Source organism: Enterococcus sp. AZ126, from assembly GCF_051714545.1.
Taxonomy (GTDB): Bacteria; Bacillota; Bacilli; order Lactobacillales; family Enterococcaceae; genus Enterococcus_L.
Map to the genome: position 1 here is coordinate 173,014 of NZ_JBIOSB010000001.1, position 57,671 is coordinate 230,684.

The 57,671-nt window shown below is 35.9% G+C and carries 56 protein-coding genes and 1 other annotated feature (1 of these 57 running past the window's edge); of the genes, 44 read left to right on the forward strand and 12 right to left on the reverse strand.

The genetic code is table 11. The annotated features are described in order from the left end of the window. Nucleotides 1-136: 136 nt before the first annotated feature. Nucleotides 137-601: a MarR family winged helix-turn-helix transcriptional regulator gene (locus tag IGI43_RS00835; protein WP_438755916.1), complete on the reverse strand. Its 465-nt coding sequence runs from the start codon at nt 599-601 to the stop codon at nt 137-139. Nucleotides 602-734: 133 nt separating this feature from the next. Between IGI43_RS00835 and IGI43_RS00840 the strand changes: the two genes are divergently transcribed. Together IGI43_RS00840 and IGI43_RS00845 are read left to right on the forward strand one after the other, a co-directional pair. Beyond that, entirely contained in the window at nt 735-1,175 is a 441-nt protein-coding gene (locus IGI43_RS00840; protein WP_438755917.1) for a flavodoxin domain-containing protein, read from the forward strand. Between the two features lie 91 nt (nt 1,176-1,266). Then, nucleotides 1,267-2,394 carry an N-acetyldiaminopimelate deacetylase gene (locus IGI43_RS00845; RefSeq protein WP_438755918.1) on the forward strand — a complete coding sequence of 376 codons (1,128 nt, stop codon included), beginning with the start codon at nt 1,267-1,269 and terminating at the stop codon, nt 2,392-2,394. A gap of 60 nt (nt 2,395-2,454) precedes the next feature. On the opposite strand, the gene IGI43_RS00850 is transcribed toward IGI43_RS00845, so the two are convergent. After that, nucleotides 2,455-3,339 (reverse strand): mechanosensitive ion channel family protein, encoded by an 885-nt coding sequence (locus IGI43_RS00850; protein ID WP_438758789.1) that lies wholly within the window; start codon nt 3,337-3,339, stop codon nt 2,455-2,457. Between the two features lie 188 nt (nt 3,340-3,527). Here IGI43_RS00850 and IGI43_RS00855 point away from each other — a divergent pair, with 188 nt between their 5' ends. The 3 genes from IGI43_RS00855 to IGI43_RS00865 all read left to right on the forward strand — a co-directional run bounded on the left by IGI43_RS00855 (nt 3,528) and on the right by IGI43_RS00865 (nt 6,696). Beyond that, complete coding sequence (locus IGI43_RS00855; protein WP_438755919.1) at nt 3,528-4,544, forward strand: branched-chain amino acid aminotransferase; 1,017 nt, start codon at nt 3,528-3,530, stop codon at nt 4,542-4,544. A 335-nt stretch (nt 4,545-4,879) separates the two neighbouring features. Further along, nucleotides 4,880-5,749, forward strand: a complete 870-nt coding sequence (locus IGI43_RS00860) for a glucosaminidase domain-containing protein (protein ID WP_438755920.1) — start codon at nt 4,880-4,882, stop codon at nt 5,747-5,749. A gap of 122 nt (nt 5,750-5,871) precedes the next feature. Continuing rightward, nucleotides 5,872-6,696 (forward strand): aldo/keto reductase, encoded by an 825-nt coding sequence (locus IGI43_RS00865; protein ID WP_438755921.1) that lies wholly within the window; start codon nt 5,872-5,874, stop codon nt 6,694-6,696. An 86-nt stretch (nt 6,697-6,782) separates the two neighbouring features. On the opposite strand, the gene IGI43_RS00870 is transcribed toward IGI43_RS00865, so the two are convergent. Beyond that, on the reverse strand, nt 6,783-7,502 hold the full coding sequence (locus IGI43_RS00870) for a gamma-glutamyl-gamma-aminobutyrate hydrolase family protein (RefSeq protein WP_438755923.1): 720 nt from the start codon (nt 7,500-7,502) through the stop codon (nt 6,783-6,785). Between the two features lie 178 nt (nt 7,503-7,680). Then, nucleotides 7,681-8,055, reverse strand: coding sequence for a lactoylglutathione lyase (gene gloA, locus IGI43_RS00875; RefSeq protein ID WP_438755924.1), 375 nt, complete (start codon nt 8,053-8,055; stop codon nt 7,681-7,683). Between the two features lie 173 nt (nt 8,056-8,228). Between gloA and IGI43_RS00880 the strand changes: the two genes are divergently transcribed. Further along, nucleotides 8,229-8,672, forward strand: coding sequence for an NUDIX hydrolase (locus IGI43_RS00880; RefSeq protein ID WP_438755925.1), 444 nt, complete (start codon nt 8,229-8,231; stop codon nt 8,670-8,672). Between the two features lie 130 nt (nt 8,673-8,802). Here IGI43_RS00880 and yidA read toward each other — a convergent pair whose 3' ends face one another. The 4 genes from yidA to IGI43_RS00900 all read right to left on the reverse strand — a co-directional run bounded on the left by yidA (nt 8,803) and on the right by IGI43_RS00900 (nt 12,340). Beyond that, entirely contained in the window at nt 8,803-9,609 is an 807-nt protein-coding gene (gene yidA, locus IGI43_RS00885) for a sugar-phosphatase (RefSeq protein WP_438755926.1), read from the reverse strand. Between the two features lie 24 nt (nt 9,610-9,633). Continuing rightward, nucleotides 9,634-11,004 (reverse strand): HD domain-containing protein, encoded by a 1,371-nt coding sequence (locus tag IGI43_RS00890; protein ID WP_438755928.1) that lies wholly within the window; start codon nt 11,002-11,004, stop codon nt 9,634-9,636. Nucleotides 11,005-11,139: 135 nt separating this feature from the next. After that, nucleotides 11,140-11,988, reverse strand: coding sequence for a lipoate--protein ligase family protein (locus IGI43_RS00895; RefSeq protein WP_438755929.1), 849 nt, complete (start codon nt 11,986-11,988; stop codon nt 11,140-11,142). Further along, nucleotides 11,981-12,340 carry a hypothetical protein gene (locus IGI43_RS00900; protein ID WP_438755930.1) on the reverse strand — a complete coding sequence of 120 codons (360 nt, stop codon included), beginning with the start codon at nt 12,338-12,340 and terminating at the stop codon, nt 11,981-11,983. The genes IGI43_RS00895 and IGI43_RS00900 overlap by 8 nt, the downstream gene beginning before the upstream one ends. Before the next feature lie 194 nt (nt 12,341-12,534). Between IGI43_RS00900 and IGI43_RS00905 the strand changes: the two genes are divergently transcribed. From IGI43_RS00905 to IGI43_RS00955, 11 genes are all read left to right on the forward strand, one after another. After that, the gene (locus IGI43_RS00905; RefSeq protein ID WP_438755931.1) at nt 12,535-13,533 is read left to right on the forward strand and encodes a thiamine pyrophosphate-dependent dehydrogenase E1 component subunit alpha; all 999 of its coding nucleotides are present in this window, start codon (nt 12,535-12,537) and stop codon (nt 13,531-13,533) included. After that, nucleotides 13,530-14,519 carry an alpha-ketoacid dehydrogenase subunit beta gene (locus IGI43_RS00910; RefSeq protein WP_438755932.1) on the forward strand — a complete coding sequence of 330 codons (990 nt, stop codon included), beginning with the start codon at nt 13,530-13,532 and terminating at the stop codon, nt 14,517-14,519. Before IGI43_RS00905 ends, IGI43_RS00910 begins: the two co-directional genes overlap by 4 nt. A gap of 2 nt (nt 14,520-14,521) precedes the next feature. After that, nucleotides 14,522-15,463, forward strand: a complete 942-nt coding sequence (locus IGI43_RS00915; RefSeq protein ID WP_438755933.1) for a sugar-binding transcriptional regulator — start codon at nt 14,522-14,524, stop codon at nt 15,461-15,463. A 165-nt stretch (nt 15,464-15,628) separates the two neighbouring features. Next, the gene (locus IGI43_RS00920) at nt 15,629-16,063 is read left to right on the forward strand and encodes a DUF1934 domain-containing protein (RefSeq protein ID WP_438755934.1); all 435 of its coding nucleotides are present in this window, start codon (nt 15,629-15,631) and stop codon (nt 16,061-16,063) included. Between the two features lie 75 nt (nt 16,064-16,138). Further along, a complete protein-coding gene (rpoE, locus tag IGI43_RS00925; RefSeq protein ID WP_438755935.1) occupies nt 16,139-16,768 on the forward strand; it encodes a DNA-directed RNA polymerase subunit delta in 630 nt (209 codons plus the stop codon). A 268-nt stretch (nt 16,769-17,036) separates the two neighbouring features. Then, entirely contained in the window at nt 17,037-17,870 is an 834-nt protein-coding gene (locus IGI43_RS00930) for a PRD domain-containing protein (protein WP_438755936.1), read from the forward strand. Nucleotides 17,871-17,891: 21 nt separating this feature from the next. Continuing rightward, nucleotides 17,892-19,871, forward strand: a complete 1,980-nt coding sequence (gene nagE, locus IGI43_RS00935; RefSeq protein ID WP_438755937.1) for an N-acetylglucosamine-specific PTS transporter subunit IIBC — start codon at nt 17,892-17,894, stop codon at nt 19,869-19,871. A gap of 335 nt (nt 19,872-20,206) precedes the next feature. Continuing rightward, nucleotides 20,207-20,557: a hypothetical protein gene (locus IGI43_RS00940; RefSeq protein ID WP_438755939.1), complete on the forward strand. Its 351-nt coding sequence runs from the start codon at nt 20,207-20,209 to the stop codon at nt 20,555-20,557. 20 nt (nt 20,558-20,577) lie between these two features. Next, nucleotides 20,578-20,739, forward strand: coding sequence for a hypothetical protein (locus IGI43_RS00945; protein ID WP_438755941.1), 162 nt, complete (start codon nt 20,578-20,580; stop codon nt 20,737-20,739). Between the two features lie 293 nt (nt 20,740-21,032). Beyond that, on the forward strand, nt 21,033-22,220 hold the full coding sequence (tuf, locus tag IGI43_RS00950; protein WP_438755942.1) for an elongation factor Tu: 1,188 nt from the start codon (nt 21,033-21,035) through the stop codon (nt 22,218-22,220). A gap of 107 nt (nt 22,221-22,327) precedes the next feature. Next, nucleotides 22,328-23,200, forward strand: a complete 873-nt coding sequence (locus IGI43_RS00955; protein ID WP_438755943.1) for a PhzF family phenazine biosynthesis protein — start codon at nt 22,328-22,330, stop codon at nt 23,198-23,200. Nucleotides 23,201-23,274: 74 nt separating this feature from the next. Here IGI43_RS00955 and mprF read toward each other — a convergent pair whose 3' ends face one another. After that, entirely contained in the window at nt 23,275-25,863 is a 2,589-nt protein-coding gene (mprF, locus tag IGI43_RS00960) for a bifunctional lysylphosphatidylglycerol flippase/synthetase MprF (RefSeq protein ID WP_438755944.1), read from the reverse strand. 10 nt (nt 25,864-25,873) lie between these two features. Next, a complete protein-coding gene (locus tag IGI43_RS00965) occupies nt 25,874-26,593 on the reverse strand; it encodes an alpha/beta fold hydrolase (RefSeq protein WP_438755945.1) in 720 nt (239 codons plus the stop codon). A gap of 174 nt (nt 26,594-26,767) precedes the next feature. On the opposite strand from IGI43_RS00965, the gene IGI43_RS00970 reads away from it, so the two are divergent. The 25 genes from IGI43_RS00970 to IGI43_RS01090 all read left to right on the forward strand — a co-directional run bounded on the left by IGI43_RS00970 (nt 26,768) and on the right by IGI43_RS01090 (nt 54,782). Further along, a complete protein-coding gene (locus IGI43_RS00970; RefSeq protein WP_438755946.1) occupies nt 26,768-27,385 on the forward strand; it encodes a lysozyme family protein in 618 nt (205 codons plus the stop codon). 143 nt (nt 27,386-27,528) lie between these two features. Continuing rightward, nucleotides 27,529-29,865, forward strand: coding sequence for a cation-translocating P-type ATPase (locus IGI43_RS00975; RefSeq protein WP_438755947.1), 2,337 nt, complete (start codon nt 27,529-27,531; stop codon nt 29,863-29,865). Nucleotides 29,866-29,902: 37 nt separating this feature from the next. Next, a complete protein-coding gene (locus IGI43_RS00980; protein ID WP_438755948.1) occupies nt 29,903-30,136 on the forward strand; it encodes a hypothetical protein in 234 nt (77 codons plus the stop codon). 52 nt (nt 30,137-30,188) lie between these two features. Then, nucleotides 30,189-31,103 carry an SPFH domain-containing protein gene (locus tag IGI43_RS00985; protein ID WP_438758790.1) on the forward strand — a complete coding sequence of 305 codons (915 nt, stop codon included), beginning with the start codon at nt 30,189-30,191 and terminating at the stop codon, nt 31,101-31,103. A 282-nt stretch (nt 31,104-31,385) separates the two neighbouring features. Further along, nucleotides 31,386-33,293 (forward strand): DNA primase, encoded by a 1,908-nt coding sequence (gene dnaG / locus IGI43_RS00990; protein WP_438755949.1) that lies wholly within the window; start codon nt 31,386-31,388, stop codon nt 33,291-33,293. A 75-nt stretch (nt 33,294-33,368) separates the two neighbouring features. After that, nucleotides 33,369-34,475 carry an RNA polymerase sigma factor RpoD gene (gene rpoD, locus IGI43_RS00995; RefSeq protein WP_025868903.1) on the forward strand — a complete coding sequence of 369 codons (1,107 nt, stop codon included), beginning with the start codon at nt 33,369-33,371 and terminating at the stop codon, nt 34,473-34,475. Between the two features lie 158 nt (nt 34,476-34,633). Next, nucleotides 34,634-36,550: a cell division site-positioning protein MapZ family protein gene (locus IGI43_RS01000; protein WP_438755950.1), complete on the forward strand. Its 1,917-nt coding sequence runs from the start codon at nt 34,634-34,636 to the stop codon at nt 36,548-36,550. A 157-nt stretch (nt 36,551-36,707) separates the two neighbouring features. Then, nucleotides 36,708-37,412, forward strand: coding sequence for an AzlC family ABC transporter permease (locus tag IGI43_RS01005; protein WP_438755951.1), 705 nt, complete (start codon nt 36,708-36,710; stop codon nt 37,410-37,412). Further along, nucleotides 37,405-37,731 (forward strand): AzlD domain-containing protein, encoded by a 327-nt coding sequence (locus tag IGI43_RS01010; RefSeq protein WP_438755952.1) that lies wholly within the window; start codon nt 37,405-37,407, stop codon nt 37,729-37,731. The genes IGI43_RS01005 and IGI43_RS01010 overlap by 8 nt, the downstream gene beginning before the upstream one ends. A 19-nt stretch (nt 37,732-37,750) precedes the next feature. Beyond that, nucleotides 37,751-38,620, forward strand: coding sequence for a CvfB family protein (locus IGI43_RS01015; protein ID WP_438755953.1), 870 nt, complete (start codon nt 37,751-37,753; stop codon nt 38,618-38,620). Nucleotides 38,621-38,743: 123 nt separating this feature from the next. Then, nucleotides 38,744-39,211 (forward strand): ferric iron uptake transcriptional regulator, encoded by a 468-nt coding sequence (gene fur, locus IGI43_RS01020; protein WP_438755954.1) that lies wholly within the window; start codon nt 38,744-38,746, stop codon nt 39,209-39,211. 118 nt (nt 39,212-39,329) lie between these two features. Further along, nucleotides 39,330-39,572, forward strand: a binding site (T-box leader). Nucleotides 39,573-39,658: 86 nt separating this feature from the next. Continuing rightward, on the forward strand, nt 39,659-40,687 hold the full coding sequence (locus IGI43_RS01025; protein WP_438755955.1) for a 3-deoxy-7-phosphoheptulonate synthase: 1,029 nt from the start codon (nt 39,659-39,661) through the stop codon (nt 40,685-40,687). Nucleotides 40,688-40,878: 191 nt separating this feature from the next. Then, on the forward strand, nt 40,879-41,868 hold the full coding sequence (locus IGI43_RS01030; RefSeq protein ID WP_438755956.1) for a DUF4003 family protein: 990 nt from the start codon (nt 40,879-40,881) through the stop codon (nt 41,866-41,868). A gap of 203 nt (nt 41,869-42,071) precedes the next feature. Next, entirely contained in the window at nt 42,072-43,385 is a 1,314-nt protein-coding gene (gene obgE, locus IGI43_RS01035; RefSeq protein ID WP_438755957.1) for a GTPase ObgE, read from the forward strand. A 182-nt stretch (nt 43,386-43,567) separates the two neighbouring features. Then, a complete protein-coding gene (locus IGI43_RS01040; RefSeq protein ID WP_438755958.1) occupies nt 43,568-44,296 on the forward strand; it encodes a polyphosphate polymerase domain-containing protein in 729 nt (242 codons plus the stop codon). Continuing rightward, entirely contained in the window at nt 44,286-44,963 is a 678-nt protein-coding gene (locus IGI43_RS01045) for a DUF4956 domain-containing protein (protein WP_438755959.1), read from the forward strand. Before IGI43_RS01040 ends, IGI43_RS01045 begins: the two co-directional genes overlap by 11 nt. A 9-nt stretch (nt 44,964-44,972) precedes the next feature. Continuing rightward, nucleotides 44,973-46,823 carry a carbohydrate-binding domain-containing protein gene (locus IGI43_RS01050; RefSeq protein WP_438755960.1) on the forward strand — a complete coding sequence of 617 codons (1,851 nt, stop codon included), beginning with the start codon at nt 44,973-44,975 and terminating at the stop codon, nt 46,821-46,823. Nucleotides 46,824-46,892: 69 nt separating this feature from the next. After that, nucleotides 46,893-47,465 carry a DUF1269 domain-containing protein gene (locus IGI43_RS01055; protein ID WP_438755961.1) on the forward strand — a complete coding sequence of 191 codons (573 nt, stop codon included), beginning with the start codon at nt 46,893-46,895 and terminating at the stop codon, nt 47,463-47,465. 90 nt (nt 47,466-47,555) lie between these two features. Then, nucleotides 47,556-48,248: a response regulator transcription factor gene (locus tag IGI43_RS01060; protein ID WP_438755962.1), complete on the forward strand. Its 693-nt coding sequence runs from the start codon at nt 47,556-47,558 to the stop codon at nt 48,246-48,248. Next, entirely contained in the window at nt 48,241-49,536 is a 1,296-nt protein-coding gene (locus IGI43_RS01065) for a sensor histidine kinase (RefSeq protein ID WP_438755963.1), read from the forward strand. The genes IGI43_RS01060 and IGI43_RS01065 overlap by 8 nt, the downstream gene beginning before the upstream one ends. A 68-nt stretch (nt 49,537-49,604) precedes the next feature. Next, nucleotides 49,605-50,534 (forward strand): ribonuclease Z, encoded by a 930-nt coding sequence (gene rnz, locus IGI43_RS01070; RefSeq protein WP_438755964.1) that lies wholly within the window; start codon nt 49,605-49,607, stop codon nt 50,532-50,534. Between the two features lie 12 nt (nt 50,535-50,546). Next, complete coding sequence (locus IGI43_RS01075; protein WP_438755965.1) at nt 50,547-51,347, forward strand: SDR family NAD(P)-dependent oxidoreductase; 801 nt, start codon at nt 50,547-50,549, stop codon at nt 51,345-51,347. A gap of 42 nt (nt 51,348-51,389) precedes the next feature. Then, nucleotides 51,390-51,830 carry a LapA family protein gene (locus tag IGI43_RS01080; RefSeq protein ID WP_438755966.1) on the forward strand — a complete coding sequence of 147 codons (441 nt, stop codon included), beginning with the start codon at nt 51,390-51,392 and terminating at the stop codon, nt 51,828-51,830. 123 nt (nt 51,831-51,953) lie between these two features. Beyond that, entirely contained in the window at nt 51,954-54,266 is a 2,313-nt protein-coding gene (gene recJ, locus IGI43_RS01085; protein ID WP_438755967.1) for a single-stranded-DNA-specific exonuclease RecJ, read from the forward strand. 3 nt (nt 54,267-54,269) lie between these two features. Continuing rightward, on the forward strand, nt 54,270-54,782 hold the full coding sequence (locus IGI43_RS01090; protein ID WP_438755968.1) for an adenine phosphoribosyltransferase: 513 nt from the start codon (nt 54,270-54,272) through the stop codon (nt 54,780-54,782). 55 nt (nt 54,783-54,837) lie between these two features. Here the strand turns inward: IGI43_RS01090 and IGI43_RS01095 are convergent, their stop codons facing one another. Both IGI43_RS01095 and trhA read right to left on the reverse strand, forming a co-directional pair. Continuing rightward, nucleotides 54,838-55,038 carry a hypothetical protein gene (locus tag IGI43_RS01095; RefSeq protein ID WP_438755969.1) on the reverse strand — a complete coding sequence of 67 codons (201 nt, stop codon included), beginning with the start codon at nt 55,036-55,038 and terminating at the stop codon, nt 54,838-54,840. 160 nt (nt 55,039-55,198) lie between these two features. Continuing rightward, complete coding sequence (trhA, locus tag IGI43_RS01100) at nt 55,199-55,852, reverse strand: PAQR family membrane homeostasis protein TrhA (protein ID WP_438755970.1); 654 nt, start codon at nt 55,850-55,852, stop codon at nt 55,199-55,201. A gap of 130 nt (nt 55,853-55,982) precedes the next feature. Between trhA and IGI43_RS01105 the strand changes: the two genes are divergently transcribed. Then, complete coding sequence (locus IGI43_RS01105) at nt 55,983-56,825, forward strand: DegV family protein (protein WP_438755971.1); 843 nt, start codon at nt 55,983-55,985, stop codon at nt 56,823-56,825. 232 nt (nt 56,826-57,057) lie between these two features. Beyond that, nucleotides 57,058-57,671, forward strand: partial view of an SGNH/GDSL hydrolase family protein gene (locus tag IGI43_RS01110; RefSeq protein WP_438755972.1) — the 5' portion only. The gene runs 283 nt beyond the window's last position; only the first 614 of its 897 coding nucleotides appear in the window; its start codon is at nt 57,058-57,060; its stop codon lies beyond the right edge, outside the window.

The following is a 57,671-nucleotide window of genomic DNA, read 5'->3' on the forward strand; positions in this document are numbered from 1 at the left end:
TTTTAGTCTTTTTTGCGCTATTAAACTTTCAAATCTGTGACGCTGGATCCGAAAAAAAGGTGAAATATCATGAATAAAGAAGAGGGGTTTGCTTCTATTCCTACCGTTTATTCAGGCAGAGACAAAAGTAGTTAAATTATTTATTTTGAAGTTGATTATCCAACACTAAAATAGCTTCTGATAAAAAGTGCGTAATCAATTGCAATTCTTTTTCTGAATATGTTCGTCCTAATTTTTTCATCGCAATATCTAATGGCTGGTAGGCTTGTTTTATTTCCTCTTTATCTTCATAGGTTGGTACAATAATGACGCGCCTGCGATCATGGGGATCTTTTTCCCGACGAGCGTAACCGATTTTTTCTAGACGATCAATCAAGGCGGTGATCGTTCCCGTGGACAATCCTGTCTTATCTGCTAATTCTCCAGCTGTAAGTGGCCCTGATTCATTTAATAAATCGATTGAAATATAGTCATTCGAAGGAATGCCTAAAGAGTGAACGATAGTTTGTTGATGTAAGATAGAACGTGAGCCGAAGCCTCGTAATAAAGAGGTGAGCTTTTCTAGAGATGGGTTTGTATTTGAATCTTGATGTATTGACAAATGTTCTTCCTCGCTTTATTCTTAATATATCTCGTTTGACGAGATTCTTTTCCGCCGAAATATAAATTAATAAAACTATCATAACAAGCATACTCTTATCTGTAAAGTAAAGAAAGAATCGGGGCTAAAACGAATGAAATTATTGATCTTATATGGAACAAAATCTGGTGCGTCCAAAGAATGTGCTAAACTGTTAGGTGAAAAATGCAGTAATGCTACAATTATCGATATTGATCACGAGAAGCCTAATTTAAATGAGTTTACTCATATCATTGTGGGGGCAGGTGTTCGTAATGATAAAATGTATAAACCAATCAGAGATTTTTTAAAAAAGAATCAAACAGATCTATTAACTAAAATAATAGCTTGTTACTTGTGTAATTCAAAACCAAAGACTACGGATGATGTGATTGCAGCAAGTATTCCAGAAGCAATCAGGGAGCATGCTCTTGAAATTATGTCATTTGGAGGCTATAAACCTTCGTGGGTTCCAATAAGTGAAGAAAAAAAACTTAAAGGAATTGATTTGGATAAAATTGACATGTTTGCTCAAAACTATTTAAAGTCTGTATAAAAATCGTTGATTGTTTTTAATGAAGGATTGACAGAAAACTCTTTTTATTCAACAATAAGATATAGAGAAATAGAAAAGAGGCAGATCAACAATGATTCAAGAACAGTTAATTGAGATTCGCAGACAGTTGCACCAAATACCAGAAATCGGGTTAGAAGAAGAAAAAACACAAAAATACTTACTGGAAATAATCCAATCAATAAAAAAAGATTTTATAAAATATAAGATATGGCGAACAGGAATTTTGGTTTTCGTTCATGGAAAAAATCCCCAAAAAACGATCGGCTGGCGTGCTGATATCGATGGTTTACCAATAACCGAAGAAATTAATTCTGATTTTCAGTCTATCCATAAAGGGTATATGCATGCATGTGGACATGATTTTCATATGACGATTGGTTTAGGATTATTGGCACAAATGACATTAGAACAGCCTGAAAATAATTATTTATTTCTCTTTCAACCAGCAGAAGAAAATGAAGCTGGTGGTATGCTGATGTATGAAGATGGAGCATTTGGTGCTTGGCTTCCTGATGAATTTTATGGACTGCATGTGAATCCGGAGTTACCAGTAGGAAAAATCACAACAAAAGTCGGTACTCTTTTCGCTGCAACGTGTGAAGTTCAAATTAAATTGATAGGGAAAGGTGGGCATGCGGCGTTTCCTCATGCTTCAAATGATATGATCGTAGCTGGAATGAGTCTTGTCCAGCAAGCACAAACAATCGTTAGTCGAAATGTAAATCCAGTTGAAGGTGCTGTGGTCACATTTGGTACATTCAATGCTGGCACTGCAACAAATGTTATCGCAGGGGAAGCGACGATTTCAGGTACGATCCGAACTTTAACAGAAGAGATGAATCAATTGACTCAGATTAGAATCAAGGAAATTGGTGAGGGGATCGCAAAATCATTTAATTGCGAAGTAGATGTATTTTTGGATCAAAAAGGGTATCTTCCAGTGATCAATAATAAAAAAACAACTGAAAACTTTATGACGTTTATGGAACAAGAATCAGGCGTTTTATTTGAAAAAGCTGAAGTTGCGATGACTGGTGAAGATTTTGGTTTTTTGTTATCTAAAGTACCAGGGACAATGTTTTGGTTAGGTGTAGATAGTGCATATGGGCTGCATTCTGCTAAATTTGAACCCAAAGAAGAAGCGATTCCTTTTGCTGTGGAACATATCAGTAACTTTTTGAAATCATTAGATAAATAACAAAACGATGGCTGTGGAACGAAAGGGATAACCCATTTTCGTTTCACAGCCATCGTTTTGCTATGTTAATATAATCGGTGTATTTGGAATAGTAAAGTTTGCGTCAGATAATTTTTTTACGTATTGAGCTAAAAATTCTTCTTTGATTGGCGCTTGTTTTCCATTCAATACATACATTGTTGTGCGAATGGCGAAATTTGCATTTCCCAGATCCACCATCCCAAAAATCGTTGGACCTGTTTGAATACTTTCTGAATACTTTTCTTTTAATTCCATATTGACTTGTTCAATGATTGCGATAATCTTATCATAGCCTTCGTCAGGTACGATCCGAACATCGATTAAAACTTGCATGTTAGAACGAGAGAGGTTACTTATTGTAGTAATATTTCTATTAGGAATAAAGTGAACAGTACCATCTAGAGCTTTCATCTGTATAGTTCTAAGACCTACAGCTGTGACAGTTCCTTCAATGTTTAATGCAGATAACCGAATATAATCGCCAACGTCCATTTGTTGTTCTAAAATGATAAAAAACCCGGTAATAATATCATTCATGAACCCCTGTGCACCCAAACCAATTGCTACACCGGCAATCCCGGCACCAGCAAGGAGTGACCCGACAGGAACGCCAACAACTGTTAATAAGGAGTAGATGAAAAAGAAAAATAAGGTGTATTGAAAGGCATTATTGACTAATGTGTGAATTGTCTTTAGGCGACTTTCATTGAATGATTGTTTTTTACTATAGTTCCCATATGCTTTGTCAATAAGTATTTTACCTATACGATTTAGGAGTATAAAAAAAAGAATAAGAAATAGAAGATAAATTGCTTTCTCAATCAAAACAGCGATTATTTTGTCCCAATTAATTCCGTTCCAAAAACGTTCAAGAGCATTGACTTTCTTCTCAGCAGCAGTTTTTATATCAATTGTAGAATCCATTGTACTTTCAACTGTTTTACTGGATATTGATTGTCCAAAAATAAACAAGGATATCCCAACTTTCTTTTTTTATCTATTATTACTTTATCATTATACTTGAATTTGAAAAAAGATGTCATTATTTAACAAAAAGCTTAACAAATTAATTGAAAATGTGTTACAATATTCTGAAAATAAGGAGTGATCGTATGACAATTGATTGGGATAATTTAGGTTTTGATTATATAAAAACACCATTTAGATACATTTCAAATTGGAAAGATGGTCAATGGGACGATGGCAAATTAACAGAAGATAATACATTGCATATCCACGAAGGATCAGCCGCATTGCATTATGGACAACAATGTTTTGAAGGGTTAAAAGCCTATCGTTGTAAGGACGGTTCGATCAATCTATTTAGAGTGGATGAGAATTCTAAACGAATGAACCGTAGCGCAAAACGATTGTTGATGGCAGAGGTACCAGAGGATAAATTTATTCAAGCAGTAGAGGAAGTAGTAAAAGCTAATGAAGCATTTATTCCACCTTATGGCAGTGGTGGGACATTATATGTTCGTCCACTTCTGGTTGGTGTTGGAGAAGGAATTGGTGTACATTCAGCACCAGAGTTTATTTTTACTGTGTTTTGTATGCCTGTAGGCGCATATTTCAAGGGTGGACTAACGCCGACGAACTTTGTGTTTTCTGATTATGATCGTGCAGCTCCTCAAGGAACGGGCGCAATTAAGGTTGGCGGGAATTATGCGGCTAGCTTATTGCCAGGGGAAGAAGCAAAAGAAAGAAGCTTTTCAGATTGTATTTACTTAGATCCTGCAACTCATACAAAAATCGAAGAAGTCGGTTCTGCTAATTTCTTTGGCATCACGAACGATGATCGTTTTATCACCCCACTATCACCTTCAATATTACCAAGTATAACGAAGTATTCATTACTTTATTTAGCTGAACATAAACTTGGAATGGAAGCGGTAGAAGAGGATGTTTACATTGATTCTTTAGAGGAATTTAAAGAAGCTGGAGCTTGTGGAACAGCTGCTGTCATTTCGCCAATTGGCGGTATTCAAACATACGATGATTTCCATGTCTTCTATAGTGAAACAGAAGTTGGGCCCGTAACCCAAAAATTATATGACGAATTAACAGGCATTCAATTTGGAGACATTCCGGCTCCAGATGGTTGGATTAGAAATATAAAAATATAAAAATGCACAAAGGAGCCCGAAACAAAACTGATTTTTAGTTTTGTTTCGGGCTTTAAATCTGGATAAATGGTTAAAAATCAGCATGTTCGGAGCTAGATGTATCAGTTTCAGCAATTTTTGTGTAGTAAATATTTCTGACTATCAAAACTTAACTTAGTTACAGAAGATATAAACTTTGAAAGCAATAGGAGAAAATGGAAGATGACGGACGGCTCTTGTTGTTGTTTTTATTTTGGATTAAATAAAAAATAATTGATTTTGCTAAATTTTAATCAAAAACTTAAGGAAATGCGTATTACTACTTTAAGATGACAGATTAAGAATAGGAGATTCATATGAAGAAATTATTTTTTGTGGTATTAATCTTAAATACCTTGTTATTACCAAGCATAGCAAGTGCTGTATCTTTGAAAGATATAAGAAAAATACAAACACTAAGTTTCGTCGAAGTAGAACAAACTACAGATTCAAAAGAAGAACAAGATGGAAAAAAATCAGAAGAGGCGATAGTTTCAGAGCATAACGTGAATGTCATTATCAAAAATCAAAAGACGGAAGAGTTTGTTAAGAATATTGGAGAGCAAGCTAGAGAAATTGCCCACCAACATGATCTATATACCTCAGTAATGATTGCTCAGGCAATCCTAGAATCAAAATCAGGTGACAGCCTTCTAGCGAATGCACCTTATCATAATTTATTTGGAATCAAAGGCGATTTTGAAGGTGCTACAGTCAGAATGAACACACAAGAAGATGACGGAAAAGGAAATATGTTTGTAGTCAATTCAGAATTCTGTCAATATCCTTCCTATAGCGAGTCTCTTAAAGACTATGCCGAACTAATGAAAAATGGGATTGCTGGCAATTCTGATTTTTATAAAGGAACGTGGAAAAGCGAAACCAATAATTATATGGAAGTAACGTCATTTTTGACAGGGAAGTATGCGACAGATATTCAATATGCTGACAAGCTTAATCAGTTGATTGACTGTTATGATCTGACCATTTATGATGTTGATCCAGTAGAAAAAAATACTGTTGACACAATACAAGCTAAGAAAATTATTAGAATAGAGACGTTACAAATGTTGATAAATGAAAATTTGAAAGAAAGAACGCTACAGAAAAGAAAGAAAAAAATTGAGCAATTTACTAATGAACTTTACCCTTTTTTAGTTTTGATTTTGAAATGTTTGAGGAATTAAAAAAATTTTATTCGTTAAATAAGATACGACATTCTTTCCAGACAATCCAGTTATTTTCCATCTGATATTTTAAAGAGTATACTTAATCTGTATTTACTTTTTCAAAGAAAGGAATGAAAAAAATGTCTTTTGAAAAAACAAAAGTATTAGAGAATGGTTCAGTTATCCCGCGTTTAGGTTTAGGGGTATGGAAAGTAAAAGACGGAGCAGAGGCAGTTGATTCAGTGAAATGGGCATTACAAGCAGGTTACCGCTTGATTGATACTGCAGCAGCCTATAAAAATGAAGTCAGCGTGGGTGAAGGAATTCGTACGTCAGGTGTTCCGAGAGAAGAAATATTTGTTACAACCAAATTATGGAATGCTGACCAAGGCTATGATTCAACTCTGAAAGCATTTGACGAGAGTTTAATTAAACTTGGTTTGGATTATGTTGATTTATATTTGATTCATTGGCCGGTGGCTGGGAAATATAAAGATTCGTGGCGCGCTATGGAAGAAATTTATCAAAGTGGACGTGCTAAAGCGATCGGTGTCTCTAACTTCCATGAACACCATATTGAGGACTTACTAAAAGATGCTGAAGTTGTGCCGATGGTTGATCAAATTGAACTTCATCCTACCTTGACACAAGAACCTTTACGTAAATTTTTAGCTGAGAATAATATCGCAGTTGAAGCTTGGTCTCCATTAGGACAAGGTAAAATCTTAGAGAATCCGACTTTAGTGGAAATCGGAAAAAAATATAATAAAACAGCAGCACAAGTGATTATTCGATGGCATTTACAAAGTGATATTATCGTTATTCCAAAATCGGTTCATCAAGATCGAATCAAACAAAATTTTGATGTTTTTGATTTTGAGCTAACAAATGAAGATATTCATCGAATCAATGCGCTTAATACGAATGAACGCTTAGGTCCAGATCCAGATAATTTTGATTTTTAATCAGAAAAAAGGATGGTCTGAACGAGTTGTTACCATTTAAGGGCTGAGATAAAAGTAGAAATCACTTTTATCTCAGCCCTGTTTTTTTATAGTTGATTTACAAAGTAGTCGAATAACTTAAACTCATTTTTATCTACATCAAAGCGAAGTTCTGGATGCCACTGAACACCTAAAATTCTTTGATCAGTCTCTACTGACTCAATTGCTTCCACAATTCCATCAGATGATCTAGCCGTAATTTTTAAAGAAGGAGCTAGGGAATTAATAGCTTGATGATGATAAGAATTGACATGGTATTTTTCTCCAAAAAGTTGATGAAGAATGCTGTCTTTTTCCATTTGAATGCTGTGTGTAGCAAATTGTGGCTGGGTCGGCTCCTGACCATGTTTAACTGTCCAGTCAGAATACAACGAAAGATCTTGATATAATGTTCCATCTAAAGCAACATTCAACAGTTGCATACCACGGCATACTGCAAAGATAGGTTTCTTTTGCTTGATGGCTTCTTTGATTAATGCTAATTCAAAGACATCACGATTACGATTGGTTTCTTCAAGTTTCGGATGCGGTTCTTCTCCAAAAAAATCAGGAGAAATATCTTGTCCCCCTGCTAATAACAATTTGTCGATTTTAGAAATATATGCTGCAGCATTTTGTCCATCACTAATTGGTAAAACAATCGGTAATCCGCCTGATTTTTGAATAGCAGTTACAAATGCTTGTGGTGTATAACTTACATGGTTACCGTTGAAGACATCAACGGATTGGATAATTTGATTTCCAGCTATGCCGATAATCTTTGTCATTTGATCACGTCCTCGATTAATATGTAGAATAACAGTGTATCACTTTTTTATGAAATAAGGGGTAGAATTTGATTTTAGGTAGACATAAATCAAAAAGTAATAGGAAAAATAGTGAAAAAGAAACAGTTAGTCATCATTTGGGGCAAAGCCTAAATGATGATCAACTGTCTTTTTGGTACTAACGAGTACGAATCACTTCGATTTTATACCCATCAGGATCAGTAATGAAGTAATAAGATGGAGGTGTTCCTGGTAAGCCCTTCATGTCAGTAACATTGAAACCAGCATTTTTTTGTTCAGCATGTAATTTCTCGATTTCATCTGTACTAATAGCGATGTGACCATAACCATCTCCTAAGTTATAAGCATCATGATCGTAATTATACGTTAATTCTAGTTCATAATCATCACCAGGTAATGTTAGATACACTAAAGTAAATTTATGTTCTGGGAAATCGCGGCGGCGGCTTTCTTCAAAATTGAATGCTTTTTGATAAAATTTCAACGACGCTTCTAAATCTTTGACACGAACACAAGTGTGAGCCATTTTCATATGAGTCATCTTCCTTTCAAAAGTAAATAGTACCGCAGATTACTTTAAGTAAACTGCTAGTATTTTCATATTAGCATAAACTTTAGTGGAATTGTGAGTGAAATGATACGATATTACTTGTTCATGAGAAATTTCTCATGTAAAATCAAGTTAAAAGAAAAGGAGTTGCTTTTATGAAAATACCATCATTCGGTGAAAAAATGGAAACGTTGGTCTATAAAAAAAGGCTAGGCGCATATATTATTGTATCAAGAAATGTGGGAAGCGAAATAGTGTTGATACAGGCACCAAATGGCGCCTATTTTTTGCCGGGTGGAGAAATCGAAGCGGGGGAGACCAAAGAAACTGCGATCAATCGAGAAATGATCGAAGAACTTGGGATCGAAGTGGTTATTGATGAGTATCTTGGGCAAGCAGATGAGTATTTTCATTCAAGACACCGGGGTACAGATTATTATAATCCTGGGTACTTTTTTGTTGCTAAAAGTTGGACTCAAGTCTGCGAACCTTTGGAAAAAACCAATACAATTTGTTGGGTAAAAGTGGATGAAGGCGTGACTTTACTAAAACGTGGAAGTCATAAATGGGCGGTGCGTAAATGGACAGCCAATCAATGAGAATTCGGAATAAGCAAAGAGAGCAAGTCACGTATGATTTGTTTTCTTTTTTTATTGAAAAACTAGGAAAGGCAATACTACATAAAAACAGTCTGCGGAATCACCGCAAACTGTTTAAAAAGCTCTATGACTACATATACTTCAATAAAACTTCAGCAACGCCGTCTTCATCATTACTGGTTGTTTGAATATCAGCTGCTTGTTTGACACTATCGGTCGCATTGCCCATAGCAACGCCAATACCAGCATATTCAATCATCGACAAATCATTTTCGTTGTCTCCAATAGCCATTGTCTCTGATTGAGAAATCCCTAGATGTTCGGCAAGTTTGGCTAAAGCATTTCCTTTACTTGCTTCTTTATTCAAAATCTCATAATAAAAATCGGTGCTCTTAACAGTTGTGTATTTATTAGTGAATGCTTCTGGAAGTTGATCAATAGCTTTATCCAAAATTTCAGGTTCATCGATCATCATCATTTTGATAATAGACATGTCAGGAGTCATTTCTTCAACTGTACGGTATTTAAGGGGCATATCTACTAAAGATGCTTCATGCACCGTGTATTTACCAATATCTCTATTAGCTGTGTAGATGGCTTTATCATCGATAGTATGCAGATGAGTTCCCACTTTGCGGGCCATGGATTCAATTTCTAAAAAGTCATCATGGCTTAATGTATAACGAGAAATGATCTCATTAGATTTTGTTGCCTGAACTAAGGAACCGTTATAGGTGATCACATAATCATTATCCCCATACAAATCTAGTTCTGCTAATTGTTCTTTCACACCTGGCAAAGGTCGTCCAGTACATAAAACGATATACATTCCATTTTCATTGGCTTTTTGTAGTGTCTCTTTCACTTTCGAACTAATCTTTCTGTTAGAATCAAGTAAGGTTCCATCAATATCGATTGCAACTAATTTGACTGTCATAACATCCTCCTGTAAAAATATTCTTTAATTTTTTCCTTCAACTAATGCACCGTTATGAATATAAGCAGCAAATTCACGATAGGTGTCATCAAATAAATCATAATGCTGCTGTCTTTTTGGGTCAACCATTTCTTTTGGAAAATAAAAACGTTCATCGATTTGTGTCTGTCCTGCAAGAGCCGCAACGAGGTGACTGATTTTAGATAGTTCGATTAAAGTCCCATCTTTTTGCATGATCTCGATTTGAGTACGATGACTATTTTTTTCCGGACGATAAAAATCGTAAGGCAAGTCATAGCTTGAATTGATGGCAGTATAGTATTTCGGGTTATACCCTACTTTTTCAATCAACATTTGTAGATGACGAATAGTCACAGAATCCCGATTGCCAGAAAATGTTGCAGATTTAAGCGGTCTACGGATTAAAAAGCGATTAGCTAGATCATTCAGAATCGGATCAGGCAACGATGTCCATTGGGTAAAATACGTGTTCAATACTCCATCGTCCAACTTCAAGTATTCTTGTAATGAAAAATTTCCTTTAAAAAAAGGCACGAGAAGCTGAGAATGCAATAGGTAATCCTCAGGCTGTTGCTCATATAATTCTTTTGCACGATGAAGTAAATGGTCTAAAATAACTTCCATACCACGAGAAACAGGATGAAAATAAACTTGAACATACATTTGATAGCGACTTACAATGTAATCTTCTACTGCATGCATTCCATTCATGGCAAAAGCCAATCCATCTTTATATGGACGGATCACTCGTAAAATTCTCGTTAAATCAAAAGTCCCATACTCAGTTCCTGTAAAATAAGCGTCACGTAATAAATAGTCCATCCGATCAGCATCAATTTGACTGGAAATCATTTGAACAACTTGGGGATTAGGGTACTCTTTAGTAATGACACTTGCAACTTTATTTGGAAAATCGGCTGAAATTCGATTCAGTATTTGAAAGACTTCAGTTTCTGGAGAAGTTATGATTTCTACTGTGATCTCTTCATGATTTGTGTTGAAAATATGTTCAAATGTATGAGAATAAGGTCCATGACCAACATCATGCAGTAAAGCAGCACAAAGTGTAACTAGACGTTCACTATCGTCCCAACCATCTTCCCCTAAGCGTTCAGCGGAATAATTACGCTGAAAGATATCACAAATCCGTCGGGTTATTTCATAAACACCTAACGAATGGGCGAAACGACTATGCTCGGCACCATGGAAGGTGAAAGAAGAAGTTCCAAGTTGCTTGATTCTACGTAATCTCTGCACTTCTGCTGAATTGATCAGGTCTAAAATGACTTGATGTTGTACATGGATATAATTGTGAACGGGGTCTCTAAAGACCTTTTCAATCGGTAAAATTTGATACTTGTAAGGGATTGACATTGATTCACTCCTTTTCATTAATGGCGCGCTATTTCTTTTTTTTAAACGAATGAATTTGTAAGAACAACGGCACTTGTTTTATTGTCTCTTTTGGTTCTTTGCTGCTTTTTGAGATAGTATGATATTAAAACAACGTTAATTAAGTAATAGATTTCTTTGTTGCATTTTTTTAATTTGTTTCTCTATTTCAGTGGTGAACTTTTCGGAAGTCAATAGAGTAGGGACGATTTGATTATCAATCGTAATTTGACTGTTATCTAATAATACGCTAATTAATTGTTTTTTCACTTCCGCTATGGTTAATCTTTTTTGAAGGAGGTCTTCCAAATTCGCCATGACAGATGGATCGACAGGAGGATAACCATTTTTACCGAAATTTTCCTGCAAACTAGCCTCATAAAATCGACGAACCGTTTCACCACGTTTTTGTTGGTTTCCGTTGACGCTTAAATAAATCATGATGGCTGTTCCATTCTTCACACGCCGTTGAGCTATTCCTGCAAATTTTTTGCCATGGATACTCAAGTCAAATGTACCAGGACAATAAGATTCACTAATTTCAAAAGCTTTAATATCATGTATTGAATCTTCGAATGCACATTTGATCCAATTCCACATATGAGTATAAGCCTCATCGATGCTCATTTTTCTATTGTCTTGATTAGGTAGAATCAAAGATACATTTAAAACACCAGTGTCCGCGATCACACCAAGGCCTCCAGCATTACGAATCACACTATTGTAACCATCTTGTCGTAATGAGATAAGACCACTGTTTAGATCAGTTACCCGAGTATCCTTCATACCAAGAATCATAGCTTGGTCAAGTTGCCAAAAGTGAATAATAGGCTGCTCATTAAGCCCGGAGAAGGTTGTCAATGTATCTGTCAAGGCAAAAGGAAGAAAATAGTCTTTTTCGGTCAAACAAGCCTGATCATACAAAAAAATGGTATCAGTTGTAAATAGTTCGGTTAAATTAGTCATCTTTGTCTTCATCCTGTTTTACGCGAGAAACGTAATCCTTTACTTCTTTATTCATTTGATTATATTCATTCGTAAAACGCATCGGTTTACTAATGATCCTCATCGGCATGGTGGCTAAAAATTTACTAAAATCATGTCGAGCTTCTTCTGACAAACGACCTGGCTTAGAGATTAGGCGTTCGTAGAGATAATAGTGAAATTGATTCATTGCATCAATATCGATACTCATTTGGTTATGACATTTTGTACATTTAATACTGGAAATGATCTCGTTCATATACTGAATACCATGGAGTGTTTCTTGTTGGCAATGCATGCAAAATAACATCGCTTCTTCATCGTGAAATAACATATGTTTCCACCTCCACTTTCTATTATATACGATTTAAAAGAAAAATCATGCTTATGTATGTATAAATAACGTGGAAAGTGGATAAATGTTTAAATTAAAGAAAAAATGAAGAGAAAATCTTGCTATCGGTCAAAGAAAATTATAATATGTTTACATATGATCCCTTAAAGAACAAATGTAAATGAGGTGAGAGGATGAAGTCAAAGACAATCGAGATTCAACAAGACAAAGCAATTGAAGAGCTAGAAGCTTTGAAAAAAATGTGGGAAATTCGTATTTTTGAAGAATTAATTCAAGAGCTTTTCGAAGCTGGAGAACTACATGGCACGATGCATCTTTGTATTGGACAAGAAGCAACAGCGGTCGGTGGTGCAGGAATTTTAAGAGAAAGTGACTGGATTGTTTCTACACATAGAAATCATGGACATTGTATTGCAAAAGGAACTGATATCAGAAGTATGTTTGCCGAAATATTAGGGAAGAAAACTGGGACGAATGAAGGCAAAGGCGGTAGTATGCATATTGCTGATTTGGATGTTGGTAATTTAGGATCAAATGGTATTGTGGGTGCAGGTTTTCCAATCGCTGCTGGTGCTGCTTTAAGTGCGCAGATGCAAGGAACGGATCAAGTTGTTTTATGCTATGCTGGAGATGGTGCCACAAATGAAGGAAGTTTTCATGAAGCCCTAAATTTAGCTTCTATTTGGCAATTACCTGTTATTTACTTTATTGAAAATAATCAATATGGAATGAGTAGTTCCATTGAGCAGATGGTCAATATCGAGAAGCTTTCGGATCGTGGTAAAAGTTATGGAATTGAAGGGATAACGATTGACGGCAATAATTTAAGCCTAGTATCAGAAACGGTTTCAAAAGCAGTTTCCAAGGCAAGAAAAGGCGGAGGTCCGACGTTGATCGAAGCCTTGACGTATCGACATAAAGGACACTCAAAATCAGATAGGCTCATCTATCGTTCTAAAGATGAGTATCTTGACTGGAAAGAAAATAATGATCCTATTTTACGTCTTGAAAGTCAATTGATTCAAGATAAGAAGGCAGATGAAGATCAAATTCGACGTTTGGAAATAACAATCAGAAGGGAACTGACTGATTTGGTGGCATCTGTAAAACAAGACAGTGAGCCAACCGTTAAAGATCTATGGACGCATGTCTATGCGGAGGATGACATATGAGATCAATTACTTATTTAAAAGCAATCAATGAAGCGTTGGATGAAGCGTTAGCTAATGATGCATGTGTTTTTCTTTTAGGAGAAGATATCGGTGTTTACGGTGGTGGTTTTGGTGCGACACAAGGACTTCAGGAAAAATATGGGAAACTACGTGTTCGTGATACACCAATATCAGAAAGTGCAATTGCTGGTGTTGCAGTAGGTTCAGCCATGACAGGGATGCGTCCAGTAATAGAATTACAATTTTCAGATTTTATTACTGTTGCAATGGATCAATTAGTCAACCAAGCGGCTAAAATCCATTATATGTACAGTGGTAAAGCCAATGTTCCTTTAGTCATGAGAACAGCTGCTGGATCAGGTACGGGAGCTGGAGCTCAGCATTCACAAAGTTTGGAAAATTGGACGGCACATATACCAGGATTGAAAGTCATTCAGCCGAGCGATGCGTATGATGCAAAAGGATTACTACATGCAGCTATCAAAGATAACAATCCGGTCATGTTTTATGAGCATAAATTACTATATAAAACGATTGGAAGAGTTCCAGAAGAATCTTATAGCATACCGATTGGTGTAGCTGATATTAAACGAAGCGGTAAAGACATAACCATTATTGCCACTGGAATTATGGTCAGTAAAGCGTTGGAGGCGGCAGAAATCGTAGAGAAGTTTGGCGTTTCCATCGAAGTCATTGATCCAAGAACACTTGTCCCGCTTGATCACAAAACAATTCTGACGTCTGTTAAAAAGACGCAACGGGTGATTATTGCAACTGAAGCTGTTAAAAGTAGTGGATTCGGTGCAGAACTTGCATCAATTATTGCAGAATCTAAATTGGTGATGAATTTAAAAGCACCCATTGTTCGTCTGGGTGGAGAATTTGTCCCGATGCCAGCACAAAAATTATTAGAAACATATGCAATACCTCAAGTAGAGTCAATCGTCGAAGCGATAAAACAAATTATACCAGAGGTCGAGGTTTAGCTATGAGAATCAGTGAAGACCGTAGAAAAATGTTGAAAATTGTAACAATGTATTATGAAGAAGGATTAACGCAAGCTGTCATTGCAAAAAAAATGAGGATTTCTAGACCAGTAATCTCAAAAATTTTGCAACAAGCCAAAGAATCAGGGATTGTTTCAATTTCAATCAAAGATGAATCTGCTTATGCAGTGGAACTAGGATTGCGTTTAGAAAAAAAATATCAACTTGACGACGTGATCATCATACCGACTAATGAACAAAAGCACGCACAAACAATAAAATTAGACGTTAGTCGAGCCGCCGCATTTTACTTTAAGGAGCATTTAAAATCCGAAATGAGCATTGGATTATCTTGGGGAACGACGTTGGCTGATATGATCGATGAGGTACCGTATCAATCTTTTCCAACGATCAATGTTTGCCCTTTGGTCGGGGGTGTTTCAAGTGAGCATCTATATTTTGATACAAATCATTTGGTTTTTCGATTGGCCGAAAAACTAAATAGTCGTTGTCAATATTTTTATGCTCCTGCATTAGCAGAGAATAGTGAGTTAGCAAATGTTTTAAACCGATCGCAATTAGTCGGCCGAGCAATGACACAAGCTAAAAATGTTGATTTTGCGATTATTGGTGTAGGGAACCCAAACGAAAGTTCCACATGGAAACAGCTTGGCTATATAACCGAAAAAGAATTAACAATCATAAAACAATCTGGTGTCAAAGGTGATGCAGTAGCGTCCTTATTTGACAAAAATGGTCAAACAGTGAACAATGAAATATGTGAGCGGATGTTAGGGATTAAAGTGGAAGATTTGGTGAATATACCAGATGTGATGGTCATTGGCTGTGGTGAGGAAAAAGCTGAAAGCATCAAACCATTATTACTTGGCAAATGTTGTACTATTTTAGTAGTTGATCAACTGATTGCGGAAGCTTTGGTTTGAGGATTAGCAAAATAAAAATTTTGTGTTGCTTAGCTTATTAGAGAATAGCTCTTTAGAAAAAAATAAAAATAGAATGTGACAAAAAGCTTCCCAATCAATTTTTTCTATTTTTCAGCCGAGACTGGACGAGCCCGCTACGCTTTTAAATTAAGGAGAGTGCTTTTAATGGATTTATCACAAGGAACACCAGTATCAATTCAATTGAAAACAGTAGTAGATCAAGCTGGTGAGAAGAAAAACTTTTATTTTGATTTGGAAGGTCAAATCGTAAAAATTGGCGATACGTTGTATATCCGCTATAAAGAAGAGCAAGAAGAAGGGGATGCTGTTCCTGTAACGATCAAAGTTGAACCAGATGGTAAAATTCAATTGATTCGTGCAGGCGGACTTAGAATGCGTCTTAAGTTTGCATATCAAGAGCGTTTGGATACTAGTTACAAAACACCATATGGTTTATTCCAAATTACCACATTTACGCGTAATTTACGCTTCAGTCTTAAGGATCAGCCGGTTGCTGGAAGTATTTTAATTGATTATGATTTGTATTCTCAAACAGAAAAAATCGGAGAATATCATTTAGAACTAGAATTTACTGCTTAATTATGCAATAATCAATTGATTTTTTCTTCATGTTTTTGTATGATAAGGAGTAGACTGTGAAAGGACGTGTACCGTTTGGAAATTAATGTATTTGACGGGTTGAACAAAGATGAATTATCCATGATCGAAGTTGCGCACGCAATTTTAGAACAACGTGAAGATGTGATGGACTTCTCTGATTTAGTAAACCAAATTCAAAATTATCTTGGAAAATCTGACAGCGAAATTCGTGACTCTTTAGCACAATTTTATACTGACTTAAATATTGATGGCAGTTTTATCTCTCTAGGAGATAACCGTTGGGGCTTGCGCTCATGGTATCCAATCGATTCTATCGACGAAGAAGTAACACATGGTTTGGAAGAAGATGAAGAAGATAAACCACGCCGTAGAAAACGTAAGAAAGTTAATGCCTTCATTATTGATGCTAACGATGAAGATGTGATCGACTACAATGATGATGATCCGGAAGATGCTGAATTAACGGATGATGATGACGATATTCTTTACGATGATGATGACGATGAAGAAGATGAAGAGATTAAAGCTTATAACTCAGATCTTCAAGAAATCGGAGCAGATTCTGATGATGAAGAAGAAGTGTTACCAGGGATTGAAGAAGACCTTACAATCATCGATGAAGACGATGTAGATGATGACTTTGATGATGAAGATGAGTATGCTGATCCTGAAGAAAAAGAATAAAGCATAAGTATGAATGAGTGTTCTCGTTTTGAGAACGCTCATGTTTTAACGAAATTAAATTAAAATGATTGACAAATGGTCTATATGTTTGTAAACTATCACTGTTAACAAAAAACAAATAGCGTTTTCATGTGACTAGATAATACTAGGCATGGAAGAATTTCAAAAAAATATGATATACTCATATTTTGACGGGATTGTTCTATGCTTTTTTTGTTGTCTTACAACAGGAAAACGAACAATCTACTTCTGCAGAAGAGGAATGTTTATGAAAATCAAAAAAGTACTTAATCAAAATGCTGTGCTCGTCTTTGACGCTGGGCAGGAAAAAGTAGCAGTTGGTAAAGGCGTAGGTTTTAACAAAAAGAAAAATGATTTGTTATTTCCACAACAAGTGGAACGAATGTTTGTAATGGAACCAGAAGGCTTGAAGAAGCTCCAAGTTTTATTATCACAAATTGATGAAAAATATTTTTTTGTTACAGAGGAAATTATTGCGCATGCAGAGATTGTACTTGGTGAAAAATTGAATGAACATATCAATATTGGGTTAAGTGATCATATTGCCTTTGCCGCAGAGAATATTCAAAACAATATCATTGTGAGAAACAAACTTTTGCATGAAATTGAGATTCTTTACAGTGAAGAGTTTTCAATAGCGCAATGGGCAGTCGATTATTTGACACAAACATTGGAGATACCTTTTAGTTATGACGAAGCGGGTTATATTGCAATCCATATTCATAGTGCTCGTAGTGGACGAACGGATAATAGTAAAAGTATTCGTGAAGTTACCATTGTTTCAGAAATTATTCATTTGATAGAGCAAGAATTAGGAATCAATATTCATGACGAAAAAATGAGTTTGAGTTATTCACGATTGGTCAATCACCTACGCTTATTTATTCACCGTTTTCAACAAAGTCAGTATGCTGTTTTAGATGATGAGATTTTAGATGTTGTCCGTAAAAAATATGCGGAAAGTTACGAAATATCGAAAAAAGTTCAAGTTTTGTTAATGAGAAATTTTCACTACCAAGTACCAAATGAAGAATTAGGTTATCTGGCTATTCATATCGAACGGCTTAAGATGATCAAATAAAAGACAAAGGAAGAGATAAAAATGAAAGCATATATGCAAAGAATGGGACGCTCATTGATGCTTCCTGTAGCCGTATTACCAGCTGCAGCGATTTTAATGGGTATTGGGTATTGGATTGATCCTAACGTAATGACTGGTTTAGGAGATCCGAATTTTCTATCTGTCTTTTTAGTTAAAGCAGGTGGTGCGATTATTGATAATTTACCAGTTTTATTTGCGGTCGGTTTAGCATTAGGTATGTCTAAAGATAAAGACGGTGCAGCGGCTCTTAGTGGTTTAGTTGCCTTTTTAGTAGTAACCACATTACTTTCAACTGCAACTGTTGGTGCAATGCAAGGTATTCCGATTGAAGAAGTAGATCCTTCTTTTGCTAAAATCGGTAATGCATTTATCGGAATTTTGTCAGGATTAATTGCAGCTGCAATGTATAATCGATTTAGTCAGGTAAAATTACCGATGGCGTTATCTTTCTTTAGTGGTAAGCGACTGGTTCCAATCATGACTGCATTAGCGATGTTAGTCGCTTCTGGCGTATTATTTTTCATTTGGCCAGTTGTGTTCTCTGGATTAGTAAGTTTTGGTGAAGCTATTTCTAAATTAGGAGCTGTCGGTGCTGGACTTTATGGCTTCTTTAACCGTCTGCTGATTCCAACAGGGTTACATCATGCGTTAAACTCAGTATTCTGGTTTGACGTAGCTGGGATCAATGATATCGGAAACTTCTTATCTGGTACTGGGGAAAAAGGAGTTACTGGTATGTATCAAGCTGGTTTCTTCCCAATGATGATGTTTGGTTTACCAGCAGGAGCTTATGCAATTTATCGTAATGCTCGTCCTGAAAAGAAAAAAGCGACTGCATCATTAATGATCGCAGCAGCATTTGCATCTTTCTTCACTGGTATTACTGAACCATTAGAATTCTCATTTATGTTCGTTGCATGGCCATTATATGTTTTACATGCTGTTTTGACAGGAATTTCACTATTTATTTCTGCACTTTTCCACTGGACAGCAGGTTTTGCTTTCAGTGCAGGATTAGTCGATTTTGTTTTAAGTTTACGCAACCCAATCGCAAATCAACCGTATATGTTACTTGTTCAAGGGTTAGTGATGGCAGTTCTTTACTTCTTCGTATTTGATTTTGCAATCAAAAAATTCAACTTGATGACTCCAGGTCGCGAAGAAGGTGAAGACGAAGTAACACCAGATATCGACACAACTGGTGATAATAAATTTGCGGTTTTAGCAAACAAAATTTATCAAGGTCTTGGTGGCGATGCTAATGTTACGTCAATCGATAACTGTACAACTCGTTTACGTTTAACTGTTAGTGACACTGGAAAAGTTGATCAAGCAAAAATAAAAGCAACTGGGGTTCCAGGTGTTAAAGTTATCGATGATACAAATATTCAAGTGATCGTAGGGACCGAAGTTCAATTTGTAGCAGATGAAATGAATAAAATACGTAATGGTGCAGCACCTGTTACAAGTCAAACTGTAGTAGAGCCTGAAGTCGAAGTAGCACCAAAAGCATCTGTAAAAGAAACTGAGTTGTACGCTGTTGCAAACGGTAAGGTTATTCCAATTTCAGATGTTCAAGATGATGTTTTTTCAGCAAAAATGATGGGTGACGGATTTGCAGTTATACCGAGTGATGGTGAAGTTTATACGCCGGTAGCAGGTAAAGTCACAAGTATTTTCCCAACAAAACACGCTTTAGGGATCCAGACAGAATCTGGCATTGAAGTATTGTTACACATGGGCTTGGATACTGTTGAGCTGCAAGGTGCGCCATTTACTTTAAATGTTGAAGAAGGTCAAATTTTGAAAAAAGGTGACAAAATTGCGACGATCGACCTAGCGGCTTTAGATGCAGCGGGTAAAAAATCTGATTTGATCGTTGTCTTTACAAACCAAGATGTCGTTGAAAATTATGATTTAGTTAAATCAAATCAATCAACTTCAGCTAATGATTCTATTGGTAAAGTAATTGTAAAATAGTAGATTAAAAGCTATCTAAGAGAAATTCTTAGGTAGTTTTTTTCTATAGTTGCTTTATTTTTTTTCTATGATATGGTTAGAGTGTATTTGTATTAGGTTATCTAGCTGTAAAGGCTAACTCGTCAGAAAAAAGATAAAAATTGATTGCGAGCAAAACGCTAGCTTCTTTTTATCCTATTTTTCAGTTAAAGTGGTGTGAGTCTGTTCAGCTTTTAAATTTAGGAGGAGATTACCTTGCATGAATAAAGCTGGACACAAAGAAGTGCCAGTTGATGATCATACGGTTTCTTTGTGTCATATTGAGTTAATATGATGAATAGAAGGAGCAGAATCACATGATTATAATTAAAGGAAATAATCCAAGAAAAATTGATAAAATTTGGGAATTAGTAAAAAAAGAGCACACGGGGAAAAAAATCGCAATTATTGGATATTCTGGAGGAATTCCACATAATTTTATTCGAGCAAAGCAAATTCCTGCTTATGAAACAATGACCATGCAAAGCACCATTGAGGATTTAACACGCTTTTTAAAAGAGACAAAAGATCGCTTCGAAGCAATCATCCTTTATATTGATTGCGAATCTCACTTGATAGAATCAATAAAAGAGACAACAAAATCTTATAAAGAAAAATTCATTTTAACAGTTTATGATGAAACAATATATGAGCAAGTGATTGATTGAGAAAAAGAGGTGGTAGTGGCATGAACGAACATACAGAACGATTAGTAGGACTTATCCAAAAATTTCGAACTGAAGATATTTCTTTGGAAGATGCAATAGAGCTTCGACGACTGTCAGCAGAATTTGCGAATGTATGCGGTGAAACTGTTGAACATAAGATGGATCAGTTTTATGAAAAGTAAGTAATGTATGATTGTAATACTCGAGGATGAGACTGAAGTGTTTAACTCGAGGAATAAGAGGGCGTTGCTTCTGTTCCAAATGTTCATTTGAATTCCTTAAGACTAGTGTATAACTCGTAGAGTTATACACTAGTCTCTTTTGTGTTTATCATTTTTCGCATACTTACAATTAGTAAGCAAATAAGTTGCACAAGTATTTAAAAGAGATATAATGGCATTATAAAGGTCAGTAATGGTCAATTTTCAACTGATTGTCTACATGACTTTTAAACAAAATAGGAGGTTTGTAAATTATGGCAAAACAACATTATGACAGAAGTAAACCACATGTAAATATCGGCACAATTGGACATGTCGATCACGGGAAAACAACATTGACTGCTGCAATCACAACAGTATTAGGAAAAAAAGGCCTAGCAAACCCGCAAGACTATGCTAGTATTGATGCAGCGCCAGAAGAACGTGAACGAGGTATTACAATCAATACATCACATGTGGAATATGAAACTGAGTCAAGACATTATGCACATATCGATGCACCAGGACATGCGGATTATGTGAAAAATATGATCACTGGTGCAGCTCAAATGGACGGTGCAATCTTAGTTGTATCAGCAACAGATGGACCGATGCCACAAACAAGAGAGCACATCTTATTATCGCGTCAAGTAGGGGTAAAATACTTGGTAGTATTTCTTAATAAAATCGATTTAGTAGACGATGATGAATTAATCGACTTAGTAGAATTGGAAATTCGTGAGTTGTTAAACGAATATAATTTTCCAGGTGACGCTACACCCATTATCAAAGGTTCTGCATTGAAAGCTATAGAAGGGGACTCGGCTGCTGAAGAGGCCATTATGGAATTAATGGATACGGTGGATAAATATATTCCTACGCCAGAAAGAGATACGGACAAACCTTTATTGTTACCAATAGAAGATGTTTTTTCAATTACTGGTCGAGGGACCGTTGCATCTGGTCGTATTGATCGAGGGAAGGTAAGCGTTGGAGACGAAATCGAAATTGTCGGTATTAAACCTGACACACAAAAAGCGGTAGTTACGGGTATTGAAATGTTTCGTAAAACATTAGATAAAGGTGAAGCAGGGGATAATGTCGGAATTCTTTTACGAGGGATCACTCGTAATGAAATAGAACGCGGACAAGTCATTGCAAAAACTGGATCGATCACTCCGCACACAAAATTTGTTGCTGAAGTTTATGTATTAACAAAGGAAGAAGGGGGGAGACACACACCATTTTTTACAAATTATCGCCCACAATTTTATTTCCGGACAACGGATGTAACAGGGATTATTGAATTGCCGAATGACGTTGAAATGGTTATGCCAGGAGATAATGTAACAATCGATGTTGAATTGATTCATCCAATTGCAGTTGAACAAGGAACAACTTTCTCCATTCGAGAAGGTGGACGGACTGTTGGTTCAGGTATTGTTACTGAAATAGAAAAATAACAAAAAAAGAATCTCTGTTACGGTTGATCAGAGGTTCTTTTTTTTACATAAATTATTAGTGATTTATCTGTGCTATACTAATTGGAAAAAGAGTGGGGGAAAAATAGATGAGATGTAATGTTTTGAGGGTAGATGCATTTACACAAATCCCAGGTCAAGGAAATCCAGCAGGTGTTGTATTGGATGGAGATAAGTTTACTACAGAAGAAATGCAAAAAATTGCAAAAAAAGTTGGTTTTAATGAAACTGTTTTTGTTTGTAAAAGTGATGCTGCCGCTATCAAATTAAGGTATTTTACGCCTGGTCATGAAACACCACTTTGCGGACATGCAACGATTGGCGCAATATTTGCTTTGTTTAATGGAAAAGGTGATCGTCAGCTGCAGATTGAAACAGGTGCAGGTATTTTACCGATTATGTATGATGATGAAATACAAAGAATCATAATGAAGCAAGCAGAACCAACGTTTATTGAGTTTTCAGGTGACAAGGTAGCCCTTTGTAAAAGTATAGGAATTCAACTAGAAGATCTACACCCTAAGTTTCCAATCCAATATGGAAACACAGGATCGTGGACATTACTTATTCCAGTGAGCAATGAAGCAGTTTTAGATAAGATGAAGCCAAATTCGGAAAATTTTCCAGATATTTTAAAGAAAATGCCAAAGTCTTCTGTTCATCCTTTTGCGATTATTTCGAAACAAGATGGGATTTTTACAGCACGGCATTTTTCGTCTCCTTTTTCTGGAACAATGGAAGACTCAGTGACAGGAACCGCTTCAGGGGTAATGGGTGCTTATGCGTTAAATCATATTTATATAGAGAAAAAAAGTAAAGAAATCCGTGTTTCTCAAGGAAAACATGTAAAAAGAGAAGGAATTGTTTCAGTTCGTGCTATAAGGGATAGCCGAGGCTTACATCAGATTAGTATTTCAGGAACAGCCTGTCTTAATGATAAATTTGAACTAATAACAAAATAAAAGAGGATACTGCACACACTGATAAGTGCATGTAGTATCCTCTTTTTATACATGATGAAAGAAAGTCTGTTGATTTATCGATGATATCTATTTATAAGAATTCGACGAACACCATGAACTTTCTTTTGTTTTTCGATAGGGGCATTATCTATGATCAATAATGCGATCATTACATACGCAATAAAGCTGTCTCGCGAGTATAACGTGTATCTAGAGACCCACTCTGTAGCATATTTTTCTTTATAATCACGTAGTCCTCGAAACGAATAAAAGCGTGATCCAAATTCATAAACGAGATAAGCAATTCGTTCTTGAATAAAACTTTTTCTGGATGTTCCAACATTAGATAGTGGGGCCATTCCTAAATTAAAGTATGTGAATTCTTCATCATTCATATAGCTAAATAACGAGATAAACAAATAATCCATAACACCAGATGGCGCTTCTTTACTGTATCTCATTAAATCAATCGTGCCTTCTTCTTTGGTATAAGTTGGCATAATGTTAGCAAATGCTACAATTCGATTGTCTTGGTTTTTAGCAACCGCTATTTTTCCGCGTTGTAAATAGCTTTCAGAGAAGAACCCTAATGAGAAGCCCTTTTCCTTTCGGTTACCTAACCATTCGTCAGAGACTAATTTTAGTTCTTGTATCAACTCTGCTGAAAAAGGAGGCTGTAGCACTTCAAATTGATAATTTTCTTTTTTAAAACGATTCATAACCGCTCGTTCACTTTTCATCTTCTTCCCAGATAACGTAAAATTCGGTAAGTCCACATGGGCTTCTTCTCCCATTTTGATAAAATCATAACCAAATTCATGTAAAAACATCACGATTTCTTCAGATGCTTCATAGAAAACAGGAAGATAGCCAAAGCGATCAGCTTCGTTAATGAATTGTTCCATAGCTGCTGGAAAGTCTTCTTTTTTACCAGAAGGATCTCCCATGACGACACACTTATTATTCAGTGTTTTAAACTGTAATAACACAGTATCTTCATTATCTTGATTTGTATAAATGTACATATCTTTGTCCTTTAGAAAAATCAGCTGACTATCGGTATTTCCACCGTACGTATTCAAAAGAGTAAGCGCACGATCATCGTCTAGTGGAGTGCCGATTTTGTGACGGCTACCTTCTAGATATCGGATGAACAAATAACTAAACAACGTCACTAACAAAATTCCCATAAAGCCAGAGAACCAAATTTTTTCTGATGGAAAGAAAAAGAATGATATAAAGTGATTTTTATGATGCGGGAATGTCGGTAAATTGTAAACACCGATCACAATGTATAAAATAGTTAATGCAAGAAAAATAATACCGTCAATAGTGACCATTTCCCAAGAATAGACTAATTGTTCTCTGAATAGTTCTCCTTTAGAAAAGATGACGATTATCAGTAGAAGAGTGAGAAATAAAATGATCCCCCAACTGAAATCTTTAATAAAAGTATAAATCAACGTTATTAGAATTAAAGCGATAGTTGGTAGATAAGCCCGTTTGACTCTGGCAGCGATCCCTCTTCCCATAATCAGCAATAAAAAACCCAATAAAATAGCAGGGAGTTGCGTGATAATATGAAATGAAAGTGGGTTTAATCGTGTTAACCACTCAAACTGACTGAATGCTTCTGGAATTGTAGCCGAAAGTACGATCATAATACCCGAAAAATACATGAGAAAAACAACGATTTTATGTGCTAATGCTGTCGTTAATTCTCTTGGAATTCCAGCATAGCGTTTATTTAAAATATGACTTAGATTTTTTATAAAGAAAATGGTTCCAATAATAAATGGTACTATATAATAAAATAAACGATAAAGTAAAATCCAAGCGACTGCAACTTCTCGATTAATACCCAAAGCTGATAAGCCAAGGATCATCATAATATCGAAACTCCCAAGTTCACCTGGAATCATTGAGACAATCCCAATCACTGAAGCTGCTATAAACAGAGGAATGATTTGAATCGGGTTCATGTTTATTCCCATTAAGATACCAATCAGTAAAAAGCTTCCTACAACACCAGTCCATTCTAAAAATGAAGTTAAAATAAGTCCAAACCGTGTTTGATTATTAATATCACCGATATATTCGTCTTTTCTGATCAAACTTGTGATTAAAACAACTGGGAAGTATAAACCTCCTCCGATAAGCCAAATCCAATACTGTTGAAGGTAATCATTTGTATGGCCAAACGTCACTAAGAAAAAAGCAATCAAACTATATATAGATAGACCTGACATAAGAAAAATCAGAATTTTCGAGAGTGCTTTAACCACCATTTTGCCATCTTTTTCTTTGCCATAAAATTCTGAGCGTAATCCGATACTGACCAAACCGCCGAATCCAGCGATATTATTGATCGTGTTGATCATCCAGCTGGTTTCTATAAGAAAAGATTTTTTTGGTTTTTGGTCTAAAATCTTATTCAGAATCACATCATATCCAATCATCGGAATGACAGCAATCAGACCGATCAGCAACATCAACCCAATTTTCCAAATAGCAATATCTTGAAAAATATCCCCAAGCTGTTTGAATGAGATTGTTTTGCCGATAGAGAGTAATTCACGTAAAACAATAATAACAATTGAAAAAATAAAAATAGTTTTAAAATAGCTCATACGATCTTTAACCCATTGAAGCAATTTTTTCATTTAATAGCACCTACTTTTCTTGTAAAAATTTTAAAATTTCTCGATTGAATGTTTTTGGATCTTTTTTTGCAAAAGAATGTCCTTGTTTCGGAATTAAAACAAATGAAGCGTTCGGAATATTTTTTGCCAAATAAATTGAATGAGAGCGTTTGATGATATCGTATTTACCAACAATCACTAAGGTCTTGGCTGTTAGTTTCCGCAAATCAGACCTAGAAACACCAATGTCGTGCGTCATTAAGCGAGTGAGAAGTAATTGTCGCTGCGCTTTTTTACTGAATAATGCAAAAAGTTTAAAAAAAATAGATTGAATGGATGTAATCAATCTTATCGGTAAATGGACTCCTTCAACCTCGGTATTGCCAGCGTTCAAAACTAAACGATGAACCATTTCAGGATGTTTTTTTGCAAAAACCATTGCCAAGTTCGCACCATCACTAAAGCCAACGATATTTGCTTGTGTAATGTGTTCTTGTTGCATAATTAAATAAATATCTTCTGCCATTTGATCAAAGGAGAGGATGTTACTATTATTTGTTGAACGAGCATGCCCTCGGCTGTCAATTGTAAAAACAGTAAAGTGGCGACTGAATTCAGGAACTTGTTTCTCAAAATATTTTCCACTTCCACCATTTCCATGAAGGAGAAACAGGGGAAAACCTGTACCTGATATTTCATAATAAATGAAACTATTATCAACAGCTATTAGTAATTTTTTTTGTTTTTCCATATCCATACCACCTGACTTCCTTAGTATATCTGTTTTTAATTAGATTTCAAACTAAAATGGTTAAATAGAATTTCAAATTTTTATTAAAGAATACTAAAGAATGACTCTTTTTTTAGATTTTTTTTAAATAATAAAGTATGATGAAATCTACTTATAAAAAGGTTGGATGATAAGATGGGCACATGGATGAAAATCGTAAAAAGATTGTTACTTTTGTTTTTACTATTACTGCTTATTAGTTTAGGTTATTTTGGTTTTAAGATTCGCCAAAACGTTCAGCAGGTGATGACCTACGAAGATGAAGTGGAACAAGCAGTGAAAGAGAATAATATTCCAGAGTACAAAAATTTAGTTTTAGCTATTATTTATACTGAATCAAAAGGTCGTACAGAGGACTTGATGCAAAGTAGTGAGAGTGCATATGGCGAGCGGCATATGATCGGAACAACCAAAGAAAGCATTGATAATGGAGTGGCGTTTTTAGCCCAATCGATCGATCAAGCCAATGAAGCAGGTTGTGATATTTGGACAGCTGTTCAAGCGTATAATTTTGGGTTAGATTATATTCAATTTGTGAAAGAACGCGGCGGGAAAAATTCGATTCACCTAGCAGAAAAGTATTCAAAAGAAGTACTGTCACCATTGCTTGGAAATACGGAACAAAAAACATACCGTTATAATCGTCCGCAGGCATTGCTTTATAATGGAGGGTTTTTATATAGTAATGGAGGAAACATGTTTTATGCTGATTTGGTGAGAATGAACGAACAGTTTATTAAGTGGTTAAAATAAAGTTAATATAAAAACACCGATCCTTAAGAATTATCGTATACGAATTAGTACGAATTCTTAAGGATTTTCTTGAAGTTCTTTCTATTAACAAGTAAACTAAAGAAGATGTATTTTTAACAATGAGAAAGTAGGGAATCAAATCCATGACAAATAAGTTTGATCGAAAACAAGGATTGACTCAATTAGAGGTAGAAGAACGAAAAAAACAGGGATTACAGAACGACTACGAAGAGAATGTCGCTAAATCCACAAAGGCCATTATCTATGATAACGTAATGACATTGTTTAACTTTTTAAACTTTGGAATCGCACTTTGTCTTCTTTTTGTTGGAGCCTACTCCAATTTAGCCTTTTTAGCCATTATATTAGTGAATATGGGAATGGGGATCTATCAAGAAATCCATGCTAGAAACTTAGTACAGAAATTATCGATTGTCGCCAAAGAAAGCGTTCATGTTATTCGTGACGGTAAAGAGGTAGAAATCGATACAAAAGAATTAGTAATAGATGATATTGTTTTGATCTCTGCTGGGGAACAAGTTCCGTCTGATATGGAAGTATTAGATGGAAAAGCAGAAGCGAATGAAGCATTGCTAACTGGTGAATCAGATTTGATCGAAAAAACGGAAGGTGACGTTTTATTATCTGGTAGTTTTCTAGCAAGTGGTCAAGTGTATGGAAAAGTGATTCATGTCGGGGCAGATAATTACGCGGTTAAGATCACAGCTGAAGCAAAAGTTCATAAACCAATTCAGTCTGAATTAGTTAATTCAATTCGTAAAGTATCGAAATTTACGAGCGTTGTGATTATTCCTTTGGGGATCATTTTGTTTGTAGAAGGTTTTATGATACGTGACTCTGGTATAGAAGCATCGGTAGTGGCATCGGCAGCGGCTTTACTTGGAATGCTGCCAAAAGGCTTGGTTCTCTTGATCAGTATTACGCTGACAACAGGGGTTGTAAAGTTGGCCAAAAAACGTATTCTGGTTCAAGATATGTATTCAATTGAAACATTAGCCCATGTCGATACACTTTGTTTAGATAAGACTGGAACAATCACTGAAGGTAAAATGAAAGTTCAAAAAGTTGAAGTGTTGCATCCAAATTACCATGAAAATTTCCCGCAAATCATGGGTAGCTATTTAGCAGAAAGTACAGATAACAACATTACGATGCAAGCAATTCGTGATTATTTTGAACTTTCAAACCGTTTTGGTGCTATTAAGACGCTGTCATTTTCTTCCGAAAGAAAATGGGGAGCGATTGAATTTAAAGAGCTCGGGACAGTTTATCTTGGTGCGCCTGAAAAATTAGTTGCAGCTGAGCGTTTGCCAAAAGAAGTGATTGACGCACAAGAGAACGGATACCGTGTGTTAATGTTGGGAATTGCAGAAAATACGCCATTAGATGAAGAAAATATGCCCTATTTAGAACCATTAGCAGTGGTAGAAATCGATGACCCAATTCGTCAAAATGCTAATGAAACGTTAGCGTATTTACGTGAAGAAGGAATCGATTTAAAAGTTATTTCTGGTGATAACCCAGTCACGGTTTCTAATATTGCGCGTCGCGCCGGATTATTTGGCTATGAATCATATATTGATATGTCCACGATGGAAACAGAAGAAGACGTGCGTAGAGCAGTTCATGATTATACTGTTTTTGGTCGTGTAACTCCCCAACAAAAACGTACGATCGTTCGCGAATTAAAAGATAATGATCATGTTGTAGCGATGACAGGTGATGGCGTTAATGATGTTCTAGCTTTAAGAGAAGCAGATTGCAGCATTGCCATGGCAGAAGGTGATGGGGCAACGAGACAAATTTCTAATTTAGTGTTATTGGACTCTGATTTCACGACATTACCCGATGTCTTATTCGAAGGTCGACGTGTTGTGAATAATGTAACCAAAGTTGCGAGTGTTTTCTTTATAAAAACAATTTATTCGTTCATTTTATCGATGATCTGCGTGATTACGACAATTGCATTTCCTTTCATTCCGATTCAAATCACCTTGATCGATTTAGCAATTGAAGGATATCCGGCATTCTTCTTGTCATTTGAAAGCGATAAACGAAAAGTACAAGGAAAATTCTTACCAACAGCATTGAGAAATGCGTCTGTCAATGCAGTTTTAGTAGTGTTCAATATCGTGGCTGTTTACTTGATGGGACAAAATCAAGGGTTCGCTCAAATGGAAACAACGACATTGATGTATTATTTATTGATCGGTATTAGTTGTATGGCAGTCGTTCGTGCGTGTTTGCCGTTTAATCCATTAAGGATTTTCTTAGCTATTACAACTGTTGGTGGTATTTATGTTGCTGCAATGCTGTTCCATAGTATTTTAGAAGTAGGATTTTTAAATCACCAAACATTACCGATTTTTGCTGTGATGATGCTATTTAATATTGTGGTTCGAATCATGATCGGTCTTTTCCAAATGAAACGAGCTGGTAAAACGATCAAGGATCTTTAAAACGAGATGAAAAGTATAAAAATAAGGAGGGGGATCTATGAGTGGAGAATATCAAATGCGCAAAACGATTGGGAAATGTTTTCGCTCAGCTACAGATAATTTTAATGGTGTCATACGGATTTATGGCAGTCCATATATGTATCGTGTAATTAATGGCATCCCTGAAAAGGGGGCGATGTTGGAGGTCGTAGATTTTTCCAGCACAGAATTATTTGTATCTGTAAATAACTATTTATTCGAAAGTGATGTGAATTATATTGATAATCCTTAATAGTTTAATTTTTATTATTGTTCTTGTCTTGATTCTGATTCTTATCTCGAAAATGGTCATTATTGTCCAACAAGGTGAAGTAAAAATAGTTGAAAGTTTTGGTAAGTATGTTAAAACAATCGACCCTGGACTTCATTTCCTGATTCCAGTACTATACAAAGTAAGGGGACGCGTTTCTTTAAAACAAACACCTTTAGAAATTGAATCTCAAAGCGTCATTACACGTGATAATGTAATTGTTGAGGTGGATGAAGCAATCAAATATCATGTAACAGATGTTCGGGCTTTCGTTTATGATAATGAAGATTCAGTTACGTCTATGATTCAAGATTGCCAGTCAAATTTACGCGGCATCATAGGGAAGATGGACTTAAATGAAGTGCTTAATGGTACAGAAGAGATTAACGTAAGTTTATTTGAAAGTGTCAAAGACATCACGGCCGGCTACGGTTTATCTATCGATCGAATCAATATTGGTGAAATTTCTGTGTCAGATGAAATTGTAAATTCAATGAACAAACTGATCACGGCAAGTCGAGATAAAGAATCGACGATCACGATTTCAGAAGGTAGAAAACAATCGATCATCTTGGACTCAGAAGCAAATGCGTCCCAAATGCAAATCGACGCTGAAGCTAGAGCGAAGCAAACAAAAATCGATGCAAACGCGAGAGCAGAACGAACAAAAATTGATGCGGATGCGGAAGCAGAACGTATTCGTATTACAACAGAAGCTGAGAGACAACGTATTTTATCGTTGAATCAAGCAATCAAAGAGAGTGACTTAAATGATCAAGCGTTAGCTTATTTAGGAATTGAAGCATTTAAGCAAGTTGTCAGAAGTGACACAAATACAGTGATCTTACCAAGTAACATGACTGAATTAGGAAATATCCCTGTCGTTAAGGAGTTGTGGACGGCACAAGATACTAAAATTCAAGAGACTCACAATGAACTGAGAAAGTAATCTCAGTCTTTATAGCTAATAGATGAAAAAACAGATGATAGTGGTCTGTTTTTTCTATTTATTTATGATAAATCAAGTTACTATAATATTTTTATGTAAACTAATGCCGTTAAAATACATTCGCTATGAAAATAAAAATGCAATTTACTTGAAAATTATGATTAGTATGATACAATGAAACATGTGTAATTGTGTCTTTTAAAAGTCGCGCTGAAGCTTTCAGTGCTTTTTTACTGACTATCGCATGAATTAGCTTTTGGCTATTTTTTGGAGGTGAGAACAGTGGCACAAAGAATTCCTCAAGAAGTTATCGAGGAAGTACGACAACGTACGAACATCGTTGATGTGGTTGGACAATATGTTCAATTAAAAAAATCCGGCAAGAATTATATGGGTTTATGTCCGTTTCATGAAGAACGTTCCCCTTCATTTTCAGTAGCAGAAGACAAACAAATTTTTCACTGTTTTGGCTGCGGAAAAGGCGGAACTGTTTTTAATTTTCTGCAAGAAATAGAAGGAATCAATTTTCCAGAATCCGTGAGAAGAGTGGCTGAATTAGAACAGATACCTGTCAATATCGATTGGGTTAATACAATGGAGTCTGACTCGACGGGAAATTTCCAAAATCGAAAATTAATTGAACTGCATAAAAAGGCAGCGGATCTATACCATCATGTTTTGATGAACACACAAATAGGTGAGCCAGCGTTGAATTATTTATTAGAGCGCGGATTGACCAAAGAACTGATCGAAACATTCAAAATAGGGTTCGCACCTCAAAAGCGTGATTTCTTGACTCAAGTATTTCAAAATGATGAAATTGCTGAAGAGTTATCAAAAGAGTCGGGATTGTTTATCCAAAGAGACAACGGTGAATTTTTGGATCGTTTTTATCAGCGTGTCATGTTTCCAATTAATGACGATCGTGGAAATATAATTGCTTTTTCAGGAAGATTACTTAAAACAGAAGATTTTTCGGGTGATGATATGCCTAAATATCTAAATAGTCCGGAAACTGTTTTGTTTAATAAAAGAGATACCTTATTTAACTTTGATAAAGCTCGTAAGGAAATCCGTAAAGAAGATACCGTATTTCTTTTTGAAGGATTTATGGATGTTATCGCAGCTTGGCAAGCGGGTATCACGAGTGGTGTTGCGTCGATGGGAACTAGTTTGACCAATGAGCAGATCCGTAAACTCGAACGTGTAGCAAAAGAACTAGTGGTTTGTTACGATGGTGACACAGCTGGAGTAGAAGCGACCAATCGTGCGATTTCTTTGTTAAGCGAGCACAGTCGTTTTCAATTAAGTATCGTCAGTATTCCAGAAAAATTGGATCCAGACGAGTATTTGAGAAAATATGGTGACGAGTCATTTCGTGAGTTAGCATTGCATGGTCGAGAGACAGTTTTTAGTTTTAAAATGCACTATCATCGTTTGACTAGAAATATGAATAACGAAAAAGAGCAACTAGATTATGTGAACGATTTGTTACAAGAGTTGATATTAGTGCAGTCGCCGTTAGAGCGAGATCGTTATTTAAATCAATTAGCACAAGAATTCCAATTATCTTTTCATTCTTTAGAAGAGCAACTAAAACAATTAGAAACACAACAACGCTCAACCAAAAGACGTGAACGCCAGCAACAAACAACGCCTGCACCTCAACTATATGAATTTGATGATATGCTTGAACCACCCGAAATGCCTGAAGAGATGTCCACTCCTTTAGTGCAAAATAAGTTGCCTTTGACGCAAGTAGAAAAAGCAGAGCGTACATTACTTTATCGTTTGATGAATGAACAAAGCGTCAGAAATCAAATGATTCAGCTATCAGAATTTAGTTTTGCTCATGACCAATATCAGGAACTTTATTTATTATTGGACAGTTATATGAGCATTCATTCCGACTTTTTACTTGCTGATTTTATTGATTATCTCAAAGAAGAAGCGGTTAAGAAGTTAGCGATTGATGTGTCTTTGCAAGTAATTTCTGAAGAAAGTTCGGAGCGTGAAATTGCTGACGTCATAAGAGTGATTGAAAATTCTAGCTTAGAAGATCAAATTAAAGAAAAACAACTGCAGAAAAAAGAGGCAGAACGCCTTGGAAATAAGCAGTTAGTAGATGAACTAGCAATCGAAGTCGTAAACTTAGTAAAACAATTGCAAAAAAGTCGTACAGCGTCTTAATGATTCTTTTAGACAATGTAATTGACTATTATTTATATATTTAGCCGAATGGAAAAATGAAGGGGGCCTTCTTTCATGGAAAAAGAAACAGAAAAAAAATATGCAGCTGCATTGGCAGCCTTTATCAAAGAGAGCAAACCGAAAGGCAATGTTCTTTATGATGATCTAACAAACAAATTAGCAACGCCATTTACATTGAATGCCGACGAAATGGAGAAGTTGATCCAAAAAGTTGAAGATGCTGGAATCAGTGTTGTTGATGAAAATGGTGATCCAAGTGAACATAGTCTAAAAAAAGACGCTAAAGTTGCTGAAAAAGCCCAAATGGAAGATTTATCTGCCCCGACTGGTGTTAAAATCAATGATCCTGTCCGTATGTATTTAAAAGAGATCGGGCGTGTCCAATTATTAACGGCAGCAGAAGAAGTAGAATTAGCCTTAAAAATCGAAGAAGGGGATCAAGAAGCAAAACAACGTTTAGCAGAAGCTAACTTACGTTTAGTTGTTTCGATTGCAAAGCGTTATGTAGGACGTGGCATGCAATTTCTTGATCTGATCCAAGAAGGAAATATGGGTCTAATGAAAGCTGTTGAAAAATTTGATTATCGTAAAGGATTTAAATTTTCAACTTATGCGACATGGTGGATTCGTCAAGCGATCACTCGTGCGATTGCTGACCAAGCTAGAACGATTCGAATTCCTGTGCATATGGTGGAAACGATCAACAAATTGATTCGAATCCAACGTCAATTACTGCAAGATTTGGGTCGGGAACCAACACCTGAAGAAATCGGTGCAGAAATGGACTTACCAACTGAAAAAGTACGTGAAATCTTAAAAATTGCACAAGAGCCAGTTTCGTTGGAAACACCGATCGGTGAAGAAGATGATTCTCACCTTGGTGACTTCATTGAAGACCAAGATGCAACAAGTCCTGCTGAACATGCAGCATATGAGTTGTTGAAAGAACAATTAGAAGATGTACTTGACACATTGACTGACCGCGAAGAAAATGTGTTACGTTTACGCTTTGGTTTAGATGATGGTCGGACACGAACATTGGAAGAAGTGGGGAAAGTATTTGGTGTAACACGCGAACGGATTCGTCAAATCGAAGCGAAAGCACTACGTAAATTACGCCATCCTTCTCGTTCTAAACAATTGAAGGATTTTCTAGAATAAGAAGTTTTTTTCAAAAAATTTGAACAGCTCTTTTCGATTTCTTTCGGAAAGGGCTGTTTTTAACAATCGTAACAAAAAAGTTAGATAGTACATATTGGAAGAAACGCGATTTTATGGTAGATTAGATTTACGAATGTGTAGAATGTGAGGCGGAATGAATGACGAAAAAATGTCCGAATTGCGGAAATGAAATAGATAACCAAGAAGAAATCTGTTCAAAATGTGGTTATTCTTTTAAAGAAAATCAGTCAAAAGAAGAAAAGACAGACGATACTTCTAATTTTTTAAATAAAGAACAAAATGAAAATATCGAATGGTCAGAATTAAAAGATATGAGCATTGGTCATGTGATGACAATGTTTAATGAACAACAACCAGAAGAAAAAACACCAATTGAGCCGAAAGAAGAAAAAGCATCGCCAACAGAAGAAAAAGAAAACGCTGAAAAAGACACCATTTCACCAAATGACAAACCGTTGAACACCGCTGCTTTAAATCAATACATCAATGAACATAAAAATGATAAACCAATTGTTGATGCACCAATCGAATCAGAAAAGACAGATGAAGATGTTCAAAAGCTAGAAATTGACGAGCAACCATTAGCCTCTGGTGGAGAACTAGAATCAAATGATAAAGGACAAGATGAAGTGAATCTAAACGAATCCGATAAAAAAACAACTGAAACACCAGACAAAGAGTTAAATCAAGAAAATGAAACATTACCAAAAGAAGAAATCAAAAGATTCACTAAACCAGAAGAAGCAGTAACTGACACAAAACCGATCGGTCCAAAAGCATTGCCAAACAATACAGCAGAAATCCCATCAAAAAGTAAAAAACCTGAAGAAATAGAAATGGACGAAGCGCCGATTTTCTTTAAAGATGGAGAAGAAGCTAAGACAGTTAAAAAACAATTTGAAACATCAAAAGATGAAGAGTCCAAACCAAAAGAAATAAAAAAAGAGGATTCAGGTCCTTCAACACACAAGAACTATAAAAAAATGTCGATTATTTTAGCGGCAGTTGTTGTACTTGCTGGAGGTTCATGGTTGGCCTATAGTCAGACACAAAAGAAGCCATCAACTAATGGTCAAGTGACACAAAAACAAGAAAAATTAGCTACCCAAACTGAAAAAGAATTAAATAGTTATTTTACAGATGATAAACAACTGTTTCTTAAACCAGAAATGGTTAGTGTTAGTCCAAAATCTATCAAAGAAAATTTAGATACTCTTAAAGAAGAGCCCAACTATAAAGATCTAGAATCCCTTTATAATAAAGTAGTTGAGAAGCAGACTGCGATTACCAAAGTAAATGAACTATTTGTGCAACCGATCATCGACGGAAACAAATTAAAAGATGTTGCAATCAAAGCTGATAAAAAAGTAGACCTTGCAAAGCGTGAAGGAACTGACGACTTTGATAAATTACTGAATCAGGCAACAGATCAAGCTGTGAATCAATATGATCAATTGCAAACTGCAAAAGCAGCCGTAGATGTTTTTTATAAAAACAATGAATTGACAGATGCTTTGACCAGAGAAAATTATACAGCCGCTAAGACAGAAGTCGATAAAGTCAAAAGCGAAACATTACGCAAACCATTAAATGAAGCTTTAGTAAAAGCTGATGCGTCATTAAAAGATACAGAGGCAGCGATTGCAGAGCAACAAGCAATTGCAGATCAAACTCCTGCTCAATCGAATGGGAGCACAGGTAGTCAGGGAAATGATACACAAGCGACAAATGGCGCACAACCTGACTCTAACACGTTCTCAGGACCGAATGCTCAAGGCGTTTACACGGATCCTGTGTACTCAGTGAATCCTAATGATGTCAGTGATATGAGTAATCCTGCTTGGAGTTGGGCACCTGGTGTTAAAGAAAAAGTAATTGCCACAAGTATTGAACGTGGGTATATCAAAGAAGGAGGCTATTCTTTACAACCAGCAAGAATTATAGACGGCGAAGGTTATTATAATTTATATGGAGCAGATAACCAATATTTAGTAACGATCAATGCTAAAACTGGTTGGTTCAAAGGGAATGCTTCAAGAAATGCAGGAAGATAAGACATTATTTTTCAGAAAATGAAGGTGGGTGTGAAACGAAAGTAAAAGTCACTTTTGTTTCACACCCTAAATAACGAATAAAGGTAGAGCGAATTTACTTTGCCTTTATTTTTTAATAAATACCAATGACGATTGGTTTCAGTACGAGGAGAATGGTATGGAAAATAAAGAATATGTAACGTTTAAAGAAGGGATAAATGCCTGCATCCCAACGATTTTGGGTTATTTAGGAATTGGTATCGCAGCGGGAGTAGTAGGAAAAAATGTTGGACTATCCATTATGGAGATCGCACTGATGTCGATTTTAGTTTATGCCGGTGGAGCCCAGTTTATTATTTGTGGTATGCTAGCGATCCAGTCACCAATCTCAGCAATTATTTTTACGACTTTTTTAGTTAATTTACGCCATTTTTTAATGAGTATGTCTGTGGCTTCTTATTTCAAGAAAGAACCGCTGATAACTAGTATTGGAATCGGTACTCTTTTAACGGATGAATCTTATGGCGTACTCATGACAGCATTAACAAACGACCGTCAAGTGAGTTCTGCTTGGACTCATGGGTTAAATATCACGGCTTATTTAGCGTGGATCATTTCAACTATCATAGGTGGATTGTTGGGTGCCTTTATCCCAGATCCTTACCTTTTAGGCCTAGATTTTGCTTTAGTAGCAATGTTTGCGGGATTGTTTATTTTACAAGTAGATGGACCCATCAAAAAGCATACGAAAGAAACATTGATTGTTTTAGGAACAGTTTGTCTATCGTTGTACGTTTTTATGGGCTTTTTTTCGTCAGAGATTTCCGTTTTATTCGCTACACTTTTAGGCTGTACAGTTGGGATGGTGAATCATCATGAGTAATAATTATGTTTTGTTGACGATTCTAGGGTGTTCGATCGTTACTTGGATTCCACGGATTTTTCCCTTTTTGATTTCAAAACGAGTAGATTTTCCAGAATGGTTTCTGCGCTTTTTATCGTATATTCCCATTTGTATCTTGACGGCACTCTTATTTCAGAGTATTTTAGAAGTTCAGGCAACAGGCTTTCCTAAAGTAAAAACGTTAGAAGCGTTAAGCTGTATTCCTACTTTACTTGTTGCTATTCGTACAAAAGATTTGATGAAAACAGTTGTAGTAGGAATCGTTACGATTGCATTATTACGTATTTTTTTAGGCTAAGTGCCAGAAGGAGAATAATATGAACGAATTATTAGCACAAATTTTTACAGCATTAGTAATCGATGAAAATGAAAGTCACTACTTTTTGCAAAAAAATGGGATTACATTGCGTTTATCTAAAGAAGAAGGTACGCATGAAATCGGTGAAGCTGTAGAAGGCTTCGGTTATATGAACCAAAAACAAGAACCAGAGATGACGACGAACATACCTACGGCTCGGATAGGCCAATATGCATTCGGAACAGTGACAGGTACAAGACGTGATTTAGGCGCCTTTGTGGACATTGGTTTAAAAGATAAGGATGTTGTCGTTTCATTGGATGAACTGCCTGTAATGCGTGAATTATGGCCTAAAAAAGGGGATCAATTGATGATCGCTTTAAAAGTTGATAATAAAGAACGAATCTGGGGCGAATTAGCAGATGAGAAAATTTTTAAAGCGATGGCCAAACCTGGGATGGAAGAGTTGAAAAATGAAAATATCAGCGGCATCGTGTACCGCTTAAAAATGGTTGGTTCATTTGTTTTGACGGATGATTTTTATAGTGCCTTTATCCACCCTTCAGAACGCTATCAAGAACCTCGTTTAGGGGAAAGAGTGAATGGTCGTGTGATCGGTGTACGCCCGGATGGGACCCTTAATATTTCTTTGAAACCACGTGGTTATGAGGCTATCAGTGATGATGCAGCGATGATCTTAACGTTTTTGGAACGATCAGCAGATCATACTATTCCTTTTACAGATAAATCAAATCCTGAAGAAATCAAACAAACTTTCGGTATCAGCAAAGCACAATTCAAACGTGCAATCGGTAATTTGTTGAAGCAAGGAAAGATTACGCAAGAAGCAGGATTGACTCGTTTAAAAGAAGATCAATCAGAAAAATAGTAGTTTGTTTATTCTAATTGAGAATCACTTGCAAATACTCAAGAGATATTTTATACTTATTATAATGTAATACTAGAAATGACGATTCTAGATTATAATTATTATAATTAAGGGGCTGCATTAATGGATTCTACTGCTGCTTTAAAGAAGACAAAACAACAATTGCATGAATCTGGTTTCAAGCTGACGCCTCAACGAGAGGCAACAGTTTTGGTCCTACTTGAAAATGAGAAAGATCATTTATCTGCAGAAGATATTTACTTTTTAGTAAAGCAGAAGAGCCCGGAAATTGGTTTAGCAACGGTTTATCGAACATTAGAAATTTTAACTGACTTAAAAGTCGTAGATAAAGTAAGCTTCAATGACGGATTAGCGCGTTATGACTTACGTAAAGAAGGAGCAAAACATTTCCATCATCATCTTTTATGTTTAGAATGTGGAAACATCGAAGAAGTAGAAGATGATTTACTAGGTGAAGTAGAACAGGTGATCGAACAACGATATCATTTTATGGTGAAAGATCATCGCCTAACATTCCATGGTATCTGTCAAGCATGTCAACAAAAAAAGAAAAATCAACCAACTGAATAGCTTAGTTCTGAATAGTGAATGTCGAATAAAGCAAATTTTCATATTATCGTTTTTCGATTTTTACTTTTTAAATGATTGACAATTCTGACAGAATCTCTTACAATGACTTCAATAAACAATAAATGTTTTGATAAGAACTAGTAAGATAATACAGGTGTACAGAAAGTAGCCGGTTGTTGAGAGGCGCGCAAACCTAATGTATCTGAATTCCTCTTTGAACTTCACACCGAATCGAGTAGGCTGTGACGGTTATGTGCACCCGTTATTGTGCCAGGGTATAATTTTGTACCTGTCAAGTCAATGAGTGCAAGCTGATTGTAAACAAAGGTGGTAACACGGATCATTCGGTCTCGTCCTTTTCAGAAATGAAGAGGACGAGGCTTTTTTTATTTTAGTCGTATCAATTTTTATTGTTTGATTATAGGAAAAATGAAGGGAAGTTATTGTATGAGTTTTAAATCATTAAGCAAACCGATCAATTTTGAACAAGTCAAATCTTTATCAAAATTAACATCTGAACAAGAGAAAGTAAAAGCTGTTCGTGATCAAGAATTAAAAGAAATCATTGAAGGGAAAAATGAAAAAATTCTTTTAGTGATCGGCCCCTGTTCAGCACATAATGAAGATGCTGTAATGGAATATGTTGCTCGCTTAGCAAAGCTACAAGAAAAAGTCCAAGATAAAATTTTTATGGTTCCACGCGTTTATACCAATAAACCTAGGACAAATGGCGACGGCTATAAAGGATTATTACATCAACAAAATCCAGAAGGAAAAAGTAATTTAATCAAAGGAATTGCAGCCGTTCGCAGTTTACATAATCGTGTGATCAGTGAAACGGGATTAACAACAGCAGATGAAATGCTTTATCCTGAAAACTTAGAATTTGTTCAAGATCTAGTTAGTTATATTGCAGTTGGAGCGCGTTCTGTAGAGGATCAACAGCATCGATTCGTTGCTAGTGGAATCGATCAACCCACTGGCATGAAAAATCCAACTAGCGGCAATTTAAAGGTGTTATTTAACTCATTATATGCAGCACAACAAAAACAAGAATTTATTTTTAACGGACTTGAAGTTGAATCCAGCTCTAACCCTTTAGCTCATGTTGTATTAAGAGGTGGTCTAAACGAGTACGGAGAGAACAATCCTAACTATCATTACGAAGATTTATTAAAAGTGGTAAATCTTTATAAAGAGGGTGATTACAAAAATCCGTTTATCGTCATTGATACAAATCATGACAATTCTGGAAAACAACATAAAGAACAAATTAGAATCGTTAAAGAAACTTTATTCAATCGCTCGTGGAATCATGATATGAAAAAATGGGTCCGTGGTTTTATGATTGAAAGCTTCCTTGAAGGTGGACGTCAAGAAGCTAATGGAAAAACATTTGGACAATCTATTACTGATCCATGTTTAGGATGGGATGAGACAGAGTCATTAGTGAACTATATTGCTGAACACGCTTGATTTAATAAAAAAAGAAGACTTACGAGGCTAGGCCATAACTTTACGAGTTTAAGGAATTTGAATAAACGGTGGGAGCAGAAGCAACGCCTTCGGAAATAAGTCTGCGTTAAACGCTTCTGTCCCAACCTCATGGGCGTATTTTAAAACTTTTATCAAACATCTTGTTTTTTGATCAAGAAGGAGTTGGAAAAATGAGTAGAAGTCATGTTGTTGCGTTACTTCAAATAAATTACCAAGCATTTAAAGAAGGTAAAGGGAAATGGTTTGATAAACGAGTAGTTTATACAGTGGCGCAATCATTCGCAAACAATGAACGTCTTTTCTCAGATACGGATTACCGTTGGATGGAAAAACAGCTTCAAAGTGAGCTGGGAATTTTTAATGTGTTAGTGCAACCAGTTAGAGGGATTTTATTAGGAATGTTATTAGCAAATGGTAAATCGAAAGCATTAGATATTCATCTGTTGATCACTGATTATCAGCGATTGCGTGATGTGGGTTTCCAGGCATCTTCCTACTCTTATTTTTCGGCTTATTTGCTTCAATATACTGAAACAGCTGAGAAAGAATTTATCATACGTAGAGGACAAAGTATTTTTGAAAAACTAAAGACGCATCATTATTTTCTTACTGGTGCCGAGGATGGTATGGTTGCAATCGCTTTGGCTCAGAAAAAAAACTTAAAATCTTTGACGACTAAACAGGTTGGAGATTTGGTGGAAGAGTATTACCAAATCTTAAATGATCGTGGCTTTCATAAGTCAAATCAACTTCAATTTGCTGCGGCGACCGCTGCTATGCTAACTGGCAAGTTCTCTATTGAATTGATCGACCAAATTGAATTTGTAATAGATGAGTTGAAAGGATCAGGGCTTCGATTTAGACCTGAATTTTACAATAGTATCGTCACACTTGCTTTTTTGAATACGTTGAAAAAAATAAATTTTCAAGCCTTAAGTGAGTACTTAGAGCTTCTTGAAGAAAAAACAAATTTACGTTTTTATAAGGATTTTCGCCATTCTTTAGCTTTAGGTTTACTGATAAATGAAGAAATGAGCCTTTTGTCTAACAATAGTTTGAATATATCCGCATTAACGATCACAATGATGATGGCACAAGAAGCTAGTGCAGTGGCTGCGGCTATTGCTGTCTCTGTAGCAGCTTCTAATTCCAGTTCATAAAAACGAATTTGGCTAGACAAATTTAGGTTTAACCTTTACAATAAGAAAGGCTTTCAAACAGATATTGTTCTTGAAAAGCAAAACGACACAAACAATTAAAATTGTAAAAAAATGTAAAACCAGAAGAAATGGTGAAATAGGTTTCTTTTATTTTCGGATGCAAAATCCTTTATCCCAATTTCTTTAAGATAGGAGGACAAAATATGTCCATGTTTTTAGATCAGGTAACGATCGATGTCAAAGCTGGTAAGGGTGGAGACGGAATGGTTGCCTTTCGTAGAGAAAAATACGTACCTGATGGCGGACCTGCCGGAGGTGATGGTGGTCAAGGCGGAGATGTTATTCTTGTTGTGGAAGAAGGATTACGTACCTTGATGGATTTTCGCTTTAATCGTCATTTTAAAGCACAGCCAGGTGAAAATGGCATGAGTAAAGGCATGCATGGCCGTGGCTCAGAAAATACCTTTGTAAAAGTTCCGCCAGGTACAACGGTTCGTGATGCTGAAACAGGTACGTTGATTGGTGATTTGATTGAAAATGGTCAGACACTGACTGTAGCAAAAGGCGGACGAGGTGGACGAGGGAATATTCGTTTTGCTTCTGCTAAAAATCCAGCACCTGAAATTGCTGAAAATGGTGAACCTGGTCAAGAAAGAAAAATCGAATTAGAATTGAAAGTTTTAGCTGACGTTGGTTTAGTTGGTTTTCCTTCAGTTGGAAAATCTACCTTACTTTCAGTTATTTCATCAGCTCGCCCTAAAATTGGTGCCTATCACTTTACAACATTAGTTCCTAACCTTGGAATGGTGTCAACAAGTGATGGACGTAGTTTTGCTGCGGCAGATTTGCCAGGGTTGATCGAAGGCGCATCTCAAGGTGTTGGACTTGGAACACAATTTTTACGCCATATTGAACGGACTAGAGTTATTTTACATGTAATCGATATGAGTGGGATGGAAGGACGCGATCCTTATGAAGATTATCTAGCTATCAATAAAGAGCTAGCATCTCACAACATGCGTTTGATGGAACGTCCACAAATTATTGTAGCAAATAAAATGGATATGCCGGAAGCAGAAGAAAATTTAAAAAAATTCAAAGAAAAAATCGAAAAAGAACGGACAGATGAGTATGCAGATCATCTACCGATTTTCCCGATTTCTGGTGTTTCACGTAAAGGAATCGAGCCTTTACTTAACGCAACAGCTGATTTGATCGATGTAACGCCAGAATTTCCATTATATGAGGAAGAAATCGTTGAAGATGTTGTTCGTTATGGTTTCCAACCAGAAGGACCAGAATTTACAATTGACCGTGATTCTGATGCAACGTGGATTTTATCTGGAGATTCGTTGGAGAAATTATTCCAAATGACCAACTTTGAACATGACGAAAGTGTTATGCGATTTGCACGTCAATTACGTGGTATGGGCATTGATGAAGCGTTACGAGCTCGTGGAGCGAAAGATGGAGATATTGTCCGAATCGGTGAGTATGAGTTTGAATTTGTAGAATAATAATAACGAAAAAAGGAGCTGATGATTTTATCGGCTCTTTTTTTCGTTATATTGAAGTCTAAAGTTTATAAAAGTGATATCTTTAAAAAGTATACATATTCAGATTTAGAATTATTCTTTCTTCTTTAAGCTTCATTTATGTTTCCTTTTATATAATAAATTTAATCGAAGGAGGAACTAAAATGGTTAAATTAAAAAATAGTTTTCAAAGAAAAGAAAAAAAATATGCTCTTACTGATGCTATGTATGATCAGTTGAGGGAGAAATTACAATCATACATGCAAGAAGACGAATATGGATTACATACAATTATTTCTATCTATTTTGATACAAAAGATTACGAGATGATCCGTCATTCAATAGAAAAACCAGTGTACAAAGAAAAATTTCGGATCAGAAGTTATGGTGTGCCCAATAAAGAGTCCACTGTTTTTCTTGAAATAAAAAAGAAAGTTAGTGGTGTTGTTTATAAAAGAAGAGTGGCGTTGTCTTATGAATCTGTGGCAGGATATATTCAAAAACCTCATTTATTTAAATTGAAAACACCTAAGGACCAGCAAGTAAAACAGGAAATTGACTGGTTGTTCGCAAGAAAAAGCTTAGAACCTAAAGTGATGATTGCTTATGATAGACGAGCCTTGTTTGATTCAAAAAATGCAGATTTTCGTATTACTTTTGATTTCAATATCCGTTATCGAGAAGAACAACTAATGTGTGCATTCAAGGATCAAGGTGAAAAAATAGCACCAGAAATCGATGTTTTGATGGAAGTGAAAGCATTGGGGGCATATCCCATATGGTTTTCAGAAATTTTAGCAGAACTTGAAATTTATCCGACCTCATTTTCAAAATATGCCCAAACCTATCAACGTTATTTGTATTGTAAAGGAGATTTTCAATATGTTGTCTAGTCTATTAGTAGAAAGTTCAGTTGATTTGTCACTTAAACAACTGTTAGTTTGTATTATTACGTCGGTTTTTTTAGGACTTTTAGTGGCTTATATTCATATGTATAGGAATGTTTATAGCAAAAATTTTGTCATTACTTTAGCTGTTTTACCTGTTTTAGTTCAGCTAGTAATTATGTTAGTCAATGGAAATTTAGGAACAGGAGTCGCTGTTTTAGGCGCATTTAGTTTAATTAGATTTCGTTCAGTAGCAGGTGGGGCTAGAGAAATAACCAGTATCTTTTGGTCGATGGGAATAGGTCTTGCCACAGGAATGGGCTATGTCAGCTATATTGCATTATTTTCTTTAATAATTGCCTTGTTTTTATTGACTTTAAATACGATTCACTTTGGAGAGAAACAAAAAGTTACGGAACGGGAAATGAAAATTACGATTCCAGAAGATTTAGATTATCCTGGACTATTCGATGACTTATTTCAGCAGTATACATACTCAGCTAATTTAGATTCAGTGAAAACAACTAATATGGGGAGTTTGTACGAACTACGTTATCGAATTACTTTAAAAGATAGCAAAATGGAAAAAGAATTGATGGATGCTATGCGCGTCAGAAATGGCAATTTGACAATTGTTTCTGGTAAAGTTTCAACAAATAGAGAAGAATTGTAGGTGAATATAATGAAAAAAATTAAATTTGCAAGTGTCGGTTTCACAATTTTACTCATTCTTTTTACTGGATGTGCAAAAGAAACAGCGACAACAACTTCTAAAAGTAATGAAAAAGTTGTCACTGTTAAAGAAGCAAAAAAATCATCTGAAAATAAATATGGTGTGTATGAGGAAGAGGATTTTGATGAAGATTATGATGAAGAAGTAGCGACAAAGATTGAATTAACTGATACTGGAAGTAAAATAGAAGGTGCAGGTGTTTCCGAAAAAGATCATACAGTTTCTATTACTGCAGGTGGGACTTACATTTTATCAGGCAGTTACAAAGGTCAAATAAAAATCAATGCAAATGAAGAAACCGTACATTTAGTGTTAGATAATGTTTCAATAATCAATAGTAGCTCTTCTGCTATCTATGTGGAACAAGCAAAAAAAGTTATCACGACTTTAGCAGAAGGGACCAATAATACTCTTTCAGATGGAACAGATTATACCTTTGATTCAGCTGAACAAACTGAACCAGATGCTACTTTTTTTAGCAAAGATGATTTAACAATCAACGGCAAAGGATCATTGGAGGTTACAGGTAATTACAGCAATGGTGTTCGAAGCAAAGATGATTTAATTATTACGAACGGAGCTTTAACTATCACTGCTAAAAATAACGCAATTAAAGGAAAAGATTCTGTTTCAATTGCAGATGGAAGCTTCTCATTAAAAACAACAGAAGGAGATGGGATTCAGGCCAATAATAGTAATGAAGCAGATAAAGGCTGGATCGCAATTGATGGTGGCACATTTACGATTCAATCAGGTAATGATGGGATTCAGGCGGAAACCAATTTGTCCATTGCCAAATCTGATATCAAAATACAAACAGTAAATGGTTATGAAGATCAATCAGTTGATACCACCTCTAGTTATAAAGGATTAAAAGCTTCTGGAAATATTATCGTTGATGAGGGAACATTTGACTTAAACACAGCGGATGACACAATCCATTCAAATGGTACAGTTACGATTAATAATGGCTCATTTTCATTGGCGAGCGGGGATGACGGTATTCATGCAGATACAGATTTACTCATCAACAATGGAACAATAACGGTCAAGAATTCATATGAAGGATTAGAAGGTGCAACGGTCACAATCAATGATGGGGATATTTCTGTCAAGGCGTCAGATGATGGTATTAATGCTGCTGGTGGTAGTCAAGGAGAAGATGAGCAAGGAGGTCAATTCGGAACAGATTCTTTTAGTGAGCCAGATGACGGTGGAGACACTACTAAATTTATAGAAATAAATGGGGGAACGACTTATGTAAATGCAAATGGAGATGGAATTGATAGTAACGGTGATATCCGAATGACTGCCGGTACACTAATTGTAAATGGACCAACGGACGATGGAAATGGAGCACTAGATTATGATGGAACATTTACGATGGATGGAGGAGTATTTGCTGCAAGTGGTAGCTCAGGTATGGCGATGAGTACCAGCGATGCATCCTCTCAAGCCTCATTGAGTCTTTATTTTGATAATAATCAAGAAGCAGGAACCTTGGTCAATCTTAAAAACGTTTCAGGAGATACCATTATTTCATTTGCGCCAGAAAAAAACTTCTCTCATATCGCTATCAGTTCACCTGATCTAAAAATTGGCGATAGCGTAACTTTATATACTGGCGGGGAAGATTCTGGTACTGAAAAAAATGGATTATACCAAAATAGCGATTATTCGAATGGTACAGAATTAGCAAAAATTCTACTTAACGATGCGGTAACATCCGTTGATCAATCCGGTACAAAGGTCACAGACAATCAAATGGGAGGAGGACCTGGTGGCCAACCACCGAGATAATAGATTTTCATTGCTTTAGTGACTAGTTTATTGATAGAATAAGGGTATCAAAAAGAACGAGGTGGTCATGTGTCTAAACGAGTTATTATTATGCATTTTGAAGTAGAAAGTCAAGCTTACCAAGCATTTTCAGAAATAAAGAAATTATATGCTGAAAAAAAAATCAAAGGAGAACAAATGGCTGTAGTAACCCATGTAAACGATGGTGTTCATCAGTTTAAAATCGATGATTTTCTAGATTTTACAGGCAATAATCATACATCAACGAATAGTATGATCGGAATGCTGATTGGTATTTTAGGTGGTCCATTAGGTATCTTATTAGGTTGGTTTGCAGGGAGTTTATTTGGAGCTTCTCAAGATGCCAAAGAAATCCAAGGAGCCCAAACAGTTTTTGAACATGTGACAAAGCAGATTGGAGAAGGAGAAACTGGCTTGATCTTGATCGCTGAGGAAGATGACAATCGTCCTTTAAATCAATTGATCATGAATGAATTAGGTGGAGAAATTACTCGTCTAGATTTTGAAGACGTGGAAAAAGAAATTACAGATGCTAAAGCAGTAGAAAAAGAAACAAAAGATTCAGCTAAAAAATCATGGCACGATAAAAAACAGGATACAAACAAAATTGATGAAAATTAATCGTTAATCAGTGTTACAATAAAGAAGTGAGAAGACGTGACAAAGAAATTATGTCTACGCGTCTTCTTTTTTTATAAGGATGTGAAACAGATGCTGAAAATACTATTAGTTGAAGATGATGAAATCTTATCAGACAGTATTTTAGAAATTTTATCTGAAACAGGTGAAATAACTCAAGTTTATGATGGTGAAGAGGCTTTGTATGAGGGTGAACGAGGGATTTATGATCTGATCGTACTAGATTTAATGTTGCCGTCACTATCGGGTGAGCAGGTCTTAACTGCTTTGAGGAAGAAAAATATTTATACACCTGTTTTAATATTAACTGCTAAAGATGGGCTAGAAGATAAAGTGAACGGCTTTAAAAATGGTGGCGATGATTATCTGACTAAACCTTTTCACCGAGAAGAATTATTACTAAGAGTTCAGGCACTTGCTCGTCGAGCATTAGGCATGAAGGGTCAAAATAAGTTAGTTGTTAATGAACTAAGCTTGGATTTGGATAATCGTCAAGCATGTTTTAAAAACAACGAATTAACGCTTCAAGGGAAAGAATTTGATTTATTGCATTATCTAATGCAAAATCAGGGTCGCATTGTTACAAAAGATCAATTGTTCGATCGAATTTGGGGATTTCAATCAGACACGACATTAACAGTTGTTGAAGTTTATATGAGCAACCTCAGGAAAAATTTAAAACCATTAGGAATTGACCGCTGGATCAAAACGTTACGTAATGTAGGCTATCTTTTTGAAGTACCAGAGGGCCTGGATCATGAATAAACAACTAAGCAAAAAACAAAGAATCAATTATTTTTTGATAAACTTACTATCATTCGCAAGTATTTTCCTTATCTTAGGGCTGATCGTTTTTCAATTAGTGCAAACATCCATTTACCAAACAGTCGACCATGATTTAGAACGACTTGCTGATGATCAAAAGTTTTTACAACATCAACTGATCAAAAACGAACCATCGAAAGACAGTTCTTTTGAATTAGGTAAATTTGACACGCCGCCGCCTAACAATTTTCAACAACAGGTAATTCTTTGGTCAAAAAGCGGGGAAATACTCAATGAAGAAGAGTTAGGCTCTCGATTTTACGATTTCCAAAATTTAAACTTATCTACTGCAGATTTGCGTAAAATCAGCAGTGTCCAAACCAAAGATAGTAATGGTCGTTCTTTGCAATTTCGCTCGATCACATTACCAGTAGAAAATCAAAATCAGGTTGCTTATATTCAACTTTTGGTGAATACTGACCCTATAAAAGGAACTGTGGAACAATTTAAACAAATCCTGATCATCTGCATGATCATCTTTGGATTATTGTCCATTGCCCTAAGCTATTTTCTTTCCAAATGGTTTATGAAACCTATATTGATCTCTTGGAAGAAGCAGCAAGAATTCGTTGAAAATGCCTCCCATGAACTGAGAACACCTTTAACGATCATTCAAGCAAAATTAGAAAAATTATTCACAAAGCCAAATCATACGATTTTAGAAGAATCTGAAACGATTGCTTTATCACTAGATGAAGTACAACGCTTAAGCCAATTGACAAGTGACTTACTTCTATTAGCTCGTTCAGATTCCAATGCACTGACATTGGAAAAAGAGCCAGTAAAAATCAACCACTTTTTGAATACCATTTTATTGCCCTATCAAGAATTAGCTTTAGCTGAAGAAAAAGCTTTTGTCATTGATTTAGGTGAAGAGCAGCAATTATTTTTCGATAAAAAAAGAATTCATCAGTTACTGATCATTTTGTTAGACAATGCACTTAAATATACTGAATCTGGTGAGAAAATCACTGTTTATTCAAGCGTAAAAAATAACGAATGGTCGATCAAAATCAGTGATACAGGCATTGGTATCGCCGAGGAGAAAAAAGCAGCAGTCTTTGAAAGATTCTATCGTGGAGAAGAATCACGAAATCGCAAAACAGGTGGCTATGGCATTGGACTATCTATTGCGAAGTGGATCGTGGACGAGCATCAAGGGAAAATTGAACTAACAGATACTATGCCAAAAGGAACCACTGTTATTTTACGTTTTCCTGTAAAATAAATATTATTTGCTAAAGCGGCAACTTTCTTCTAAAATAAAAGAGAAGTTTAAGGAAAGTTAGGTAGCTCATGGAATTACAATTTTTAGGTACAGGCGCTGGGGTTCCAGCAAAACATCGTAACGTAAGTAGTATTGCTCTAAAACTATTAGATGAAAGAAATGCAGTATGGTTATTTGATTGTGGTGAAGGGACACAGCTACAAATTCTAAAAAGCAATATCCGCCCAAGAAAAATCGAAAAAATTTTTATTACTCATTTGCATGGGGATCATATTTTTGGCTTGCCTGGTTTATTAAGCAGTCGTTCGTTTCAAGGCGGAAATGAAAAATTAGAAATTTATGGTCCAGCTGGTATAGCAGAGTTCGTTCGAACCGCATTAAAAGTGTCACAAACACGTCTTTCATATGAATTAACGTTTATTGAAATAAAAGAAGGTGTCGTATTTTCTGACAAACAATTCACTGTGACATGCAAAAAATTAGATCATGGCATTGCTAGTTTTGGCTATCGCATCGTAGAAGCCGATCATGAAGGAGAATTGCAAGTCGACAAATTAGCCGCTTTAAACATCCCTTCGGGTCCAATCTATGGTCAAATCAAGCGTGGGGAATCCGTAACATTATCAGATGGACGAGTAATTAATGGGAAAGACTTTGTTGGTGAAAGAAAATCGGGTAGAATCGTAACGATTCTTGGTGATACCAGAAAAACACCAAATAGTGTTTCGCTGGCAGAAAATGCGGATGTCTTAGTGCACGAGAGCACCTTCAATAAAGACGAAGAAAAAATGGCGAAAGCCTATTATCACTCTACAAGCCAACAAGCAGCACAAGTCGCGTTAGAAGCCCATGTGGAAAAACTAATATTGACGCACATCAGCGCGCGTTATTTAACTGGTGATATTATCCATTTAGAAAATGAAGCAAAAGAGATTTTTCCTAAAACAAAAATCGTGAAAGATATGGAAATAGTAGAGATTCCATTTAAAGCTGAGTAAGGGGGAATTAGGATGTACAAAGGACAAGATTTAACAGATAAGGTAGTCGTGGTAACAGGCGGTTCAGCTGGTTTAGGCGAACAAATTTGTTATGAAGCAGCAAAAAAAGGAGCAATCGTCGTTGTATGCGCCAGACGAATCAATTTGATTGGTAAAGTAAAAGAAACCTGTGAAGAACTAAGTGGTAAAACAGCATTTTCTTTCCAGCTAGATATTTCAGATCCAGAAAATGTAGAGAATGTTTTTGAAAAAATCAAAGCAGAAGTAGGTCCAATTGATGTTTTAGTCAACAATGCAGGTTTTGGAATTTTTGAAAACTTTGTAGATATTGATTTAGCAGTCGCTAGAAATATGTTTGAAGTGAATGTTTTAGGTTTGATGGTATTTACGCAAAAAGCAGCGCTTCAAATGGCTGAAAGAGGATCTGGTCATATCATCAATGTGGCTTCTATGGCTGGAAAAATGGCCACAGCAAAATCGACAGTTTATTCAGCTACGAAATTTGCCGTTTTAGGATTTTCAAACGCATTACGCCTAGAATTAAAACCTTTAGGAATTTCTGTGACAACAGTTAATCCAGGTCCCATTCAAACAGAGTTTTTTGATAAAGCTGATCCATCAGGCGACTATTTAGCTTCTGTCGACTTGTTTGTATTAGAGCCAAATAAATTAGCCAAAGAAATCGTGAATGCTATGGGTACATGCAAACGAGAAATCAATCGTCCAAGAGTGATGGAAGGTGCCTATCGTTTATACACATTATTTCCGCATATGGGGGATTTATTAGCTAGTGGTGTATTAAATAAAAAGTAACATATCAAATCAGCGTTTACTTACATGAGGGGGAAATCAAATATGAAAAATCAATGGCGTGTCGTTATCGGCCTTATTTTAGTTTTGATCGTTGTTATTTTTGCAGTGTTAAATAGTCAAACAGTACCGGTCAATTTCGGGTTTACGAAAATTACCGGTCCGCTGATCCTTATTATTCTAGGATCTGCGATTCTCGGCGCACTAATCGGCTTACTAACGTCGACAACTACATTGTTGAAACAGAAAAAACAAGTGAAAGAGTTACAGAGCGAAATTGAAGTATATAAAACAGATGCAGATAAATTAGCACAAGACGAAATTGAAAAAGTAAAAAGAACATACGAAAATCAGCTGGCTGAACTACAAGCGAAATATGATGCTGTAGCAGCTGCTGCGCCTATCACGCCAAGTGCTGATACGGAGTCTGTGGGCAGTCGTGTCGATCATTTTACTAAACCAAGAAGCGGCGAAGAAAAAATATAACACTAAAAAAGCAAAGGTAAAGCATAAACCGTTTATCTTTGCTTTTTAATTTGTTGATTTTTAGGATACTTTCTTTAGTTTTCTTGCGCTATTTGATATAATTATCTGGTTAGGAGTGACGTCGTGAAAAAAGCAAAATATACATGGCAATTACGAGAAAAGAGTGATTTGCCTGAAGAATTTTCAAATATACTAACCAATGAACAAATCAATCCCTTATTGGGCCAGATTTTATGGCATCGTGGTATTCAGTCAAAAGAAGCGCTAGAAACGTTTTTGCGCCCTACAATAGACAATCTTTATGATCCTTTTTTAATGCATGATATGGAAAAAACAGTAACAAGAATCCAAGATGCTGTAGCCCAAGGTGAAAAAATAGTGGTTTACGGGGATTATGATGCAGATGGTATTACAAGTACCACGGTTATGAAAGAAGCAATCGAGCTGATTGGCGGGGAAGTGGAGTACTTCTTGCCGAATCGATTCATTCACGGTTATGGACCTAATCTAGCTGTCTTTAAAGAACAAATTGAAAATGGTGTCCAATTAATTATTACTGTTGACAATGGAGTTGCAGGGAATGAAGCTATCAACTATGCCATGGAGCAAGGGATCGATGTCATCGTAACAGATCATCATGAATTGCCTCCAGAATTACCAAAGGCGTTTTCGATCATTCATCCGAAACATCCACAAGGTCATTATCCCTTTGGAGAATTAGCTGGAGTGGGAGTGGCTTTTAAAGTTGCAACTGCTTTATTAGGAGAATTGCCTGCTGAATTTCTTGATTTAGTAGCGATCGGTACAATTGCTGATTTAGTTTCACTAACAGATGAAAATCGAGTACTTGTCAAAATGGGACTGGAAATGATTCAAAATGGTGAAAGAATCGGCTTAGATAGTTTGATCCACTCAGCTGAACTAAAAAAAGAAGCCATTAGTGAGGAAAATATTGGTTTTACGATCGCACCACGATTGAATGCATTAGGTAGATTAGGTGATGCGACTCCAGGTGTGGAACTGATGACAACATTTGATGAAGAAGAAGCAGAGCGAATCGCAACGTATATCAATAGCCAAAATGATGAACGAAAAGAAATCGTGGCTAAGATCACTAAAGAAGCTTTTGAACTTATTGACCCCACTGATTCTATCCATATTGTTGCAAAGCAGGGGTGGCACGAAGGGGTTCTTGGGATCGTTGCTGGCAGAATCATGCAAGATACAGGGAAACCGACGATCGTGCTTACGATCGATGAAAACAACGAATCAGCTAAAGGTTCTGGCCGAAGCGTCTCAGCTTTGAATTTGTTTGATGCATTAAGTGAAATTCGTGAAGAATTTACACATTTTGGTGGTCATCATATGGCTGCTGGTATGACGTTGCCTGTGGTCAATATCGCTAAAGTAAAACAACATCTGATCCATTATCTAGAAACAAATCAAATCGATTTGTCTCAAGGACAAGAACTCTTGATAGATGAGTCATTAAAAGTTGAAGAAGCAACGATTTCATTTATTCAGCAATTAAAAATTCTAGCTCCTTTGGGTACAGATAATCCCGTACCTAATTTCTTATTTGAAGATGTCTCAGTCGAACAAAGCCGTCAAATCGGAGCAGATAAAAGTCATCTTAAATTCCAAATAAGCCAAGGCAGTACTAAATTAGATGCCATTGCCTTTCAAATGGGCAACCAAGTCGATGAATTCGGGCAAGGAACGACCAATATAGCAGGGCAATTGTCGATCAATGAGTGGAATGGAAATAAAAAACCGCAACTAATGGTCAGCGATTTTTCAGTTGATGGCGTTCAGTTATTCGATCTACGAGGGAAAAATGCTCGCCAAAAAGAAATACCTTCAGCAAATACGCTATATATTTATTTTAATGCAGATAGCCAAAAATTGATCGATGATCAAACTAGTCAGCAACATTTGTTTACCAGTATTCCTGAAGCAGTAGCAACGATCGAAGCAACAAATAGCGAACAACTCGTTTTTGTTGACTGTCCAGACGATATCGATTTATTAAAACAAATCACACAAGTTGGAAAAATAGAGCGTGTCTATATGATGGGAATTTCTCAAGAAGAAGCCTATTTAAATGGAACTGGAACAAGAGAACAATATGCCCAACTATACAAATTTGTGAGACAACAGGAACAAGTAGATGTTCGCTATAAACTGAATGTTGTCGCTAAACATTTAAAAATACAAGAAAAGTTATTAATTTTTATGATTCAGGTGTTTTTTGATCTAGGATTTGTTACAATAGAAAACGGTGTTTTAAGAAAAGTTGAGAACCCTGAAAATCATCCTTTGACGGAAAGTAAGGTCTATCAAACTCGCTTAAAAAGAATTAAAACAGAAGAGTTTTTGTTATACAGCGATCGTGAGACATTACAACAATGGCTGTGGAATGAGGAGGAAGTATAAAAAATGGATTTAAAAGATTATATTGCTAGTATTCCAGATTATCCAGAAAAAGGCGTTATATTTAGAGATATCTCACCATTGATGGCAAATGGGGAGGCGTATCGTGAAGCAACAAAACAAATCGTTGATTATGCAAAAGAAAAAAGAATCGACATGGTCGTAGGACCTGAAGCACGTGGCTTTATCGTAGGATGTCCTGTGGCATACGAGCTAGGTGTTGGTTTTGCTCCTGTCCGTAAAAAAGGCAAGTTGCCTCGTGAAACAATCGAAGTAACCTATGATTTAGAATATGGTTCGGATACATTAACGCTTCACAAAGATGCGATAATCCCTGGGCAACGAGTATTGATCTGTGATGATTTATTAGCAACTGGTGGCACAATCAAGGCGACTATCGAGCTGATTGAGTCTTTAGGCGGAATTGTTGTAGGTTGTGCATTTTTGATCGAATTGATGGACTTACACGGACGTGACAAAATTAACGGCTATGAAATCGTTACATTGATGGAATATTAAAAAAATGATCTTTACCTTGGATAAAATCCAGAGTAGAGATCATTTTTATTTTGTCCTATGGATATTTACGATAGATATAATGTTGCTGTTCATTTTTTTTTCTTGTATGGGTGTATCTTTTCTCATCCCATAACATGAACCATATAATGAATAGAGGGCTAACAATAAGTAAAGCGGACTGTAACCCTAATGTTCCTAAGAAAATACCAATAATCAATACAACAAATAATAACCCGCCACGACGAACTGCTTTCATTCTTAATCACCTCATAATTTTTATCGAACAAACGTTTGTATAATCATTATACGAATGTTTGTTCGGTTTGTAAAGAGATAAATACAAAAAAGGTACTTCTTTTTGATAAGTCAAAAAAAGAAGTACCTTAAAACCTTTAAATAAAGGATTTTGTATTATTCTAAGTATAAAGCAATATTGAAAAGAACATGAAGCCTGCTCCCAACATAACAAACAAATGCCAAACCACATGCATAAAACGAACACTTTTTAAGCTATAAAATGCAGCTCCTAACGTGTAAGAAACACCTCCTGCAACTAATAACGCGATTCCTGTAGGTCCTAAAGAATGATATAATGGTTTTGCAGCAGTTATACAAAGCCAACCCATAATAATATAAATGATGGTCGATACATTTTTTACTGTTTCTTGTTTGTGAAGTGTTAAGGATTTATAGACGACACCACTGATTGCCATCACCCAGATAAGCACGAACAATAGCCAACCAAGCCAGCCTTTGATACTTAGTAAACAAAATGGCGTATAACTTCCAGCAATCAATAAAAAAATCGAACTATGATCAAAAACTTGGAAAACTTTCTTCGCTCTAGTAAAAATCAAACTGTGAAATAAAGTCGAAGCTAAAAATAAGAGCACTAGCGTTGAACCATAAATAGCATAGGAAACAACGTGGACCGCAGAACCAAGATGTGCACCTTTAACCAGTAAAATCACTAATCCTGCAATACTTAATCCAGCCCCGATCCCGTGAGTTACCGCATTAAGAACTTCATTTAAAATCATATATTTTTTTGAAAATTTTACTTTTTCCAAGAAATCAGCTTCCTTCATTTTAATTTGGTGAAAAATAATTCTTTGTCTGTTATAATATAAACAGACATTTAAGCCTCAAAAGTATTTTACCACGAATTGAGGTTGTTTTTAAAGAAAGAGTGATAAAATTATGACAAATGTTAAAATTGTGACGGATTCTTCTTGCACAATGCTGAAAAGTGTACGCGATGATTTAGCGATTCAAATGATGCCTTTATCTGTGATGATTGACGGTGTAGTGTACGCTGATGACGATCATTTAGAAGGCGAAAAGTTTATGGAATTGATGAGTACAGCAAAAGCATTGCCTAAGACCAGCCAGCCGCCAATCGGCGAATTTGTTGAACTATATGACCGCTTAGGTGCTGATGGTAGCGAAGTGATTTCAATCCATATGACAAAAGGTTTGAGCGGGACAGTAGAAGCAGCAAGACAAGCTGGAAACCTAAGCTCTGCTAATGTTACGGTAATCGATAGTGATTTCACTGACCAAGGCTTATCATTTCAGGTAATTCAAGCTGCAAAACTTGCTAAAAATGGAGCAAGTGTTCCAGAAATTTTAGCTGAAATCAATCACGTCAAAGAAAATACAAAATTATTCATTGGAATTTCTACATTAGATAATCTAGTTAAAGGCGGCCGAATCAGCCGGGCAACCGGATTATTGTCCAGTATTTTTAATATGAAAGTCGTCATGGATTTCGATCATACAGAACTGATACCAGTCGCTAAAGGTCGAGGCATGAAAACTTTCAATAAATGGTTTGATGAGCTAAAACATGAATTGAGTACGTTATCCAATGTTCGACAAATCGGTATTTCTCATGCAGATGGGTTAGAATTAGCGAATGGATTTAAAGAAGGACTACAAGCATTGTTTCCTGATATGGATATTCCTGTATTACATACAAATCCTGTGATCGCAACACATACAGGTAAAGGTGCTTTTGCTATCATGTACTATACAGACTGAGTTTTGAGCAGATCAAACTGATCTGCTCTTTTTAATAATAGTTTTTGTGAATTTTACTGTACAAATGGACATAAACTAGAGATAATTTAGTTTAGTAAAAATAAAAATTTAGATACTGTGTATCAGCGAATTAGACTGTTCTCATGCGTTGTAAAAGAGGATAATAGCGCTCAAATTTATAAGTCTTCAGACCAGAACATTTTTCGTGACTTACAGCAAAGGAAGGGATACAATGAAACTATTTTTAAAAAACAATTGGCCTAATTTTGCGCTCTTTTTTATTACCATTATTGGTGTATTTTTATTATTGATCGTGGCTGTTCCTAAAGCTAAACCAATTTTAGGCACTGGCGCACTGCAAAAAGCTAAAAGTGAAACAAAAGAAGTCATTCACTATACGGCAATCGGCGATTCATTAACTGAAGGGATCGGTGATTCAACTAGTTCAGGCGGCTTTGTCCCATTAGTTGCGAAGGATTTGCAGGAACAGTACAATTTAAATGGTGTTCAAATAGATAATTTTGGTAAAAACGGCGACCGAAGCGATCAAATTCTCAAACGGATCAAAAAAAATAAAGAAATTCAAGAAGGCTTAGCTTCAGCTGATGTCATTACTTTAACAGTGGGCGGGAACGATTTAATGAAAGTAATCAAAGGGGATATTTTCCGTTTGACGAAAAAATCATTTGAAAAACCTTTAAAAAATTATCAAAAAGAAGTAGAAAAATTATTTGCCGAAATCCGTGAATACAATGCTGATGCGCCGATCTACGTATTAGGGATTTATAATCCATTTTATCTTTATTTCCCTGATATCACAGAAATGCAGGAGATAGTGGATACTTG

Bases quoted from the DNA above. Each gene is read 5' to 3' on its own strand.
- IGI43_RS00840 (WP_438755917.1), top strand. From the start codon at position 735: ATGAAATTATTGATCTTATATGGAACAAAATCTGGTGCGTCCAAAGAA.
- IGI43_RS00845 (WP_438755918.1), top strand. From the start codon at position 1,267: ATGATTCAAGAACAGTTAATTGAGATTCGCAGACAGTTGCACCAAATA.
- IGI43_RS00850 (WP_438758789.1), bottom strand. From the start codon at position 3,339: ATGGATTCTACAATTGATATAAAAACTGCTGCTGAGAAGAAAGTCAAT.
- IGI43_RS00855 (WP_438755919.1), top strand. From the start codon at position 3,528: ATGACAATTGATTGGGATAATTTAGGTTTTGATTATATAAAAACACCA.
- IGI43_RS00860 (WP_438755920.1), top strand. From the start codon at position 4,880: ATGAAGAAATTATTTTTTGTGGTATTAATCTTAAATACCTTGTTATTA.
- IGI43_RS00865 (WP_438755921.1), top strand. From the start codon at position 5,872: ATGTCTTTTGAAAAAACAAAAGTATTAGAGAATGGTTCAGTTATCCCG.
- IGI43_RS00870 (WP_438755923.1), bottom strand. From the start codon at position 7,502: ATGACAAAGATTATCGGCATAGCTGGAAATCAAATTATCCAATCCGTT.
- gloA (WP_438755924.1), bottom strand. From the start codon at position 8,055: ATGAAAATGGCTCACACTTGTGTTCGTGTCAAAGATTTAGAAGCGTCG.
- IGI43_RS00880 (WP_438755925.1), top strand. From the start codon at position 8,229: ATGAAAATACCATCATTCGGTGAAAAAATGGAAACGTTGGTCTATAAA.
- yidA (WP_438755926.1), bottom strand. From the start codon at position 9,609: ATGACAGTCAAATTAGTTGCAATCGATATTGATGGAACCTTACTTGAT.
- IGI43_RS00890 (WP_438755928.1), bottom strand. From the start codon at position 11,004: ATGTCAATCCCTTACAAGTATCAAATTTTACCGATTGAAAAGGTCTTT.
- IGI43_RS00895 (WP_438755929.1), bottom strand. From the start codon at position 11,988: ATGACTAATTTAACCGAACTATTTACAACTGATACCATTTTTTTGTAT.
- IGI43_RS00900 (WP_438755930.1), bottom strand. From the start codon at position 12,340: ATGTTATTTCACGATGAAGAAGCGATGTTATTTTGCATGCATTGCCAA.
- IGI43_RS00905 (WP_438755931.1), top strand. From the start codon at position 12,535: ATGAAGTCAAAGACAATCGAGATTCAACAAGACAAAGCAATTGAAGAG.
- IGI43_RS00910 (WP_438755932.1), top strand. From the start codon at position 13,530: ATGAGATCAATTACTTATTTAAAAGCAATCAATGAAGCGTTGGATGAA.
- IGI43_RS00915 (WP_438755933.1), top strand. From the start codon at position 14,522: ATGAGAATCAGTGAAGACCGTAGAAAAATGTTGAAAATTGTAACAATG.
- IGI43_RS00920 (WP_438755934.1), top strand. From the start codon at position 15,629: ATGGATTTATCACAAGGAACACCAGTATCAATTCAATTGAAAACAGTA.
- IGI43_RS00930 (WP_438755936.1), top strand. From the start codon at position 17,037: ATGAAAATCAAAAAAGTACTTAATCAAAATGCTGTGCTCGTCTTTGAC.
- nagE (WP_438755937.1), top strand. From the start codon at position 17,892: ATGAAAGCATATATGCAAAGAATGGGACGCTCATTGATGCTTCCTGTA.
- IGI43_RS00940 (WP_438755939.1), top strand. From the start codon at position 20,207: ATGATTATAATTAAAGGAAATAATCCAAGAAAAATTGATAAAATTTGG.
- IGI43_RS00945 (WP_438755941.1), top strand. From the start codon at position 20,578: ATGAACGAACATACAGAACGATTAGTAGGACTTATCCAAAAATTTCGA.
- tuf (WP_438755942.1), top strand. From the start codon at position 21,033: ATGGCAAAACAACATTATGACAGAAGTAAACCACATGTAAATATCGGC.
- IGI43_RS00955 (WP_438755943.1), top strand. From the start codon at position 22,328: ATGAGATGTAATGTTTTGAGGGTAGATGCATTTACACAAATCCCAGGT.
- mprF (WP_438755944.1), bottom strand. From the start codon at position 25,863: ATGAAAAAATTGCTTCAATGGGTTAAAGATCGTATGAGCTATTTTAAA.
- IGI43_RS00965 (WP_438755945.1), bottom strand. From the start codon at position 26,593: ATGGAAAAACAAAAAAAATTACTAATAGCTGTTGATAATAGTTTCATT.
- IGI43_RS00970 (WP_438755946.1), top strand. From the start codon at position 26,768: ATGGGCACATGGATGAAAATCGTAAAAAGATTGTTACTTTTGTTTTTA.
- IGI43_RS00975 (WP_438755947.1), top strand. From the start codon at position 27,529: ATGACAAATAAGTTTGATCGAAAACAAGGATTGACTCAATTAGAGGTA.
- IGI43_RS00980 (WP_438755948.1), top strand. From the start codon at position 29,903: ATGAGTGGAGAATATCAAATGCGCAAAACGATTGGGAAATGTTTTCGC.
- IGI43_RS00985 (WP_438758790.1), top strand. From the start codon at position 30,189: ATGGTCATTATTGTCCAACAAGGTGAAGTAAAAATAGTTGAAAGTTTT.
- rpoD (WP_025868903.1), top strand. From the start codon at position 33,369: ATGGAAAAAGAAACAGAAAAAAAATATGCAGCTGCATTGGCAGCCTTT.
- IGI43_RS01000 (WP_438755950.1), top strand. From the start codon at position 34,634: ATGACGAAAAAATGTCCGAATTGCGGAAATGAAATAGATAACCAAGAA.
- IGI43_RS01005 (WP_438755951.1), top strand. From the start codon at position 36,708: ATGGAAAATAAAGAATATGTAACGTTTAAAGAAGGGATAAATGCCTGC.
- IGI43_RS01010 (WP_438755952.1), top strand. From the start codon at position 37,405: ATGAGTAATAATTATGTTTTGTTGACGATTCTAGGGTGTTCGATCGTT.
- IGI43_RS01015 (WP_438755953.1), top strand. From the start codon at position 37,751: ATGAACGAATTATTAGCACAAATTTTTACAGCATTAGTAATCGATGAA.
- fur (WP_438755954.1), top strand. From the start codon at position 38,744: ATGGATTCTACTGCTGCTTTAAAGAAGACAAAACAACAATTGCATGAA.
- IGI43_RS01025 (WP_438755955.1), top strand. From the start codon at position 39,659: ATGAGTTTTAAATCATTAAGCAAACCGATCAATTTTGAACAAGTCAAA.
- IGI43_RS01030 (WP_438755956.1), top strand. From the start codon at position 40,879: ATGAGTAGAAGTCATGTTGTTGCGTTACTTCAAATAAATTACCAAGCA.
- obgE (WP_438755957.1), top strand. From the start codon at position 42,072: ATGTCCATGTTTTTAGATCAGGTAACGATCGATGTCAAAGCTGGTAAG.
- IGI43_RS01040 (WP_438755958.1), top strand. From the start codon at position 43,568: ATGGTTAAATTAAAAAATAGTTTTCAAAGAAAAGAAAAAAAATATGCT.
- IGI43_RS01045 (WP_438755959.1), top strand. From the start codon at position 44,286: ATGTTGTCTAGTCTATTAGTAGAAAGTTCAGTTGATTTGTCACTTAAA.
- IGI43_RS01050 (WP_438755960.1), top strand. From the start codon at position 44,973: ATGAAAAAAATTAAATTTGCAAGTGTCGGTTTCACAATTTTACTCATT.
- IGI43_RS01060 (WP_438755962.1), top strand. From the start codon at position 47,556: ATGCTGAAAATACTATTAGTTGAAGATGATGAAATCTTATCAGACAGT.
- IGI43_RS01065 (WP_438755963.1), top strand. From the start codon at position 48,241: ATGAATAAACAACTAAGCAAAAAACAAAGAATCAATTATTTTTTGATA.
- rnz (WP_438755964.1), top strand. From the start codon at position 49,605: ATGGAATTACAATTTTTAGGTACAGGCGCTGGGGTTCCAGCAAAACAT.
- IGI43_RS01075 (WP_438755965.1), top strand. From the start codon at position 50,547: ATGTACAAAGGACAAGATTTAACAGATAAGGTAGTCGTGGTAACAGGC.
- IGI43_RS01080 (WP_438755966.1), top strand. From the start codon at position 51,390: ATGAAAAATCAATGGCGTGTCGTTATCGGCCTTATTTTAGTTTTGATC.
- IGI43_RS01090 (WP_438755968.1), top strand. From the start codon at position 54,270: ATGGATTTAAAAGATTATATTGCTAGTATTCCAGATTATCCAGAAAAA.
- IGI43_RS01095 (WP_438755969.1), bottom strand. From the start codon at position 55,038: ATGAAAGCAGTTCGTCGTGGCGGGTTATTATTTGTTGTATTGATTATT.
- IGI43_RS01105 (WP_438755971.1), top strand. From the start codon at position 55,983: ATGACAAATGTTAAAATTGTGACGGATTCTTCTTGCACAATGCTGAAA.